Raw genomic sequence first — 57,431 nt, 5'->3', positions numbered from 1 at the left:
ACTAGCAAAACAACTTGGCGCCACTGATTGCATCAACCCACAAAAATTCGACAAGCCAATCCAAGACGTTATCGTTGAGATGACAGACGGTGGTGTTGACTACTCATTCGAATGTATCGGTAACGTAAACGTGATGCGTCAAGCACTTGAATGTTGTCATAAAGGTTGGGGTGAGTCAGTCATCATTGGTGTTGCTGGTGCAGGCCAAGAGATCTCAACTCGTCCATTCCAACTAGTAACTGGTCGCGTATGGCGTGGTTCTGCTTTCGGTGGCGTTAAAGGCCGCTCAGAGCTTCCAGAAATCGTAAACCGCTACATGGCTGGTGAGTTCGGTCTACAAGAATTCATCACGCATACAATGGGTCTACAAGACGTAAACGAAGCGTTCGAATTGATGCACAAAGGTGAATCGATCCGTACTGTTCTTCACATGGATAAATAATCCAAGATAACAGCTCACGTAATGTGACTGATATTTGAAAATTTGAAATAGGCTCTCTTCTTTCTTGAACACGTTTTCTTTTGGGAAGAGAGCTATCCGCTGTCTTTAACGGTCTTGTCCGCCGTTAAAAAATCATTGTTTTATCGAGAGATTATCCATGACCATTGAAAGCCTAAGCCAAGCCAAAGTATTCGGTGGTTGGCATAAACAGTACACTCACGAATCTCGCGCTTTGAACTGCAACATGCGCTTCGCGATCTTCTTGCCACCAAATGCAACCAAATCAAACCCAGTGCCTGTGGTTTACTGGTTGTCTGGCTTGACGTGTACCGATGAGAACTTCATGCAGAAAGCCGGTGCGTTTCGCATGGCGGCTGAGTTAGGTATCGCCATTGTGGCACCGGATACCAGCCCACGTGGTGACGACGTTGCAGACGACGAAAACTACGATCTGGGTAAAGGCGCAGGTTTCTACCTAAACGCCACTCAAGAGCCATGGTCACGCCACTACCATATGTACGATTACATCACCAAAGAATTGCCTGCGATCATTGAAAACAACTTCCCTGTTTCAGATGTTAAGTCGATTTCGGGTCACAGCATGGGTGGTCACGGTGCAATCACCATTGGTCTGAAAAATTCAGATCAGTACCGTTCAATTTCAGCGTTCAGCCCAATCAGTAACCCAATGCAATGTCCTTGGGGTCAAAAAGCGTTTACCGCTTACCTAGGCACTGATATCGAAAGCTGGAAGCAGTACGACGCAAGCGAGTTGCTAAAGCAAGCAAAATCACCATTGCCAATCTTGGTAGACCAAGGTGATGCCGATAACTTCCTTGCTGAGCAATTAAAACCTGATGTGTTACTGGCGGCAGCAAAAGCCCATGATTCTGAAGTCGAACTGCGTATGCAGCCGGGTTACGACCACAGCTACTTCTTTATCTCGAGCTTTATCGCTGATCACTTGAACTTCCACGCTAAGTACTTATTTGCTTAACGCCGACTTTAACGCTGCAAGCAAATAGAAAAGCGCGGAAAACCAAACGGTTTAATAATCTTCTCTATACAAAGCCATCCAATTATTGGGTGGCTTTTTGTGTTCTAAAAACACTCACTTTACCTTTACATAACTCCATTGAAATTTAGCGAAATGACGTCTAACTTGTAATTGAACATCATTCAATTACTGCTAGCACTCTATGAAAAAAACAACGTCAGTCCTGTTAACCTCGACTTGCTTCGGGTTGTTAGCGACCTCTCCTATTGCCGAGGCGATAAGCTTTTTCGATCCCATTGATGGGCAATTGGATATGGGCGAATACCTTGCTGAAAACGCCTACGGCTTTTTGCCAGTACCTATTGTGATTACCGAACCTGCTGTCGGCTACGGCTTGGGTTTTACTGGTGTGTTTTTGCATGAATCCGATGAGCAGCGAGAAAAAAGGCGCAAACTGGCGGAAACCTCACTCGATGGCGGTGCTCAACTTTTGACTCCTGCTATTACCGCTGTGGGTGGCTTCGCAACCGAAAACGGCACTTGGATGGGGTTTGCTGGCCATCGCCGCACTTGGGCACAAGACACGGTTCGTTACCTTGGTGGCGTCGGTTATGGCGACTTCAATATGACTTTCTACCCGCAATCTACGCTGCCGGGTTTAGACAGCGTATTCAATGGTCAGGGATTAGATTTCGAGATTACTGGCGGCGGCATGCTCAATCATCTTCAATACCGCATTATTGATGCGCCGCTGTTTGTTGGTGTGAAGCAGCTCTATTTCGTTACCGATCAGAAAATCGCCAACTCTCCTATTGCAGACAAACTACTGCAAACACTGACCAATACTTCCCCCACTACCTCCGGATTAGGGTTGACGCTAGAGTGGGACAACCGAAACAACTTCTTTAGTCCCACTCAAGGCTACAACTACAAAGCGGAGTTCCTATGGTACAACGATGCCATTGGCAGTGATTACGAATACGAACAATTGGATGTGGAAGGGATTAACTATTGGGAGTTGGCAGACGATTGGTCGTTGGCACTGCGAGGACAATACAAGTCTCTTTACACCGATGAACGCTTTCTACCACCAGCGTCTTACCCTGATATCGAACTGCGTGGCGTAGCGAGAAATCGCTATCAAGGTGACGAAACCTTATCAGTGGAGTCTCAACTGACTTATCAGTGGAATACTCGTTGGTCGACCAATATCTTTGGTGGCTTTGGTTATGCGTCAACAAATGAGTCGCTATTCGAACATGATGCAGAATACGCTTATGGTGTCGGCTTTCGTTACCTCATCGCCCGCCGTTACGGCTTACAAGCAGGCATGGACGTCGCCTTTAGCGATGAAGACAGCGCCGTCTATTTCCAAGTGGGCTCAGGCATCTAAGCCCACTCTAATCAAACCATCCAAGCAACCGCCATCACGTCTGTCATTATCACGACTGATATTTAGGGTTCGCGCCGTATTGGTTCGAGCCTTCTTCACTGTCTTGAATCAAGAAGTACAACAGCACCAAAATACCGATGATTGGCACAAAAGCGATTAACGCCCACCAACCTACTCTTCCTGAATCGTGTAGACGACGTACAGTCACCGCGATCGACGGGATCATAATAAACAGCGCATAAATCACACCGAAGAAGCCAAAATTGTCCATTTGCATTACGCTGCCAATGACCCGATCGATGATCCCCATCACCAAATTGACCAACACATTGACTAACGTAAAGTACCAATACTCTTGGCGTCTTGCCCTACCACTAAAGTTGGTATAGTTGAGGATAACTTTGTAGTACCAATCAAACATATCGTCTCTCCTAATGAGATGAAAGTGTCGCGAAAGTTAGACAACGCGATGCAAAATGCGCACAAAATGAGCGAAATAACATATTCATTCAATAGTTGTATTTTTAACTCTGCTATTAACCTTGACGTATATTCCACCAACGGTTACTTTTCACCCATAACGTATTATATAAATTCATCAAGTTGGCTCTATTATTAATAACTATATAACCGAGATTTCAGCAGATCGATCCTATGACGCGATCTTGCCGAAGCAAGGGCAATAATTTCAAAGGGCACAAGATGAGAAAAACAGTAGTACTCGCTTTACTTTTGTTTGCACCCACACTTTTTGCAAACACGATACAGTTTAGCAGTATAGAAAAGTCCAATATCGTTGTGGCACTGTCAGACCTTGAGTCGATGCCTCAAACCACTTATACCACCGCTCTGCCTTGGCTTGAAAAGCCCGCCGAGTTTAATGGCGTAAAACTCAGTACACTTTTACAGCACACACTCGGTGAAGTCCCTCAGCACGTCGAAGTCCGGGCAATGAATGATTACCATTCCTATATTTCACGTGAAGACATCCTTCGTTACCAACCTATCATTGCGTATAAACAAGACCATAATTACATCAAGGTTCGCAATAAGGGACCATATTGGCTGATCTACCCAGTCACAAAATACCCAGAGCTTGATGTCAGTTACTACCACTCCCAAATGGTTTGGCAAATCAATAGGATCAGTACGAAAGAAGAAGAATGAAAGTACAGCCCAACGTTCCCAAGCAGGGACCTTTTTCATCCCGAAGCAAAGCCTTACTTCTGATTTTTGCTTCCACACTACTGGTAGCCAACATAGTGCTACTGCAAGAAACGCGCGCACTGACCAAAACCTATTCGGATCAACAAAACCAAGCGACTTGGTTTTTATTTCATTTATCCAAAGAGTTATCGGAACTGGTTGGTGAAGCTAGGCGCCTAAACGAAAGCATCAATAATTTTGATAGCGCCGAATTACAATACGAACTCGCCTGGAGCCGCTTTGACCTTTTGATTCATAACAAAGAAGTCGATTCTTTCCTCTCCCGAGAAGAGGTTCGTGTCTACTTTATTTCCTTGTTTGACCGCTTTCAGCAGCTTGAGCCCATTTTAGTCGAAGCCAAAACTGGTAACAGCGTTGCGGCCAGTCAGTTTTATCGCGCAACACAAAATCTCTATATGGAGATGATCGATTACGTTACCCAGCACTTCCGTGTCGCGAGCCCGCTTTATAAGCAGCAACAGAAACAGGCCTATGACCTACTTCAAGCGCAATACCTCTTGCTAGGCATCTTCGTTATCACGGTAGCCTTAATGACGTATTTCTATAAACAGGAATCGAAGTTCCACAAAGCGCTTGCATTAAGCGACTCACTGACCGGTTTGGCTAACCGAAGCGCTTTGTTTATTGACCTACAAAACAAGCAGGAGTCAGGAACGACCTTTTCCCTGCTTTTGCTTGATTTAAATGGTTTTAAAAACATTAACGATACGCTAGGACACCAAGCGGGTGATATCGCATTGACCGAAGTCGCCGAGCGCTTGAAGCATATGGCTCTGGATAACTTTAAAGTCTATCGAATGGGTGGAGATGAATTTGCAGTCGTGATTAATTCAACGGTTAAGCAAGATATCGAAGAAGCGAAGCGTCACATTCATGTGGTGTTTGAGAAGCCTATTTTTGCGTCTGACCAAGCAAGCTCTCTATCAACCAGCCTCGGCGCGGCATGCTACCCGCAAGACACCGACAACATTGACTTCCTGATCAATTTAGCGGATAAGCGCATGTACAAAATGAAATTCCAACGTTAAACGGATAACCATGATGAAAAACTTCATGCGAGCAGTGCTATTACTGCTAGTGATCGCGATAGGTGTGCTGGCTTGGGTGTTTATCCCATCGCACGAAACTGTAGGTGCGAAAACTCTCGAAGAAGCACTCAACGACAACTACACGCTGGTTGGCCATCGCATTCATTCTACAGACCCTGACGCGGGTAACATGTTTGGTTACTTTGTCGTGTATAAAGGCGCAAGCACGGATGATTTGGAACCGTTTTTGATGACTTCTGATCAGTTTATTCGCATGGAGCAAACCGGTGACAACACGCTAGCCCTCACCGTGAATGGTCGCATCTACCGCTACCATAACGACCTGTGGGTAGAGAACCCAGATGGCAAGTTGCAACATTGGTTTGTCAGTGCGACAGCGAAATACGTCCGCTAAGTAGGCGCATACTTAGCGTCAGATACTTAGCTTCAGATAAACAAAAGCCCCGCTCACCAAGTAGCGGGGCTTTTTTATGTTCGAAATTGGCGAGGCAGAGATTACAGCACTTTCTCTTTGATCACTTTCATTACGCCAGAGTCACGATTGCTTGGTGCTGAGAAGCGTGCGATTTTCTTCACCGCTTCGTGCGCGTTTTCCATCGCGTAGGAATGCTCGCTCACTTGCAGCATCTCTAGGTCATTCAGATAATCACCGAACGTCATGGTCTCTTCAGGACCAAAACCCATGGTTTCTTGAAGATGTTTGATGGCCGCACCTTTTGATGCTTCAGCATTCATGACATCCAGCCAAATCTTCGCACTCACCACCACTTGATGCGTGTCATCAAACTTCGCTTTCATGGTTGGGTACACTAACTCTTCCGAGCCACCAAAATGACAAATCGCGACCTTGATGAATTCATCATCTACGGCCAATAAATCTGGCACGTATTCACAACGGTGGTAGTATTTCTGGAACTCCTCCAACGCTTTCGGGTCTTGAGTTTCGATGTATGCAGAGCGCTTACCACACAGCACTAGGTGCGTACCTTCAATTTCGCGAGCCGCTTGAATGATCGCATCGATTTCCGATTGTGGAATGGTGCAACTGTATAACTCTTTGTCCTGGTACATCACCAAGGTGCCGTTTTCCGCCACGTAAATTATACGATCTTGGATCGGTGCAAACGTATCGCGCAAACTGTAATACTGACGACCCGATGCCGCCGAAAACAAAATGCCCTTCTCTTCTAGCTGCAAAAACAGATCAAAGAACTCAGGGTCTAAACGACCATATTGGTCAAGCAAGGTGCCATCCATATCGGTGGCGATGAATTTGATGCTAGCTTGTGACATGACTTTAACTCAAAAGTGAAGCAGCTCAGGTCACTCTTTGAATGAAAACAGGCTGCAAAAAATAGTCACGCTAAGGTACAGGATCTTGGATGAATCTCAAGCTGAAATCACCGAGTCTTTACCGAGTTTCAGCTTGAGAATAACAGGGGATTACGCCGTTTCTACGACACTATCAGGCTCCATCATTGTTCGCATAAGATCTAAACTGCGAACCGTGCCAATCAAGAAATCCAACTCACGATAAATCTCCGCGACCGCTTCAAACTCACCCGCAGGTTCATCCAATTTAGGCTCAAACAGCTCTTTCCAATGCGAGATGGCGATGTAGAGCTTTCCGTTTACTTGAGAAAGCGACAAGCTAGAAAACTCACTTTCACGACGAAAAGTCAGCACACGCTCCATCAATTCATCCGTTAACAATTGCTTTGCCGTGTTTAAATCGTCGCTATACACCTCATACTGCTGGTCAAATTCTGGATTGCCCAGTCGGACTCGTTTACCTATTTGAATCTTGAAGAAGCTATCCCACAACTTTTCGCGCAAGGTTGGCGTATCATCACGATCAGTCAGCACAAAGGTGCAAATGTCTTCATTCATCGGAACGTCGATTTCGCAAAACAGCCCCGCAAAAAATACGTGATGCTTACTCGAACTGTCACTTCCAGAGCTGATGAGCTTTGATGCTTGAATCTCAGACATCACCACTTTGGCTTCACCGATGGTACCCGAAATAAAATCATCACTTTCGAAACCATCACAGCGGTCTAAGTACAAACCACTACGTTCAAAGGTATCTTTGTCAAGCTTGCGGCTTGGGTCCCAAGTCAGTGAAGGCTCAATGTGTGCCAACAAACTCTGCATAATGTATTGCTTGTAGGTTGTACGATACTCATTGTGCTTTTTGTTGAAGTAAGCCCAACCGCCGAGCAACAATGCCAAGAGCACAAACATGGTAGCGAAGGTGGCAATATCAAAAGCCACTGCTCCAAAGAAAACACACACCGCGACACCAAGAAACTTGCGGCGACGAAGCGCTTCTAAACGTAAAGCTTCCAGCGGTTCGAGCTTATGTCGCAAATCATTTTCAAACAGAGTTTTGAGTTGATCAGTGGTCATCACATTCCTTTTTATTTACGTACAGAGTCCATTACCAACAATTGCAAGGTGAATCATTGCCACCGCTACAGGCATCACTCGGGACGCAATCCAAAGAGTTGCATCCCATATCCGTTACACAAGATGAGTCTTTGTTCTTACGCCGCTTGCGATTACGGGAAGGTTCCTCAGTTTGAAGACGCTGATGAGCATGTCTACAGCGTGTAAACTGGTCTTGAACACTGGTATAGCTAGAAAACACGCCTTTACGTTGAATTATTTTGCTGATGGCTGCAGAACAAGAATCCGTGCCGTAGTACACCGCATGAGCACAACGGAACCCTTTGTGTGGGGATAAATAGCGTTGATAAAATCGTATCAATGCCAACACCAATTTCGACATGCTTTTCCTTTTGCATCTAATAAATCATTCGAGAACAACGCTCTTTCTTATCAATCAAAACAGTACATCACTCAAATTAATCATTTCAAACGCAATCCTAATTTCTGCGTTCTAAGCGATGAAAATCATTGAGATAAGGAGTCATAGCGAGCCGATACCGTCAGCCCAGGAGCGCCTTCGAATAGCAATCACAGCCAAAACAGGTACAATCCGTGCTCGATTTTTATTTCGCGCGGACCCACTCTCATGCACTCGCCTGAACAATGCTTTACTCGATTTACTGCGGATATTTCTGGCTACGACTTGCCAACGCAGTTTACGTTTCCGTTCTACTACACGCCTCATCCATTGTGTGTGTTGGCTGCCGAGCAATTGCAGCAGCACCTAATGACACAAACTGATTTCGAACACGATTTCGGTCTTGAGGATGAGCAAAACGGACGCGGCAAAATGTTCGGTGTTTTGCTAGTGCGTAACCCGCAAGGTGAGCTTGGCTATTTCAGCGCTTTCTCTGGCAAGATTGCCGATCAAAACTTGCTTCCGGGTTTTGTTCCGCCCGTATTCGACATGCTGACAGAAGAAGGCTTCTTCCGAGGTGAGACAGATGCTATCAATGCTGCGAACGCGGAATACAAAGCCTTTGCTGCCAACCCAGAATTGGCACAACTGAAAGCAGAAATCAAAGCCGACCGCGAAGCGTATCAGCAAGAAGAAAATGCCCATCGCCAAGTGATGATTGCCGGTCGTGCAGAACGCAAACAACAGCGCAAACAAGGCGAACAAACCCTGTGTCAAGAAGACTTAAAAACACTACTGGATGATTTGGGTAAACAAAGCGTCGCTGAGAAGAATGTACTCAAGTACCTAAAGCAAGCTTGGGACGCAAAACTCGCAATCAAAGAAGCGCGCTTAGCCGAGTTAGAACAAAAGCTTACAGAACTTAAAGAGCAGCGCAAAGACTTGTCTAATGCTCTGCAGCACAAACTGCATCAACAATACCGCTTCTTGGATAACCACAGCGCAGAGCGCGATTTGGTGGATATTTTTGCTCCTACTACCAACCCAGTACCACCCGCAGGCGCTGGAGAATGTGCCGCGCCGAAACTGCTTCAGTTCGCATACAAACATGGTTATCAGCCACTTGCATTGGCGGAGTTTTGGTGGGGCGTATCGCCGAAATCTGAAGTGCGTCAGCACAAGAAGTTCTACCCATCATGCAACAGCAAATGCCAACCTATTTTGGGGCATATGCTGCAAGGCTTGGATGTCGAACCAAACCCATTAGCAGAGAACTGGGCGGAAGATAAAGAGTTGGAAATTCTGTTCCAAGACGAAGCCATGGTGATCGTCAACAAGCCTTCGGGCCTGCTTTCCGTCCCGGGCAAAACCATCAAGGATTCGGCATACACACGCCTGCAAGCGATGTTCCCAGATGTAGAAGGGCCGTTCGTGATTCACCGCTTGGATATGGCGACGTCGGGGATTCTCGTATTTGCTTTAACCAAACGCGCCAACAAGAGTCTGCAAAAGCAGTTCATCACTCGCGGCGTACAAAAGCGCTACATGGCACTGCTTGAAGGTGTATTAACCGAACCTGAAGGTGAAATCTCGCTCCCGATGCGTGGCGATCCAGATGACCGTCCACGTCAGCTAGTGTGCTTTGAGCACGGTAAACCTGCAGAAACTTACTGGCAGCTGATTGAAGTGAAAGACGGACGCAGCAAGGTGTACATGTACCCAAAAACTGGGCGAACCCACCAGTTACGTGTGCACAGCGCGCACCATATGGGCTTGAATATGGCGATGGTTGGCGACGGCTTGTATGGCGAAAAAGCCGACCGTTTGCATTTGCATGCGGAGATGCTGGAGTTGGACCATCCGTACAGCAAAGAGCGTATGTGTTTCCAAGCAGAATGTGAGTTTTAAAGCGGCTTATCCATGCAGAATAGATAGCAAAAAGGCACTGAATTTCAGTGCCTTTTTTACGTAAAGAGCTAGTAAGAGATTCCCGACTGCGCTCCTCCGTCGCTATCGGGAATGACGCGTTATAGAACAAGGTTTCAAATCACCATAACTAAACATTGTCATTCCAGAATCGAGGAACGAGATGTCTGGAATCTCTGGTTTTTGTAAACAGAAGTTAGCTTACTTTAAACTTAGTCCATACTTGAGAGCGCCAGCGTCTTGCCATGATGATACCGCGCACCCATTCATCCAACGCAATCGCCATCCACGCACCAATAACACCGTAGCCTAAGTGAATACCCAAGATGTAAGAGAACACCACACCCAAGCCCCACATGCTGAGAATACCCATCTGTACTGGGAACTTGATATCACCAGCGCCTTTCAGTGCCGAGATAAAGATCAAGTTAAACACGCGACCAGCTTCTAGCACGATGGAGCCCATCACCAATGCGCCCGCCAATGCCAAGATTTCTGGCTGATCGGTAAACACGCTCAGAATCTCTTCGTGGAACAGGTAGATCAAACACGTTGCCGCCGTAGACGCTGCAAAGCCGACCAAGAAGTAGATCTGCACGCGTTTCAAAATGCTGCTTACCCAACCTTTACCTATGTAGTAACCCGTCTGGATTTGAGCCGCCTGACCAATCGCTAGCGCAAACGCGAACGAGAAACGTGCGATGTTTTGCGCATAAGTAAATGCGGCAAGCGACGATGTACCCATTTGCACCACAAAGTAGACGATACAGATTTGCGCCATGTTGTAAGACAACACTTCACCGGCGTTCATGCCACCGATTTTTAAGATCTTTTTGAACACGTCTTTCGGCACTTGTTTGAGCTTAGACATTGGCAGCTCGATGCTGCTGCGTTTCAAAATCACGCCCAACAATAATGTACCAATGACTTGGCTCACTACAGTCGCCACTGCAACGCCTTCAACACCATATACAGGCAAACCAAACGGCTGGTACAGCGCAATGTAGTTGCCGATGATGTTGAACACACCAGAGATTAAGTTAACCACCATTGGCGAGCGTGAATAACCGTGGCTACGCAAAATTGTGGTAAAGACGATACCGATTGTGACGTTGAATGTCATCGCACCACTGATCAGCAGGTACTCGCGCGCATATTGCTCAACCTGAGCTTCTAAGCCGTAATACGGCAAAAAGAACACCGCGCCAATCACGGCCAGGACACTCAAGAAAGCGCCCACAATCACCGACAAAGCGATACTGGCAACACCGACATCAACGGAGTCTTTCTCACGTCCTGCGCCATTGTATTGCGCGATCAAGATACCCGTGCCGCTGCTGACAAAGGTAGAAACGATGATCAGGAAAAACGTTAACTGTGTGATTACCCCAACCGCAGACACGGCTTTGTCTGAGTAACCACTCAACATGAATACGTCACTGGTTCCTAAAGCCGTCCGTAGCAAAATTTCGACAAGTATCGGCCAAGCCAATGCCACAATGGACATACGTTGGTTGATATTCTGGCTTTTAGGCATGTGTTTTGGACCTTTCCTACAACTAAAACTGCCCCACAGAAAACTGTGAGGCAGTTCAAAAAATTAGATTTCTTAGAATTTGGCTATTTTGATAATTGCGCACTTAACCACCAAAATGCAGGCGCGAATTCTAGACGGAGTTTGGTCACAAATACAACAAGATTTCGTCGAGTTTCGGAAAATATTTTCTAATGGGTTTGGCGACTTATCTCAACTTGATTGGCGGAACTTAGACACCGTTGATTGGCGGACGATCAGATCGATCGGAGGTAGACGCACTTCATGCCTTTCACCACTCAATAAATTGAGAATGGACTCGGCACAAATGGCTCCAACTTCTTCAATAGGCTGTCTCAGTGTGGTAAGCGCAGGCGTGAAATATTGTGAGGTCGGTAAGTCATCAAAGCCGATCACAGACACATCCTCTGGCACACGAACGCCGTGGTCATGCAGAGCCTTGATCGCCCCGTAAGCCGTTTGGTCATTGGCAGCAAACAACGCAGAGAAATGCACTTTAGATTCGAGCAATTCCACCGTTTTTTGATAGCCAGACTCACTGCTGAAATCACCTTGTTTGACTAATTTTGGCATGACTTTAATGCCTGCCTCTTGTAGAGCGTTCTTGTAACCAACAAAGCGAGCCACCGCATCTGGTTGATTCAAAAGCCCTTTGATATGAGCGATGTTCACGTGGCCTTGTTGCATCAAATGCAGTGTCGCCATGTATCCGCCCAATACATTATCTATATTTATGGATTTAACCTTATCTCCAATGACATTGTATCCAACCGCGACAACAGGAATTCGCTGGGCATATGCCAAAATCTGCTCTTCCGTCAAACTGCCCGTCACGATGATCACCCCATCCACATTACTTTTCGCTAAATACTCCAAAGCGTGTGATTCGAGTGTGCGCTGCCAGTGCCCGGTAGCAATCACTAATGAGTAGCCCTGCGCATTAAGCACCTTCTCCATATCGTTCAGGATTCGACTGGTGTGTGGACTCTCAGGGTGTTGAATAAGCACGCCAATGGTCATCGAACGCGTGTTAGTGCCCTGACACATTTGATAATTTGGTTTATACCCCAGTGACTTGATCGCTTTTTCTATGTTTTGGCTTTTATCGTCAGAGACAAAGGTCGTGCGATTGAGGAAACGTGATACGGTGCTCGGTGACACACCCGCCAACTTGGCCACATCATAGATGGATGCCGCTCTTTTTTTCTTTTTCATTGTAGGAATTTTCCCAGCAAGCTAATAACAAAAATATAAGTTGCAGCGGGGGACGCGACAACATTTTGATATGGGAAATGAGAGCTAGATAAGTCGCCAGTACGCAAGCGCGCACTGGCTTTCATATCGGGGATTTAGAATGTCGCGAGCGAGTTTTCACTCAATGCATCAAATAGGTGAATTGCATCCAAATCCAAGTACAGAGTTAGCGTATCCACATCCACTTCTGCCGCTTGTGTTTCAACCATAAGCGGCTGACCTGCGATTTCTGTTTTCAGTAGAATACTCGCGCCCAATAGCTCCTTGTCTTTGATTTTAACTGGGAACGGCAACACGCGGTCGTGGTCCACTTGCTCAGCACGCAGATGGATGTCGGTTGGACGAACACCAAAGTGCAATGCTAAATTCTTCGAAGCGTGTGCTTTGAAGCGCTCTGGCAGAGGAATACGAACATCACCCAGTTCGACTTCCCAATTGCCCTCTTCACCAATCAGTTTGGCGTCCAACATGTTCATCGATGGGTTACCAATGAACTGCGCCACGAACTTGTTTGCCGGACGTTGGAACACTTCTGTCGGTGTGCCAACTTGAGCCACGTAACCGTCTTTAAGGATCACGATGCGATCTGCCAATGTCATCGCTTCGATCTGATCGTGAGTTACGTAAATCGTGGTGGTTTTTAGCTCGCGATGCAGCTGCTTGATCTCTTCACGCATCACGCCACGCAGTTTGGCATCCAAATTCGATAATGGCTCATCAAACAAGAACACCTTAGGCGTACGAACCATAGCACGTCCCATGGCAACACGTTGGCGTTGACCACCAGACAGCTCTTTTGGTTTGCGATCCAACAGTGCATCCAGCTCAAGCATTTTCGCCGCTTTACGTACTTCAATATCGATTTGCTCTTTCGGCATCCCTTTTAACTTAAGAGCAAAAGCGATGTTCTCGTAAACCGTCATATGTGGGTAAAGCGCGTAGCTTTGGAACACCATCGCAAGATCGCGGTCTTTGGCATCGATTTTGTTCATCAACTTATCGCCAACGTAAATCTCACCGCCAGTGATGCTTTCCAAGCCCGCCAGCATGCGTAGCGTAGTCGACTTACCGCAGCCCGATGGACCAAGGAAAACCACAAACTCACCATCTTGCACCGTGAAATCGAAGTGTTTCACGACCTCGACATCATCGTAGGATTTCTTGATGTTTTTGAATTCGACTTTTGCCATTACTAGTTCTCCTCTGCTCGGTCCAGCAGCATGTTACGGTAAGCAATTGCGCTCGCTTTCAGGGTGCGCTTTTGCGTTTGGTAATCCACGTGAACAATGCCAAAACGCTGCTTATAACCGTAAGCCCACTCGAAGTTATCCATTAAGCTCCAAGCGAAGTAACCATTCACATTCACACCTGCTTTAATCGCAGCATCCAAAGCAACTAGGTGCTGCTGGAAGTAACGCACGCGCTGCTCATCATTCACTTCGCCATCAATGCAATGATCATCACCTGCTGCGCCGTTTTCAGTGATGTAAAGTGGTGGTAAGTTCGGGTAACGGTCATTCAAACGCAGAAGCAAATCTGTCAGTGCTTGCGGGTGAATCTCCCAACCAATGAATGTGTGCTCTTGCTCTGGTTGAGGTACCGTTTCAATATCGCCATGTTCGTTGTAGCGCACGACACAACGGGTGTAGAAGTTAATGCCGATAAAGTCCAAATCGGTCTGGATGATGTCGAGATCGCCTTCCAGAATCATTGGCATGTTGTGCGATTGGCGCTCTAAGACAAGCTGCGGGTATTCCCCTTTCAACACAGGATCCATAAACCAGTGGTAACCTTCCGCATCGCTGTACTCTGCCGCACCGATGTCTGCATCGCTATACGGGTAAGCGGGTGTCGCGTTGAACACACAACCGTGCATCGCATTTGGTGCGTTCTTGCGCATGTGTGGAATCGCCAGACCATGTGCTAGCATCAAGTGGTGCGCAGACAAGAAACCTTCACGCTCGCCCTTAAGGCCAGGAGCATGTTCACCCCAACGGTAGCCTAGATAAGCAGAGCAGAACGGTTCGTTCAATGTCGCGTATGAATCAATCTTATCACCGAAGTAAGCACTAACTACCTTCGCGTATTCCTCAAACTTGTAAGCCGTTTCTCGGTTTAGCCAACCGCCTTTGTCTTCTAGGTATTGCGGTAGATCCCAATGGTAAAGCGTAACGAAAACCTTCAAACCGCGAGCGTGACACTCATCGATGATTTGCTCGTAAAACTTCAAACCTTCTTCATTCACTTTGCCATCTTCAGGGATGATGCGTGGCCACGCCATCGATAGACGGTAAGCGCCCACACCCAAACCTTGAATCATCTCAATGTCTTGCTTCCACAAATGGAAGTGATCACATGCCACGTCGCCATTATCTGCGTTATCAACTGCGCCTGGCTTATTGCAAAACGTGTCCCAAATCGAAGGCGTACGACCACCTAGCTGAGCACCGCCCTCAATCTGATAAGAAGAGGTTGCGACACCAAATAAGAACTCTGGGCTACGTAATTTTGAATCTTGTGGTAGTTGGAATTTATTCATTGTTATAAAACCTTTTGTTTCGCTTAGCCCTTGACGGCACCAGAGGTCAAGCCGCTGATCATCTGTTTTGAGGCAAATAAGTAAGTAATCACTAACGGTAAAATGGAGATGGTGGTTCCGAGCATCACCGCTCCCCACGGCGTATTCGGAATGCCCTGCACGCTTCGCAGTGCCTGCGTAATCACGTAGTTTTCTGGCGTTGTCAGTACCACAAGTGGCTGCATGAACATGTTCCAGAAGAAAACAAACTGCACGATTGCTAGGGTTGCGAGCGCCGGTTTCATCAGTGGCAATACCACGCTCCAGTAAGTTCTAAATTCACCCGCGCCATCGAGCTTCGCCGCTTCTAACAGCTCTTTCGGAATCGATGCCACTACGTGCTGACGCATCAAGAAGATGCCAAATGGCGTGGTGGTGAACGGTAACCAAACCGCAAGGTGGTTATCGAGCAAACCGAGGAACTTCACGATCATAAAGTAAGGGATCAGGCTCAGTACTGGCGGAATCATCATCGAGCCAACCAACATACCAAACAGCACGTTTTTGCCTTTGAACTTGTAGACTGCAAACGCATAGCCGCCCATGCTACAAAACAGCAGTGAAATCGTGGTGCCTAGGAACGCGATGTAGATGGAGTTAAACATCGCCTGCCAGAACGGCATGATTTCCAGTAGCTTTGCGTAGTTCACCGCAAGGCTGTCACCAATCGCAAAGCTGATGCCTGTGCCGAAGATTTCAGTACGGTCACGCGTCGATAGCAACGCCGACCAAATGAACGGGAACACAGTCATGATGGCAGACACCACCAACACAGTGCCGAGCATCACCATCAGTATCTTGGTAAAGATCTCGATGCTGCGATCGCTAGGACGCCAACGCTGCGCCGCAGGTAAAGTGTTAGTACTCATCTTATTGCTCCCCTAGACCTTTCTTACCGAAGAAGAAGAATTGAACCGCTGTACAGCCTGCAATCAAGGTAAAGAGCAGCCATGAAATTGCTGACGCTGTACCCATTTCTAACCATTCCCAACCCACTTTGTAGAGGTACATAGAGATGGTTAAGCCAGACTGACCCGTACCACCAGTACCGCGCGTCAGAACAAATGGTTCTTCGAACAACTGCAAGTTACCGATGATGGTCATGGTGACCGCAAAGAAGATGAATGGACGAATCATTGGTAGTGAAATGCTCCAGAATCGACGCCATGCGTTTGCGCCGTCCATACGAGCCGCTTCTAGGATGTCTTTCGGAATCGTCATCAAGCCAGTGGTGTAAAGCACGATGTTGAAACCAGTGTATTTCCAGAACACCATGATGGCGATGGAAGGCTTAACCATGGTCGCGTCATCTAACCAACGGATTGGCTGGAAGTCGTTCACCCAAGAGAATGCCCAACCAAACAAGGTACTGTCTGCCAGTACCATCAAGCTTTGGTTGATGATGCCCGAGTTTGGTGAGTACATATTGAAGAAGATAAGCGACGCTGCCACCGTAGATGTGATGAACGGTAGGAAGTAAGCCGACGTCAACCAATGACGGAAACGGTCACCCAGCGACACCAAGATGTACGCCACAGGTAAGGCAACTAAGTGTTGAGCCACGCCTGATGTGATCGCTAGCCAAAGCGTGTTTTTCAGTGAGCGCCACAGCCACGGGTCTGTCAGTGCAATGTGGTAGTTTTCGAACCCCACATAGTCCATAGCGCCCAAACCCTCGACTGGGTTCCACTCATGAAAAGAAAGAAAAATAGAAAACAGCAACGGAAAAATTCCGAACACTGAAAAGATGATCAAAAACGGCAATAGGAATCCATACGGTGTAAGCGCTTTCAAATTCAGACGAGAAAAAATGCTCTTACTTTCTGGAGTTTCCATAACCTTGCTCGCTGCATGATTCATAGTAACGACCTCTTACCCAGAAGGGGGACATGCCCCCTTCCTGCCTTAAGTATTGGCAAAAATTACAGATTACGTGTACGACGCTTGATCATGCGCTCTGCTTCTTTAAGCGCAGTCTTAATGTCTTTACCTTCATCCAGCACTTCCATCAGTGCATTCTCTAGGATGATAGAACGAGCAACGTGATCGCCTTTCGCTGGTGCCACTGGCTTGATGTTCTGCGCCACTTCAGCAAACAATAGACGCGCTTGCTGACCACCTAGGAATTCGATTTTCTCTTCGAACATTGGGTCGTCGTAAGTCGTGGTGTTAGCAGGGAATGCTGCAATGGTTTCGAAGTGTTTAAGCTGAATATCACGCTTTGTTGTCATGTATTCGATCAGCTTCCAAGCTTCATCTTGGTGTTTAGATTGGGTTGGGATAGATAGGAATGAGCCACCCCAGCTTCCGTAAATACCATCAGGAAGGTTAGACACGCCCCAGCTGCCTGCTGTTTCTGGCGCAATCCAGTTGTTTAGGTGACCAAGTAGCCAAGCACCAGAGAGCTGAGTCGCAAATGTGCCGTTACGGAAGCCCTCGTACCATTCGTTTGACCACGCTAGAATGCGACCATCCAAGCCTTTGTCACGGATCTCTTTTGCCACTTCGAACGCGTGCACAAAGCGCTCAGAAGTCACGACTGGGTTGCCGTCTTTGTCGAAGTACAGACCTTCACCTTCAGGAACTGTGGTGAAGATGATCGCTTGTGCCACATCCGCAGCTGAAGCGATCAGTTGAACATTTTGCTGCTTAAGTTTTTCACCTGCGGCGATGTAAGAATCCCAGTCTTTGATCGCTTCGTTAATATCAATGCCCGCTTTTTCAAAAATGTCTGTGCGGTAGTACATTACGCCAGGGCCTAGATCGACAGGCATGCCGTACACATCACCGTCAGCACCTTTACCTTGCGCCCATGCGTAAGGAGCAAAACTCTCTGCGTATTTATCAGCGCCATAATTTTCAGACAGATTTACCAAGCCGCCCGACGCCACAAATGGACCAATCTTTTCTACATCAACAACAATCACATCACCTGCACCAGAGCCCGTCGCCAAGTTGGTTGTCAGCTTCGTATGGTGGTCACCGTGGTTATTCATTAGGTAATCCACTTTAATGCCAGTTTCCTTCTCGAAATCCGGTAGCAGCACTTTCAAGCTACTATCAAAATCAGGGAAACCATCGAAGCGAATTTTGGTTTCATCAGCCGCATTTACCGTTGCAGCAACACCCAAAGCAGCGGTCATGGCAAGCGTCAAAGTTTTCAGTTTCATGTTGTTGTCCTTAATTATCGTTTTATAGGGTATGCAGTTCCTTGACTGAACTTCTTGACACCAAGCTTGGCGACAATTTGAAGTTCACATCTCGTTTATTTTTATTGAGAATTTGAATCACGAGCTGGACAGCTTCAGCGCTCATTTGCTCAATAGGGAAGTTAACTGTGGTTAGGGCTGGCGTGAGGTAGCGTGCAAATAAAATGTCATCAAACCCCACCAAAGAGATTTGCTCCGGAACGTTTACACCATTGGCTTTCAGCACTTCGTAAGCACCGAACGCCATATGATCATTACACGCAAATACAGCAGTAAAATGACAATCGCGCTTCAACAGTTTACGCATTGCGCTTTCCCCTGATTCTTCGGTAAAACCGGCCTCGGACACCAACGCTTCGTCATACTCGATTCCCGCTTCTTCAAGAGCCTTGCGGTAACCTTGTAGACGCCCCCGTGCGTCAGATTTGTCCAGAGGACCGGTGATACACGCTATGTTGCGATGCCCCATTCGCAACAAGTATTCGGTCGCCAACTGACCACCAAATTCGTTATCGATCTCAATACAGCATTGCGCCATTTCTGGAATAAAGCGATTCACCAGTACCACCGGAATGCCTTTTTCTTTAAGATCGATTAAATAATCATCCGTCAGGTTTTGTGCATGCAAAATGATGGCATCCACGCGTCGTCCAAGCAGAAATTCCACTGACTCACGCTGACTTTGCTCAGAGTTTGAACCTGCAGTCACCACCACGTGGTAACCGAAACGGCGCAGACGCTCTTCCATGCTGTGCAAAATGCCAGAGTAAAATGGACCACCAAGCTCTGGCACGATGATGCCAATACTGCCAGTGCGACTAGACGCCAAAGCCTGAGCGATTGAGTTTGGACGATAGCCAAGTTCTTGAATCGCTTTCTCGACTTTCAGCTTCTTATCGTGACTTACACGGCTAGTGCCATTAATCACGCGAGAAACCGTTGCCTGAGAAACCCCTGCGTATTCAGATACATCTTTAATCGTCGCCACAAGAAACCTCTTCCACCTGAGCATCAAGATTCAATTTTGCTTCGAGATGCATTTCTCGAAACCGCTTTCATGGCAGCTAGTATTTCTTATCCACTGGGGTGTTATCGTGAGAGAAATCACACCGAAATCCCTTTAGATTCGGGCAATATCGGAAAAAATGAAGCGGTAGGCAGTTTCCTTTCACGCTATGAAACTGTTTCATGAAACGGTCATTTCACGTTCAAATGAGATTCAATCAAGGCATTGATTTCACAACTCTTTAATAAAGATCTCTGCGCAGTTTTTTAAAGCATAGAAACAAAAAAAGAGCCGCAAATGCGGCTCAAAATAGGGTCAATAATGGACAGTATGGTTTTCACTGGCTGCAATGAACACCATGACTAAATAGAGAGAGTTAAGAAATAAATCAGTGGTAGAAACCTAATAAATCTGCCTTCAGTGCCTACCACTGTTACATGGACAGTAATTAATTAGACTCGGTTTACCACCAAGCTTCCCACATAGCACCTACGCTAAATGTGTCTTGCTTAGGGTCATTGTTGGTTGCTTTGTTGTCGACCTCACCTGCCGTCGCGTAGAAGCGGAGCATCGGACGAGCGCCAGCACCCCAATCAAACGAGATATTTTGCGATAGCGTCACTTTCCAGCCTGTGTTGTCATCATCGGCACGTGCGTAATCAACCATTTGGTAACCCGCTTCTAGCCAAGTCGAGTGAACATCATTCCAGAAGTACATCGGACGGACGATAGCACTGTAGTTAGTACGCTCATCTTCAAGCTTGTTTGAACCGTCAATTGAGTAATCGTGATATGCCAATAGGTATTCAACCGCAGCGTTTTCACCAAGGTTTGCATTACCTTCAAAGCTTGCGTAAATAGTTGTTAAGTATTCTGTTTTCCAGAATACGCCGTTGTCAGCGTTATCAGAATAACGCAACACTAAACGGTTTGATCCGCTGTCGTTTGCACGAGAAATCACCGCACCCAGCTGGTAAGCATCAATGTGTTCTGAGCTCTCAATTGCTTCTGAATCAAAACCATAGTTCGCGTAAAGCTCTAAATCAGCAAAGCCCATATCAATGCCGTGCAGTTTAGACGTGAATGCATACACACCGCTATCACCCGTTCCAGAGCCACCAGTACAAGAGATTGAAGGGTTTGATCCCGGAGTGATTTCCGGGTTACAGCTTTCAACCGAAGCAACCACACCAAGGTCAAGTTTGACGGAACCAAGCTCAAGGTTGTCGATACCGCCACCTTGACCATCGTGCATCATCCAAAAGTAATCGTTGATGCCCTGTTGTGGACGCTGATGGAAATCACGACCAGCCCAAATGTAAGCGTTCGGCTGACTCTCTAGTACATTCGTAACGCCTGCATAAGCCTTTTTCAGGTTCACCTCGTCACCCCAGTGATCGAACATCACCACAACATCCCAGATTGCGCCACTGTCATTCTTAAATGCTTTTGCTAACTGGAATTCACCGCCATTGCCTTCGTTACCTAATCGACCAATAGCGGATGAGCCGTTAAAAGAGCCATCAACCATCACGTACTTTTGGTCGCCCCCTTGGTAGTGAGCACCGTAACGAGCATAACCAGAGAACACAACGCCATAAGGAATCTCAATGTCCGGCGTTAATACCGCTGGTTGTTGGTCATCGACATAAGTTGGGTCAATGCGTTTCTCCAGTTCTTGAATACGTTTTTCCAAAGCTTCTACATCAGAATCGGCAGCAAAAGTAGAAAGAGAAGCAAGCGAAGTGGCCACTGCAAGAGTGAGAGGTAAAACCTTTAAGTTTTTCATGTGATTTCCCTAAGTTTTTGTAGGTGTAATTATTTCAATAGGGATCTTAAGGAATGAAACGTTTGAAAAGTCGCTACTGCTTCACATGGTACAAGCACTCGAAATGACATGAAACAACGCATGAAACTAGCGCCGTATTTTGTTAATGAAAATCATAATGTTATTAGCTTCTAATTTATCATTCATATTTTGAAATCGCTTTCATTTCACAGAAATGTTTAAGAATAATCACGTTAATTTGTTCAAAATAAGCGCAATTCATACTTGGTTTTTTGAAAATTTTCATAATCCTGAAAACTTTCACAAGTCGTAAATTTCTTACAAATTCAATAACTCACATTCATGCCAAACATGATTCATATCACAATTAAACGTATTGCTATTCCATGTAGTACTAAATTACCACCTAGAATAGGCATTAAATAATTCTAAAGTAGGGATACACAATGTCGAAATTGGCCGGAGCACGCCTAGAGGAAATGGCGGATATCCGATCGACAAGAAAGAAGAAGATCGTTTTTCTCTGTTCTAGCATCGCCACTGCATTTCTAACCTATGGCTCTGTACTGCACTATCTTGAAGGCAACTGGGGGCTCAGCTTACTCATCGGAGTATGTGCGTTGGCATGTTTAACCATCAGCTACCTGATCAAAGTACGTGGTCACCACCAATACGCCGATTTGTTGCTCACAGGCGTATTGATGTTCGATGGGCTGTTACTGCTCCTATATAGCGATGCGCCCTCCGGTCGATTACTTTGGCTCTATCCGATTGTGGCTGCCATCATCTTGATTAACGAGTTCAAGGTCGGTCTACTGTTTAGCGTGACATATTCTCTCATCATCTTTTTCGATTTGACCTTTTTAGAGAGTGTACCTACCGCCAGTGAGATGACTGAACGCCGCTTTATGTTCACCCTTGTGGCCATTTGTTTTGTCTGCCATACCTTCTCTTACTACTACTCCAAGGTCGTGAACTACATCCAAACGCTTTATCGTGAAGGCATTGAGGAACTGGCATACCTAGACCAGTTAACGGGGCTCGCTAACCGTTGGAGCTTTGAGACTTGGGCGCGCGCGAAACTGGAAGAGTTAGATCAAACTCAGAATAATACGGTCACTGCACTGGTTTTCCTCGATATTGATAACTTTAAGCACATCAATGACAACTACGGCCATGATGTGGGCGATCGCGTTTTAAAACACTTTGCGACTCGCTTGAAAAACAATATTCGCAACAAAGACCGAAAGACGGACAAACACGATTATTCGATCGCTCGCTTTGCGGGAGATGAGTTTGTTTTGATGCTTTACGATGTGCGCTGCAAGAAGGACCTAGATAATATCCTTGATCGTATCGTAAACCTGTTTAATAAAGGCTATCAGACGGAAGACAATATCAATGAGTTGACCATGAGTGTGGGAGCAGCAATTTATGGCCAAGATGCTAAGGATTTGTCTGAGCTCACTCGCTGTGCAGACAAAGCCATGTACGCCGCAAAGCATACTGGCAAAAACCAGTATGCATATTACGAACATTGCTCAAATGCAGAAGAGTTACGCCATCAAAGACATTCGTTGGTTGGCGGAATAGGTAATGTGACTTCATTACAGCGAGATGCCAGCTTGTAAGAGTGAATCACTCAAACATGGCTTAGGAATACATATACATCGCCCATAAACCGACAAGCAAAAACGTGATAAGCCAGATCACTTGGCCAATTTTTCTTGGTTTATCATCTCGTGGGACAAGAACGGGCTTAAGTGCGCGCTCTTTCATCTTTCCAACTAAGCTGCTTTCAATGGCTCGCTTATAAAAAGCACGGCGCTTTTGAGCCGCATTGGCCACTTTAGTAAAGCGATGTCTTTGCTCTGTTGTAAACTCCGTCGCCTCATAGCGAGGAGGGAGATCTGAATGTTTACGTTGTACTGCCATCACTTCCTCCTTGAACGATGGGTGTGCCTACCCTAAGTATATACAAAAGTTAACGGCCTGTTGCTAAAAACCTTTGATTCTGAATAACATGCATAAAAAAACCACCCGAAGGTGGCTTTCATTTCAATTCGATTTATTGCTTATAGGTACTCACACAAGTACGCGGTTGCATCTTTTACTTGCAGCTCGAACGATGAATTTCCTTCTACTTCGAAGAACTCACCGGTGTTGTAAGTGACCCAATCAACCTCGCCAGCTTTCTTAACGATCAATGCGCCTTTGACCACACTCATACGCTCTGGCGCTTGAGTGCCAAACGTGTATTCACCTGGCAACATTACCCCAACACTGACATCCTGCCCTTGTTGGTTAAAACCTAGCGACTTAACGCCACCAGCAAAATAACTGTTTTCCTTAATACTCATTATTGGTTTCCTTATCAAAAATCAGCTCTTTTTTACCCTGTTTCGGTTTGCGACTCAAGCATCTAAATTGACCTTTCCTGAAAAGCCAACTTATCAATAACTGTGTTTCGGAATGTAAAAGTGGACATCAGATCATAGTTTCACCGTGTTAAAGACGAGATTGTTTGTTTTTACAGCTCAAGCTTCTCACCATAATGGAAAAGGAAAGTAAGCAGGGATCATGACTAACACCACAGGCCGTAAGCGCAAGCAGAAACCGGAACCGCAACCCTCACTTTGGGCTCGTCATCAGCTCAAAATCATCAAAGGAGGTTTTGCTCTGTTTGGGTGCGCGTTGTTTGGCGTGATCAGTTATCTACTTTATGCCTCTTATTTGGATTACATCGATCGCGATAAAATCTATGGCGAATGGATTGAGATTGGTGCCCCACCTTATCAAACCGAGCACCTTTCCTTTACTTCCAACGGGGTCTTTCGTAATCACCGTTTGATCGCCACTCAATTTGAGTTTGATGGTAAAGTCATCACTCTGAACACAGGCTTGGGTAAAACCGAGTATCAGTTGTCAGGTTCTCACCTCTCCCCACAAATACGCCGTATTGAACCTCGCTTTCCCGATCAGAGATTTATTCTCAAAGGCTTCGAGCACACAGTTCAAGGCTCAGAAACTGGGGCGGCTTCCAAACGTCGTGCCGCACTAAGTGAACACTTCGGCCGCAAGTAGCCTTTTATCCATCACTTCTCTTCTGTATACAAAACAAACACCTTTTGTCGTAACCAACTCTATTACAAAGTAAAAGTTTAATTTCACTCGCAAAATAACGAGTGCGAACTGAGTAAGCAATTAATTAAGTACATGCAAAATATTTATAAAATATTGGCTCAATATTGAATTTTCACTGCAAATTTATGTTTCTTGTAGTGAGATTTAGGTAACACGGTCGAAAGTTGATTTATTTTTTTTTGAAAAAAAATAAGCCTCTGAAATGCTCAAGGGGATGCTTTTGCACAGTGTGTGAATTGGTTGTCTTTTCTGTCGCAGGAGCAGCTTATGTTCGTTAATGAACATGAATTCAAGGATTGAGAGAGAAGTTATGATTCGATTTAACCTATGTGCAGCTGGGGTTGCCTTAGCACTATCTGGCGCTGCAAATGCGGCTCCAACCGCACCAAGTATCGATATGTACGGTTCCAACAACCTGCAGTTTTCTAAAATTGAGTTGGCAATGGAAACCACATCTGGCTACAACGACATGGTTAAGTACCATGAGCTAGCTAAGATCAACGTGAAATTTAATCAGTGGAGTGGCACTTCTGGCGACACTTACAACATCTACTTTGATGGCGTAAAAGTGGCAACAGGCCCTATCACTGGTAGCCAAACAACGGCATCATTTGAATACGGCCAAGGTGGCTTGTACCAAATGGAAATCGAAGCATGTGACGCAACTGGTTGTGCTAAGAGCGCACCTGCAGAGATCACTATCGCGGATACTGACGGTTCTCACTTACCGCCTCTAACCATGAATGTTGACCCAAACAACAAAACCTACAACACAGACCCAAGCGTAGTGATGGGTACTTACTTTGTTGAATGGGGTATCTACGGCCGTAATTACACGGTTGATAACATGCCTGTCGACAACTTGACTCACATCCTTTACGGCTTTATCCCAATCTGTGGTCCAAACGAGTCGGTGAAATCAGTTGGTGGTAACAGCTTCAACGCTCTACAAACTGCCTGTCGCGGTGTGAATGACTACGAAGTGGTTATCCATGACCCATGGGCAGCGTACCAGAAGAGCTTTGCTCAAGCTGGTCACGAATACAGCACACCGATCAAGGGTAACTACGCAATGCTGATGGCATTGAAGCAACGTAACCCAGATCTAAAAATCATTCCATCTATCGGCGGTTGGACACTTTCTGACCCATTCTACGACTTCGTTGATAAGAAAAACCGTGACACATTTGTCGCGTCAGTTAAGAAATTCCTGAAAACTTGGAAGTTCTACGACGGTGTAGATATTGACTGGGAATTCCCTGGTGGCGGCGGTGCTGCAGCAGATAAAGGCGACCCAGTGAACGATGGCCCAGCTTACATCGCATTGATGCGTGAACTGCGTGCAATGCTGGATGACCTAGAAGCGGAAACAGGCCGCACCTACGAGCTAACTTCAGCAATTGGTGTTGGTTACGACAAAATTGAAGACGTTGATTACGCAGATGCTGTGCAGTACATGGACTACATCTTCGCGATGACTTACGACTTCTATGGCGGTTGGAACAACGTTCCTGGTCACCAAACAGCACTCTACTGTGGCTCATTCATGCGTCCTGGTCAGTGTGATGGTAGCGGCGTTGATGAAAACGGCGAACCGTACAAAGGCCCGGCTTACACGGCTGACAACGGCATCCAACTTCTACTCGCGCAAGGCGTTCCTGCGAACAAACTGGTTCTAGGTACTGCAATGTACGGTCGTGGTTGGGAAGGCGTAACACCAGATACGCTGACGGATCCAAATGACCCAATGACAGGTACTGCGACAGGTAAACTGAAAGGCAGCACGACTCAAGGCGTTTGGGAAGATGGCGTGATTGACTACAAAGGCATTAAGTCATTCATGCTAGGTGCGAACAACGCTGGCATCAACGGCTTTGAATACGGTTACGACGAGCTAGCAGAAGCACCTTGGGTGTGGAACCGTTCAACGGGTGAACTGATTACATTTGACGATCATCGCTCTGTATTGGCAAAAGGTAACTACGCGAAATCTCTGGGTCTAGCTGGTCTATTCTCTTGGGAAATTGATGCAGATAACGGCGACATCCTTAACGCAATGCACGAAGGCATGGCTGGTGGTGTGGTTGTTCCACCAAACCGCAAACCAACGGCAGAAGCTGGTGCAGACCAAGCAGTAACAGGTCCTGCAAGTGTTGTTCTTGATGGTAGCAACTCAACTGATTCTGATGGCACAATCGCAAGCTACGCTTGGGAGCAAGTATCAGGTACTGCAGTAGCTCTATCTGGCGCGAACACTGCAACAGCAAGCTTTGATGTAGCGGAAGTGACCGCAGAAGAGCAGCTAACGTTCAAACTAACAGTAACCGATGACAAAGGCGCAACCGCTTCTGATCTTGTCGTGGTGACGGTTAAACCAACAGGTACCGTTGATAACACAGCGCCAGTTGCAAAAGTTTCTGCACCTGCAACAGCGAAAGCTGGTGACGTAGTCGTGATTGATGCTTCAGCTTCTAGCGATGCTGACAACGACACGCTAACGTTTGATTGGACGCTACCTCAAGGCCTAAACGCAACAGTTAACGGCGCGAAAGTGACGTTCACAGCAGCAGAATACCCACAAGACACAAGCCTAAGCTTCACTGTCAGCGTAAACGATGGTCAGGCAGCGTCTTCAGCAAGTGCAACCGTTGTTGTATCTAAGCACAGCACAGGTGGTGGCACTTGTACTAACGCATGGGATGCAACGGCTATTTACACTGGCGGCGACCAAGTAACGCACGCAGGTAAAACTTGGGAAGCGAAGTGGTGGACACAAGGTCAAGATCCTAGCAAGTCTGGCGAATGGGGTGTTTGGAAAGAAGTTGGCCCAGCTAACTGTAACTAAGCACTGTTAAGGTGTTGTGATTCAACATCACTCGCTTTGAATATTGTTAAAAAAAGAAAAGGACAGCTTCGGCTGTCCTTTGTTGTTCTCACAGAATCTATTCAACACTCTTTAATGATCAGCTCGCTTCAATTAAACGGTCGAAACTCTGGAATACCTCATCACACTTCATCACTCGGCCATGGCCTTGGCCCTGCGTGGTAACCAGTTCCACTCGTTCAATCTCGTCCGCCGCTTTAGCAGACACGCTGTGTTTGGTGAACTTATCCTGCTCATCATGAACAATAATAGTTTTTGCTTCTCGCTCAGCTAAGCGCCTCTCCGGGTCAATAGATTGCAATGGGTAGCCAAACTGGTCTTCCACTTCCGAAACCACCGCTTTGAATAACTTCATTGAGTAACCCGAACGCGCAATGCTGCCAAATAGGTTTTCAACGTAGTTAAGCACTGGCGCGATCAACAGCAAAGGCTTGTTTTCTAATTTACTGTGGCGGCACTCTAGCGCTGAAGCGGTACCCATGCTGTGCCCCACCAAACCTGCAACCTCATCGACAGAATCTAATACATCTTCAAGACCGCACACAAACGCAGGAATATGTCCGTATTGTCCCTCACTCTCACCATGAGCAGGATGATCGTACGCTAATGCCGTGTAACCCGATGCCGCAATATGCTCCATCAACGGGTAGAACTGACTCGCAGTTCCTGACCAGCCGTGAGTCAAAACCCATACCGGACCGCTACCAAGCTGATAGGTTTTAATTGCACCGGCATGACCTTGCACTTCGCTTTTGATAAGCCCCTGTGGCTCGACATTTTTTGGCTGAGTACGAGCGGGAGTAAGCAGCAGTTTACGCGCGGTCTTTTTTGCATGTGACGGCGCCAACGTGTGATGCAGGCGGGTACTGATGTTGACCAAGCTGCGTTTAACACTGAATTTCTGCGAAGTATTGAAGTAAATTTTCTCACTCATGATCATTTCCTTAACTATCAGCCTTGCACAAAATAGAACGGTCGTGCTTTTTATGCTGATAAGAAAGAGCGCTCGTTGTCGCTCTTCATTTTGAATCTTTTACTATACCCGTTACCGCGGGGTTAGCGCTTCCATCGAGTAAACAAGTTATCGATGCCCTGCCAGAACAGTCTCTGGCTCTCTTCTTGCCCTTTGATCGAGTAAAATACGTGTGCACTTAAGTACTGCCCGTATAAATCAAAGGTCGCTTGTCGCGTGTCTAAATCGGCGACAAACTCTTGGTTTTCTTTGCCTTTCTTGATCTGAATTTCTAAGTAATTTAACCAAGTATCAATCGATTTTCGCAATGCTGCTTGCAACGCACAGCCTTCTTCAGCGGTGTCATTCCAAGCATCAAGGAACATACAGCTGCCTTGAAAAGAGTGATTCCACGTCATCCATGTATCCAACAAGCCACGTACTTTACGCTCAGTGTTGCTATCGCCTAGCTCGCGCGCAGGCGCAATTACGCGCTCAGCGAATACTTGATTGGCAAATTCCAACACCGACAATTGAAGGTTCAACTTGGAATTGAAGTGAGCAAACAAGCCACTTTTCGACATACCACACTGCTTAGCGAGCTCACCAATAGTGAGACTCTCCAACCCGTTTTCACTCGCGAGTTGGAATGCACGCTGCAGTATCAGCTCTTTGGTTACTTTTCCTTTTTTCATAAACACACTTTTAGCACGATCGTACTTTTTTACAAGTACTCAATTTACTGGTCAAACCAATGTATACCCACTTACACACTCACGATCGCAATACATTGAGTAACCTAATGAATATGAATTTTCGAAATTTGAGGTGAGTCAGAATTTAAGAAACTGGTTACCACCAAATGCACATCCGTTGACTTTTTAGCGCGAGAACTGAGTCATTAACTGCTAATTTCGCAGCGATTTTTCACTTTTTTAGGTAAGTACTTATGGCAACCACAAAGAAAATTGCCAGTTTAGAATTTGCTCGTATCATCGCGATGTTTGCGATCGTAGGGCTTCACTGTCAGATGGCTCTCACCTATTGGCAATGGGATGAGGTGCCTTGGGTTGGGTATATCCTCAACCAACTAGCTCGTTTTGCTGTGCCACTGTTTTTCCTCATCTCCGGCTATCTCATCCAACCAAAACTCAGCACGAATCCCGTGGAGACACTCAAAAACTACACCAAGCCTTTGCTTAAAATATGGTTGGTTTGGAGCGCGATTTGTCTGTTGGTGCCGTTCCGTTGGCAAGTGGTTGCAGAAGCAGGCTATCTCGCCGAGCGACAAGGCTATTGGGGCTACTTAATGTCGAACCCAATCAATTCGTTACTGGAAGGAGGCTTGGTACATCTATGGTTCATCCCGGCACTCATCATCGCTGTAGCCATCATTGCGTTTCTGGTTCGAATCGGCATGATGCAACTGCTACTTCCAACAGCGGTATTGCTCTATATCTATGGCGTGTTCGCAGGCAGCTACGTCACGCTCACTGATCTGCCAGCGCCATTCTTTACTCGTAATGGTCCGTTCTTCAGTACCTTACTGGTGGTGCTTGGTTACCTAGCCAGACAGCACCAGTGGCAATGGTCTCGCAACAACACGATTCGATTAATTCTTATTGGTATGGCAATTCATTTCGCCGAAGCCTATTACTTGATGGATTATGAGATCGCCTTTAACTCGCACGACTTTTTGTTTGGTACTGTTATCTGGTCTTTGGGCGTATTCATGTGGCTTCTTGCCCATCCAAACTTTGGCAATATGCCATGGGTGTTTAAGTGGTCCCCGAGCATTTTAGGTATCTACGTGAGCCACTTATTAGTGATCATCATCATGATGAACGTAGCAGGTATGTTGGGGCTAGAAAACTTAGCCAAAGACGCCTTCATTTACCCAGCAACCATTGTGGTGACCTTGTTGCTTGTGAAAGGCATTGAAGCAACACCACTGAAAAAGCTATTACTGCGATAAATCCATTCAGCACTATGTATGGTCTGCATTACCACTTTTTGGCTAGTGCAGACTTTATAAAAATGAGAGCTCTCTCTCACTCATCAAAATTATCATTTCTAATACTTTGTAATTTGCTTTCACTCACAAAAAACATTGTTCATTTAATTTAGATTTGTCTGACATCAACAAAATGCTCATTAAACGGAGGCGGTATGTGGGCAGGTCAAGGACTCGTTCCTTTTTTAGAAATTAGCCATTGGCTAACTTATGGTTTATACGCTGCAGTAATCCTATTTGGCGCGGCGAGCATTGCGTCACTCAGAAAGTAGTGGCGCAAGCTACATCAATTCAAAACTCCTACCGTTAATTCGAGCTTACTCACACTTAACCCCTTAATATGTGGCTAAAATTTCTCCAGTCAAACAAGGAGAAATGTCTATGCCAATCTATCCAATTGTCGCGTTTTGCTGTTTGATATTTTCTAGTTCCACCTTTGCAGCTGCGACCAGTGATCTAAATCTCGTCAATTCGACCGTCGGTTATGCCGCGTTGATTTTCTTTACCATTGCCTACATTCTGGTGATGCTGGAAGAATACCTCCAAATGCGAAAGTCTAAGCCCGTATTGCTCGCAGCCGGGTTAATCTGGATTTTGATTGGCTACACCTTTGCCCAGCACAACCAAGCTGACGTGGCTAAAGCCGCACTGGAACACAATCTTTTGGAATACGCTGAACTTTTATTGTTCCTATTAGTGGCGATGACCTACATCAATGCGATGGAAGAACGCAGGCTGTTTGACGCACTGCAAGCATGGATGGTTGGCAAAGGTTTTGATTTTAAGAAGCTATTTTGGCTCACAGGTAGCCTAGCGTTTGTGATTTCTCCCATTGCCGATAACTTGACCACGGCATTATTGATGTGCGCAGTGGTGATGAAAGTTTCTGGAGACAATCCAAGGTTTGTGAACCTAGCCTGTATCAACATCGTCATTGCTGCGAATGCTGGCGGCGCATTCAGCCCATTTGGCGATATTACCACTCTGATGGTATGGCAAGCAGGGCACGTCAGCTTTGCTGAGTTTATGCCGCTGTTTGTGCCTTCGCTGATAAACTACGTCATCCCTGCATTCATCATGTCGTTATTTGTACCAAACACTAAGCCAGATACGGTACACGAACACATTGAGCTCAAACGCGGCGCAAGACGCATTGTTGGTTTGTTTATCCTGACTATTGCGACTGCAGTTTCCTTCCACGCCGTTTTACACTTCCCGCCAGTGGTGGGGATGATGATGGGCCTCGCTTACCTGCAATTTTTCGGTTATTTCTTGCGTAAAACGCTCAAACACTCCCTCGCCAAAAAAGCGGCGATGGCGATTGCCAATGGGGACGATTACGCGCTCAAGCGCTTAGGTTCTGTCGTGCCATTTGATGTCTTCCACCGTGTGTCTCGCGCCGAGTGGGACACCCTTTTGTTCTTCTACGGCGTGGTCATGTGTGTTGGCGGCTTGAGCTTGCTGGGCTATCTTGGGCTGGTTTCGAATGTGATGTACACCGAGTGGAATCCAATTTGGGCAAACATCATGGTGGGAATACTGTCCGCCATCGTCGATAACATCCCAGTGATGTTTGCGGTATTGACCATGGAGCCAAGTATGTCGATGGGTAACTGGTTATTGGTGACCCTTACGGCAGGCGTCGGTGGTAGTTTACTATCGATTGGCTCTGCTGCTGGCGTTGCTCTCATGGGCGCAGCAAGAGGACAATATACCTTCTTTGGGCACCTTAAATGGGCACCGGTGATTGCGCTAGGTTACATTGCAAGTATTGCCGCGCATCTATGGATGAATGGCAGTTTATTTACTTAAACGGCCTTCATCCACTCTAAATACACTTATCTGTCTGATGGGTGGTTCACGCCATCCATCACCTCAATCTCTCCCAGCTCATACGGATTTACGCCCTCTAAGCAGCCAACGTTATAGCCATATTCACTCGGATTAGAGCGGCGCTGATGGTGGGTATAGATACCACATTCACCACAGAAGAAGTGCTTAGCCGTATTGGTATTAAACTGGTATAGCTTGAGTGCATCCTCACCTTGGATGATGCGAATCCCATTCAAAGGCACCGATGCTACAATCGCCCCACGACGTCGGCACATAGAACAATCACAACGTCTAGGCTTCTCGATTCCATTCGGTAACGACAGTTCGATTTGCACTTTTCCGCAATGGCAAGAAAGCTGATGCAAAGGCTGAATTATCGTACTACCTACTTGTTTAATCATGACATTTCCTCGCTCCTTTCGTGTTTGCTTAGCTTAATGTGTAAAGTCTGTTAAACAGTTAACATCCGCGCAATCTAGGTCAAAAACTCGACATCCATCACTTTTCACGACATTTTATTTAGCGATTTATCACTATTTGGTTGGCGTTTTGCCGACCGCATCCGTTTTGGCTGTGTGCTTGCAGTTAATACGGTTTTAAAACCAAGGAAAATACTTTTATGGATAAAGATCATAGCCTTAGAGAGAACCTCTTGGCTCTGACGCTCGGTAGTGCGTTAGTGTCACTTGGGGTTATCTTCTTCAACAAGGTTGGATTGCTCACTGGCGGAACAGCGGGTTTAGCAATCTTCCTCACTAAGATCAGTGACTTCAGTTTTGGTCAGGTGTTCTTTGCATTGAACCTGCCTTTCTACATTTTGTCTGTGATGCGCATGGGTTGGCGTTTTACCATCAACACTTTTATTGCGGTTTCGATCGTTTCTTTTGCGGTAGACCACCTGCACCATGTGATTGAGATTTCTCGTATTGAACCCGTTTATGCCGCACTGCTCGGTGGTGGTTTGATTGGTATGGGGATGCTGGTGATTTTCCGCCACAAAATGAGTTTAGGTGGCTTTAACATCTTGGCGCTTTACCTTCAGGAACGCTTTGGCATTCGTGCAGGTAAAGTACAAATGGCGCTCGACTGCACTATTGTTGTGATGTCGCTGTTTATCGTCGATGTTTACTTGATTGGCCTTTCTGTACTTGGCGCTGTGGCGACCAACTTAATCTTAGCCATGAACCACAAACCAGGGCGTTATCAACCCAAGCCACAAGCTGCGTAATAACACTGGCTCACGATTAAAAAACAAAGCCCCGAGCCTTTAACTCGGGGCTTTTGTTTGTTCTCATTCTCTGATGAGAAAATTACGCCAATGGCGAATTCTCACAGTATTTCTGGTCATCTGCCGTCAGTTTTTGCTTGCTCGCTTGGCTTAAGTGATAGTGCACCAGCATCAGCAAATCGTGAGCGTAGAAAAGCTCGAAAGCATCCTCACCATTTTTTCGACAGATTGCCTCACAGCGATCAGCATGCACTTTGGCTTGCTGCGGACTACCCGCTTTAAGAAGACTCATGGCTAAGCGATACTCTGCGCGCTCTTCTTGTATCCAGCCACCAGCAACCTTCCAATATTCAAGGGCCAGTGTCGCAGCCTCTAGCATGTGTTCTACTTGCGCTCCAGAGCGTGTTTCAAGCCCTTCATATTGGCAGGCAAGGTTATTACCCGTAATGGCAATTGAACGCGCTAAAGGCTCGGTCGCTTGGCCTGAATCTATACCGTTGGCTGCTTTTGCTAACCATGTGCTGGCTTGCTCTAGTTCATTCATTGCCGACAGTTCGTTAGCGATTTGAGCAAACACGCGACGCTGATCGACATCTTCTAACTCAGTAATCTGGTCCGTATTTTGGTCAACGAAGTACTGCGCGACAGCTTTGGCTCTCTGACGCGCCAGACATTGAGCTGCTACGCCACTTTCAATCTTATCTAAGCTGGTGAGAAACTGTCTTGGATCGTGCAGGTGACCGATAGATGTGTGCAACATCAAGGGTAAGATGCGCTCAGCATGGTTAGTGTCTTCTACCTCGCTAAGCGCTTGCTCTAGTTGGTTGTATGTTGGCTGCGGCTCGGCTTCATGCTGCTGCCAACTTTGTTTTATAAATGCATCAAAATCTGTAGTGAGAGACATATCCTTATTATCCTTGTTATCCTTGTTATTGCTCTAGTTTGTTTATTAGCACAACAACCCTACACAAAATTTAAGCAAATAAGGTAAACCTTGCTAGGTTATGAGAATAATTTCACATAAAGTGGCGTACCCTTCTCCAATGCCAATAATCGCTGCTTGCGCTCTACCCCGCCGGCATAGCCGGTGAGTTTGCCACTTTTGCCGATCACACGATGGCATGGCACCACAATAGAGATTGGATTTTTACCATTTGCCAGCCCCACCGCGCGCACCGCTTTCGGATTACCGATGGCATTCGCCAGATCTTGATAGCTCCATGTTTCACCATAAGGAATGTTCGTCAAAGCATGCCAAACTTTGGTTTGGAAATCCGTACCTGTCGCTGCAAGGGGCAAGTCAAATTCGTTACGCAACCCAGCAAAGTATTCTTCCAATTGAGTCACAGTCTGGCTAAGCACTGCATGTTTATCATCACGCTCACCCAAATCGTCTGGCTTGGTGGTACATGTTTCAAACCAAATTCCTAACAAACCCTGCTCGTTCGCTTGAATAGTCACTGCGCCTAACGGACTTGGCATTACCGTATAAAGTGATTTCATGATTGATTCCATAAGTGAAAAGTCGCGTAACTGCCCCAAGGTGACGCAGTATGAGCATTCAATGACGGATAGTTTGGCATAGCTTTCTTTACCACCAAGTCTTTGTCTAAAAAGCAATCGGGCTGAGATTGACCGCGCAATTGCGCATAGCTCACCGTCCACGGACCAATACCTTTCAGTTCCAGCCATTGCAGCGGATCGGCTTCTGGGTTTTGCTGCATGTACTGAGCAAATCGCACGAGTGTGTCTTTACGACTTTGCGGCATACGCAAAAAGCTGACATCGGCATTTGCAATCGCTTCTGGGGTTGGAAAGTGACGCGCTTGCTGATCGCTGCTGAGTGTTGCTACCAATAAGTTAAGTTGCCCGATAGCCGCTTTGACCGACACTTGCTGCCCTAGCACAGCACGTACACCGGCTTCCCACGCACTCCAGACGCCCGGAATACGAATCCCATGGGTTTTCACCAACCCCGGCGCAATGTATTCAAGGTGCTGCTCCACCGTGCAAACATCCGCATCGAGGTCGAACATACGACGTACACCAGACACCAAATTCTGCAATTTAGTGACATCTTCAACATCGAACTCCATCTCAAGATAACCTTCTCCTTGAGTGACCTTGAATCGTGCACGGCAATCACCTAACAAAACGTTGCGCTGATAAGCCTCTTGTGTGACTTGTTCTATTCCTTCAATCGCACGCAGACGATAAAAATCGAGCATGTGTTGCCAGTTCAGAGCACCACGATAAGGTAATGCAATTCGATTCGTCCCCACGCCATCAAATTCCTTTCTACGCACTTGAGAAGGCGTTAACTGAAGGATCTTTTGAAACGCATCATTGAAGCGTCGAGTGCTGTTAAAACCCGCGGCAAAGCCGACTTCGGTGACCGACATCGAACTCGAATGCAGAAGCTGCTTAGCAAACATCAACTGTTGATACTGCGCATATTGCTTAGGTGACATCCCCAAATATTGCTCGAACAGCATACGCAAGTAACGATCCGAGATCCCAAGACGCTCAGAGAGTTCCACAAGAGACTGATGATGCAACTCGCCTTGATCGATCATTTTGATCGCTCGTTGGAATGTGGTCTCGACGCCCTTCCAAGCCCATGATCCTGGCGCACTGTCTGGACGACAACGCAAACAAGGGCGATATCCAGCCTTCAAAGCCTGAGTCTTGTCGGTGAAGTACTCGACGTTTTCCTCTTTGGGCAAATTAGCAGGGCAGATTGGGCGACAGAAGATCCCTGTTGTTTTCACCGCAATGTAAAAGCGCCCATCAAAACGGCTATCACGAGCCATGCGTGCTTTTTGGCATTGTTCGAAGGTCAACGATGTGTGTGGGTGGATGAGCATAGTGCTGTCCCTGCTTACGCATTTGGTGTTCAACGAGTGATTAACTTATTCACCACTCGACCGGCATAACTTCATTGTAGAACGGGGAGTTACTGTAAATTAGCCATTTTCGGAACTCAATATTAAGAAATTTTGGCATTAGTAAATTTGTGCACTAAAGTTAGATCAGAACAACACAACAACGTCGGCTAAAGGGAATTGGCATGGACTTACATACGTGCGTGATTGTACTTAGAAATCACAAGGTTATTACCAGCAAATCGGTCGAGCACTCTATAGGGATTATTGAGCGCGACTCTGATAACGAGATTTCAGAAATTCAAATCAATGCGACTGATGGTGTGAATATTCGCACTTATCACTACAACAGTGTGGAAGACTCGCTTGAAAGTTTAATGAATCTATAAAAACTCCTTTCTCCCTTGTTAATCGTGAAAGTAAAAGAGCGCAGTCACCTGTGCTCTTTTTTTTGCTCACCATGCACAGGCGCCATGCCAGAAGACAAACCCACGTAGAGAAAGTCATTCAAATTTTTGCGACTTTCATAATCAAAAGCGTCCTGTAAAAGCACTAAAACCAGGTATTTTATCCGTTCTAACGTTCTGTATTTAAAAATGAAAAAACGTTCCATCGAATTTGTCGAACGAGAACATCAAATTGTCCCGATTTTTTCTTTCTCTCCTCCTACCTACACTGATTTCAACAGCAAGGGAGTCACCACTCCCCATCAAAAAAATTCGAGAAAGGACCAAATCATGAAAGCATTACTACAGAAAATCACTACTTCAAATGCAGGCTACGGCGCACTCGCACTTCGCATTCCAGTCGGTATCATCTTTATGGCGCACGGCGCGCAAAAACTTTTTGGCTGGTTTGGCGGTTATGGGCTTGAAAGTACAGGTCAATGGATGGCATCAATTGGCTTAGGCCCAGGCATGCTGATGGCATTTTTAGCAGGCAGTGCAGAATTTTTTGGCGGCTTGTTCATCTTACTTGGCCTGCTTACCCGCCCGGCAGCCGTAGCTTTAGCATTCACCATGGTGATCGCCATTTTCTCGGTTCACTTTGAAAACGGTTTGTTTATGTCGAACAACGGTTACGAGTTTGGTTTAGCACTACTGGCAGCAAGCGTTTCTCTCGTTTTCTCTGGCGCAGGTAAAGCCGCATTAGATGAAACGCTACGTCAGAAATTGGCCTAAACGAGAGTAGAAACGACATTAGAAGTGCCACAACTCTCGCTTCAATCGGACGTTTGATTTATAAACACGCTGCTATTTGCGTAAACCGACACAAAAAAACCCTTGGCATCACACCAAGGGGTTTTCGTTTAAGTTTGCTCTGGATCGCAAAAGCAGAAATTACTCGTCTGCAGGAATGTCCGCAATTTGTTGCAAGCTATACGCCGTTAACGGGTCAATCTCTTTTACGATTTCTTCAACCTGCTTAATCGCGTCTACAGACGTGCTGGCTTTGCGATAGCTCAAATAGATAGGACGGTACCAATCTTCTACGCCAGACACCTTGTGGAGCTGCCCGCTTGCAATAAACGGCTCTACCAGAGACGCTGGTAGATATGCACTGCCACCTTTCTCTAAAACGAAGTCTAACGCGATACGAGCGGTAGAAGTACGAAGGTAAGGCGCTGGGATTTTCGGGTGACGTTCTGCGTGTTCTGAAGCGAAGCGCGTGCCCCAATCCACATACACGTATTTCTTATCAAACACCGTATCGAGAGAATCTTGCTCGGTAGACACCAACACCAACACCACGTCAGCGACTTTCTTGCAGTTAAGCTCATCTGCTTTGATTTGATCGAAGGCGAACGCCATATCGAGAGTGCGCTCAAGCAGGCTGCGGCTTAGCATCTCACGCCCCATGACTTCTGCCATAAAGCCGTAACCACCAAATGAGTCTGTTACCACACTCAAACAGTTTTGCAGATAAGCGTCCCAAATATTCGGCGTACCACCCATGGTGAGCTGCAACGCTTTGCCATCTTCGAGGGATAATTCGAGTTTGGCTTGCTGCAAGGTGGTCACCATCACCTCGGCATAGCCTATTAAACGCTCACCTGCGGAGGTCAACTTTATGTTATTTCGATCACGAATAAACAACTGCGTATCGAAATAACTTTCGAGTTGTTTGATGCGTGCGCTCACAGCGGCTTGAGTAATGTACAAGTTCTCAGCAGCTCGTCCGAAGTGACGAACCTTTGCCAGCTCTAAAAATGTTCGAAAGACCTTTACATCCATAAACCATCTCCTGGTCAATATAAAACCAGATTAACAACTAATTAAAATTTTGACGACAAAAAAGTTTTGTTTTTCTTTTGTTAGCTTTGCGCCTAATTTTCGCCGTAATTCATCACATTCATCAATAACGGTTACAGAGGCTGTTGATATGTCTGACACTGAATTTCGTCATGGCAAAAAACGTTTTTACGACAACGTAAAATTCCCACGCGGCTTTGCAAAGTCTGGCGATTTTACTCTTTCAGAAGAGGAAATCCTAACAATTTATGGGGATACTATGCTTGGCCTAGAGTCAGGCGAGTTGACACCTGAGAACAGCGAAGAAAAACACTTCGTAAAAGTTCTGGAAAACCCAGGCAAAGCGAAAACTAAGATCGAGCGCACTTGGCTTAAATACGTACAGCTAGCTCGTGGTCGCAAACGCTTCCACACGCTAAACGGTCGTAACAAACCAGAAGCGTCAGATGACTACGCAGAAGAGAGCCTAGCAGAAGACGATTAATCGACACTGCCAAGTTTTAATGCTTGGCTAAACTGCGGAACGATTCGTTTTGTGGTGTTGCAAAAAACTTTTTCTTTTCCAAAAGCCCAGAGGTGTTTCACCAAAGGGCTTTTTCATTTGTAATAAACCCATTATTTGGCGAGTGCTCACTTCGCCAGCATGGCGACCTTCTTCAAGAAGCTGTCTTTGAGGTGCTCTTGGTCGTACTCTAGATGATAGGTATTGTGGAAGCCCACCTTTAACTCCACGCCATTGCCCCTAAGAAACACGTTATAGCCGTCGTAATCAGAAAAGGCTTCTACCCCTTCATACATCTTGCCAAACTCAGTAGGCGTGCCGTTGTTCATCACACATTCGTATGCTTGTAGCACTTTGGTTGCGTCTAATTCGTTTTTCATTGCGATTCCCTCAGCAATAAACACACTTTAATTATGGTTAAGGAAAAAACGCCGTGCCACACCATAGATTGCGTGAGATCATAAGTTCGGCATTTTTCTTCCCTTTCAGCTACGCAACTTGGTTCAATTTAGCTCGCCCTATCAGCCCAAAAACTTAATTTCAGTCATAAATTTTAAACGCTAATCAACTAACCTAACCTTCTCTATATAAGAGGGTAACGACGAGAAGCAAACGTGAAAACTGTTGATAAAAGCAACATTGGTTAAAGAAAAAGCAAAATTTTGACCTAAAACAATAGCAGATCGTCATTACTTATTTTATAATGCGAATTAATGTTTCAGGACATCTTAAATTCCAATAACTAGGGGCACAAAATGAGACTTATCCCGTTAGCTCAAGCAGCACAAGTAGGCAAGTGGGCAGCAGCACACATCGCTAAGCGCATCAACGACTTCAAACCAACTGCTGAGCGTCCGTTCGTTCTGGGTCTACCTACTGGTGGCACTCCTCTAGCAACTTACAAAGCATTGATCGAACTTTACCAAGCTGGTGAAGTGAGCTTCGAACACGTTGTGACTTTCAACATGGACGAGTACATCGGTATCCCTGCGGATCACCCAGAATCATACCGTTCATTCATGTACACCAACTTCTTCAACCACGTGAACATCCAAGAAGCGAACATCAACCTTCTTAACGGTAACGCGGAAGATCACGAAGCGGAATGCCAACGCTACGAAGACAAAATCAAGTCTTACGGCAAGATCAACCTATTCATGGGCGGCGTAGGTAACGACGGTCACATCGCATTCAACGAGCCAGCGTCTTCTCTGTCTTCTCGCACTCGCATCAAGACACTAACTGAAGACACTCGTATCGCGAACTCTCGTTTCTTCGATGGCGACATCAACCAAGTTCCTAAGTACGCACTAACTATCGGTGTTGGCACGCTACTAGACGCTGAAGAAGTGATGATCCTAGTAACTGGTCACAACAAAGCACTTGCTCTAGAAGCAGCGGTAGAAGGCAGCGTAAACCACCTATGGACGGTTTCTGCACTTCAACTACACCCTAAAGCAGTGATCGTTTGTGATGAGCCTTCACAACAAGAGCTTAAAGTGAAGACAGTTAAGTACTTCTCTGAGCTAGAAGCGGAAAACATCAAAGGTTTCTAATCCTTCGGGTAACAACCAAAGATAAACGCTGAATACACAAAACCCGTGAGTCATCACGGGTTTTTTCGTTTTTAAAGACTGGCAGGTTTGAAGATTTAGCTAATTAAAAAACCGCTAGCGAGGCGGTTAGTAAGCTTGAATACCAAACTGACGCAGACGTTTCGGCAATACCTCATCGAGCTTATCTAACTCGCTCGGTTCAACTTCAATGAGGTTGAAGTTATGCTGCTCGTACACCGCACGAACCTTCTCTCGCTCCGCTTCTAACATCTCGCCAGAATCGCTGCCCCAAAACTGCAAATAGACCTTGCCACCTGGTAGGTAGAAATCGCTTGTTACGTCTTGGTCGATCGGCAGCTGACGCTCATAAGCGTGTACTACTCCTGCCAAATACAGCCAGTTATCGATCAACAGTTCTCCTTTAGAACGAACATAATGCCCGTCCAAAGTGCGGTGCTTGGCTTCAAACTTCTGGCGAAAACTGGAAAGCGACTTATCTGTGGAATGGGACTCGGCATCTTGCCCTAAAAACTCAATCACAGACTGCTTGAGCCGCTTGTTACGCAGTACTACGTCGTGCCACACTACAAAGGTATTCTGCGACTCTTTATCGGTTCTCTGCTGCCCACCAGCGCGGATTCCGGCTTCGGTTAAGCTCCAACCCTCTTCGGATTTGCTGATCCAGCCTAATTCACTTAACAGCTGGTTCATGCGCTTGGCATTGAGCTTAAGCTTCTCACCCAACTGGGTCGCGCTATAAGTTTTTCCAGACGTTGCGGCAAGCTCGATGTGCAAGTTGGTCGGCCATACGATGAACTGCCCAAATTTAGGGTGATCGACATACTCACCGCCAAACTTGGCACCCTCTTCGGTCAGAATCCATTTCTCGTCTTGGCGAACAATATAGCCAGCGCGTTTCAGATCAGCAAACAGCAGCTTGGCTTCTATCTGACGCATTTTTGCCAGCGCCGACGTCGATATTTTTTCAGACACGATTCATGCCTCCCGCTACTGTTTGAAATAAGGTAAGAACTTGGATATTAACGCATTGATTTCATTGCTTGAAGTAAGAATAGTTGGGATTTTCTATCCACAACAAAAAAGGAGCACTTTGGCTCCTTTCTCTACATCGAATTGAATCGGCTTAATTATTCGCGAGTTTGGCAAACTTGCTGTAGGTACTGATTTTGCCGTTGATGTACTCGATACCACTGTGCACATTGTTTTCGGTGTGACCAACAATTTGGTATTCGACGATGAATTCGCCGCTGATGACTTTGATAAACAAGAAGCCGTCGCTGACCTTCCATAAGCCCTGTAAGCCACGCTCGCTGAACAAGTCTTTTTCCACCAGCGTACCATTTGGTTTGAGCTCTAAAATCGACGAGAAACCGTCGACGTTCACTTTTACCCAAGGCTGTTGATGCACTTCGTAGCTAAGGATTTTTCGGCGTGTTTTCGCCCACTCACGCAGTTCTTGCTCTTGCGCTGGGGTGAGAATTGGCAGGTCTTCCATCTCCAATAGGGTGTGATGTTTTTCGTACCAGAAAAGTTGCAGATGGAGTAATTTCATTCAGATTAACGGGGTTTCATAACGACAAAGCGCAACTTTGCGCCAACCCTGATGGTAAGTCAACCAATGAAACGAAAGAGTGCAGTTTTCACGAGGGTTAAAAACTGCACGTTCCCACGATGGGAAAACGGTGCCCAATAACGAGCACCGGAGCATGTAAGTGTTTATACGGTTTAGAGAGAGTTATGCGGCAAACAACCTTGGTAATTCCGCATGATCACACGCTTGATTTAAGCGCTGTTGGGCGGTTTGAATGTGCGCACGCCAATGTTCATCATGCGCCCACATCTCAATCACCAGTGGCACGACGCAGTCTGTCTCTTTGAGTGTACGGAAGATGGCATCGAAGTTCACTTCACCATCGCCAATAACGAGATCGCGGAACTGACCTTTGTATTCTGGCGTCACGCGATACGTGTCTTTAAGGTGGATTTGGGTAATGTGTGGCTTACTCAATTTCAGTTCGGTACACACATCATAGTTCCAACCCGAGATGTTGCCTACGTCTGGATAAGCAGTGAAATACGGTGAATTCACTTCGCGATTAAGCACCTCAAACTTGCTCAATGAGTTGAGGTAATCGGTGTCCATGATTTCAACAGCAAGCATCACGCCTGCGCGCTCTGCCAGTTTCGCTGCTTCCTTCATACCTTCAATAAAACGCAAGTGGGTAGCACGGTTTGCTGGCTCGTAATACACATCATAGCCAGCCAATTGAATGGTACGGACGCCAAGTTTGTACGCCAATGCAATCGCCTTTTCCATGTGCAGCACGGCTTGCTCGCGAATCTTCGGGTCCGCCGAGCCAAACGGGAACTTGCGGTGCGCGCTCAAACACATCGACTGCAATGGCATGCCATAACGTTCACACTGGTGACGCAGGGCATAAATCGTCTCGTCGTCCCAATCTAAGCGGCTGCGGCGCTCGTCTGATTCGTCCACCGAGATCTCAAGAAAGTCGAAGCCTAATTCTTTGGTCACGCTGAGCTTTTCTTCCCAGCTCAACTCGTTCGGCAACGCTTTCTCATACAAGCCAACACGATGACGTTGTAGGTTCTGATACATGTCGCCCCCTAGTTCCAGTAACGGTCGATTTGCGCTTTCAGTGCTTCAGCGGTCTCTTGCCCTTTGTCACCCGCCAATGCACGACCTGCGATAAAGGTTTTCGCTTTGATACCTTCGAACAGGTAGATGTCTTCTGGCACAATGCCGCCCGTGATAGAGAGCTCGATACCTAGCTCAGAAAGTTGACGCATCTTGCTGATGTCAGCGTCTGTCCAACCAATCCCTGCCAACTCTGCATCGCGAGAACGGTGGTAAATCGCTTGAGTGATACCGAGATCCACCCAAGCTTGCGCATCTTCCATCGTCCAGTTGCCGTAAATTTCGATTTGGATTTCGCCACTAAACTCATCCGCCACTTTTTTACAAGCTTCGATGGTCGCAATGTGCGCTGCGGCTGAAACCGTAATCCAGTCTGCGCCAGCTTCAAACGCCATGCGAGACAAAATCGCGCCGCCGTCAGTGGTTTTCATATCGCACACCAGAATATGGTCTGGATGGTTCTTACGTAGCGTCGAGACCGCATTCATCCCTTCTGCGAACGCGAGAATGGTGCCTACTTCAATCACATCAACATAGCTGTGTACATTGCTTGCAACCGCCACTGCGTCAGTTAGGTTAGTTTGGTCTAGAGCGATTTGAATCATTGGTTTGGTCATGATGCTTATCCTTGAATTTTTTCACGTATCAGACGGGCTAAGCCGTCGTTATTGTTATCGGTTTCGCACACCAAACGGGCGCTTGAACGTACCGTCTCGTCTGCGTTATTCATGGCAACGCCTAATCCGGCGTAACGGAGCATGGAAATATCATTGTGGTTATCGCCCACGGCAATGACATGATTCGGGTGATAACCCAGCTCAGAAACGTATTCAGCCAGTCTTAAACCTTTGCTGTTGCCTTTTGCTGCGAAGTCGATGCGATTCGACCACGAGCGTTCGCCGTTGAATTTCTCTCTCACCCATGGGTTTTCAATTAAGCGTTCTACCGAGCTTGGTAAGCCTTCCACCACGAACTTCCACACGAACTCGGTATTGCGCACTTCTTCACTGAACGAGTCGATTTTGTAGATCTTCGGTTGAAGATGCTCTGGCGCGGTTTTCGCCCACTTTTCCAACGCTTCCATGTAGTGAATTGGGTTGCAGTTTGAGTACGTCATGGCATCGGTTACGTACATCACCATCTTGACCTGAAACTCCTTCGCCAAGGCGATGAACGTCAGCGCATCATCCTTATCGATGGAGTTGTGCTTGAGCACTCGGTCATTGTGGTAGTCATAAACATAAGTGCCGTTGCAGCAGATGATAGGCGTGGTAAGACCCAACTCATCGTAGTACGGACGTGCCGCGGTGTGATGGCGTCCGGTGACAATCACCACGTGACATTTCTGCTGCGCTTCTTTAATCGCTTTTTTCACCTCAGGGTGAATGCTGTGGTCATCAGTGAGGACGGTTCCGTCTAAATCTAAAGCAAGCACTTTGTACATGTCGTTACCTCTGCCCGTAGTAGGCGTTTTCACCGTGCTTACGCAGGTAGTGTTTGTCTGAAAGCTCAGGCTGGATCTTGATGCCGCTGTTGAGTGAACGCGTTGCCAATGCCATGGCGGAGATCTCTTCCAATACCACTGCGTTGTGCACAGCATCGTCAGCGTTGGTTCCCCAAGAGAAAGGCGCATGCCCTGCCACAATCACGCTTGGTACTGCCATTGGATCGATGCGGCGTTGACGAAACTCTTCCACTATCACTAAGCCGGTGTTCTTCTCGTACTCTTCGGCAATTTCACGTTGTGAGAGCTTACGAGTACACGGGATGTCGCCGTAGAAGTAGTCGGCATGAGTCGTGCCCAGCGCCGGAATATCAATCCCCGCTTGCGCCCAAATCGTTGCACTGCGTGAGTGGGTATGTACCACGCCGCCCACTTGTGGGAACGCTTTGTAGATCTGAATATGGGTCGCGGTGTCGCTGGATGGATTCATTTTGCCTTCCACCACATAGCCGTCTAAATCGACCACCACAATGTGCTCAGCGCACATGCCATCGTATTCCACCCCCGACGGTTTAATCGCAATCACGCCGCGCTCGCGGTCAATCTCAGATACGTTGCCCCAGGTGAAGGTCACCAAACCGTATTTCGGCAGTTTGAGGTTGGCTTCGAGCACACGTTGTTTCAGTTCGCTGTACATGATTTCTCCTTAGGCGGTGACAGCCAGAGCTTCATCAATCACGTTGAATACATCGGTTTTGCTGCGGCAACGGCGAAGCTTGTCCAAATCCACGCCCGTTTCGCTGTCTTCATCATCCAACACTTGGGTTACTTCCATCAGACCTTCCATGTGCTCATCTGAAGAGCTGCCTGCTAGCGTGATTAGCACATCAACTCGCTCGTCTTCGCCTTCAAAGTAGATAGGCTCTTCTAACGTAACCAGTGCGAAAGCAGTACGAATCACACCGTTTTCTGGTCGTGCGTGTGGCAGAGCTAAGTTAGGCGCGATGCAAATGTAAGGACCCAACTCTTCCACGCTGCTGATGATGGCATCGTGGTAAGAAGGCTGAATCGCACCAGAGGCAATCAACATGTCCGTACCAATCTTGATTGCTTCACGCCAGTTAGACGCTTTTGCTTGCAGTTTGATTGAGTTGTTGTCGATCAGTGATTGTTTTAATCCCATTGTTCTATCTCCAGTTTGGGTGCCGTGACTTTGGCTTTTCGAAGCCCGGCACCACTGTTGTTATCCGCTGTTTGTTATTGGTTTCTTATCTCTTCATTAAGAAAAGTATTTGGTCATGCTTTTTTATTTTGCTGGTACAAAGTTTTTATTGATGATGTCGAGTAACTCGTCCCCGAAGGAGTTAGGGTTAAGCATGTTTTGCACCCCAAGTACAAACTTGCCTTCGCCTGGTTCCATCTCCGCAGACAGGTGCTTCGACGATACGATGATGTCCGTGCTCGCAAGCTTCGACTTGTAGTCCGACACTGCGCATGAGTCCATCACGTGAGGAATGCCTTTCTTCTCTAGGTATTTGCCGATCTTCATTTTCATCATCATTGATGAACCTTGACCGTTACCACATACCGCTAGGATGCTTACTGGGCGCAGACCGTCGCTCGCTTTGATTGCTTGCTCTACCGCTTCAATCACTTCTGGCTCTTCACTGATTTCTACTGTGCCTTGCGCGTCTTCTTCAGCACGTAGCTTGCGAGAAGCGAAGAACATGTAAACCAGAGACAGGCCAACAAGAACGAAGAAGAACATTTTCGATGCAGACAGACCTTGCATGATTGGTGGGAATACAAGCGCCCAGTCCGCCATGCCCATCCAACCGTTGAACTCTGTGCCGTGTTGGCTAAATAGGTGGATAGCCCAAGCAGAACCTAGCACCTCGATGATGCCCATCACGAAACAGATCTTCATCACCGCTTTCCAGCCACCGAAGTGGTTAGCAAATACGCCGATGGTCGCGTTAGAGAAGAACATTGGAATGAAGCCAGGGATGATCATGATTGGCGCATCGAATGCCAACATCGCCAGTACTGCCGCGAACTGACCCAGCGCACCCCACATGAAACCAAATACCATTGCGTTAGGAGAGAATGCGTAGATAGCTGCACAGTCAATCGCCAATACCGCATTTGGAATCACGCGCTCAGAGATGCCTTTGAATGCTTCAGACAGCTCAGCAACGAACATACGTACACCGGCAACAATCACCTGAATCGCAACAGCGAATTTCAGACCCGTTTCTAGGATGTAGATAGTCCAGTGTGTGGTGCCCGCCATTTCTTGAAGGTTATCAAGACCGAATGAAAGCAGAATGATGCCGAAGAACACCGTCATCACGATCGCCGTTGCTGCGATGCTGTCGTGGAAGATGTGTAGCCATTTAGGCAGTTCTAGGTGGTCAACGCTGTCGTTCTTATCACCCAGTTTTGGCGCTACTTTTGTTGCAATCCAAGACGCGACCTGTTGTTGGTGACCAATAGAGAAACCCGCCCCGCCGGTGACTTCTTCAGTTGGCTTGAACATAATGTTGGAGGAGATACCCCAGTACAACGCCATTAACACCGCAGAGTAAATGATGGTTTCCCACATGCTTGCGCCAAGCACAAAGTAGAACACGGCGATCAGACCCGCTTGCTGGAACATGATGTGACCAGTCAGCATGATGGTGCGGATACCCGTGTAACGGCGGAACAGTACCAAGAGGATGTTGATACCTAATGCCAATAGAACGGCGTAACCCACCCAAGAGTAGTTATCGCCCATCGCTTCCATGGTAGACATCATGGAGGTGTAAGGGTCAATGACCGAGCCGGTTAGCCCGTGGTATTCAGAAAGTTTGGAAATCACAGGTTTGAAGCCAGCAACTAGGGTGCCTGCACCCACTTGAACCAGCATGAAACCCACGATCGTTTTGATGGAACCTTTAATGATGGTGGTGGCGTCTCTTCTCAGCAACCAATAGCCAATGCATGTTACCAAACCCAGTAGTAGTGGGGCTTTGGTCATAACTTGGCTGTAAAAAATATAGAAGATGTCGTACAAGAACTCCATATCTTTACCCCTAGAGTGTTTTTTATTTGTAATCGTATGTAGGTCAGAGTGATTCCATCTGATGTCGTAGAATCTACTCAGTTTTTGCTCACGAAATAAACTCTAACAATCAAAAGTAATCACGCAATGCTCATTTGTGATTATTTTGATATTTATCAATTTTGCCCTCCAAAAAACCCTACAAATGGTAAGCTGATCACACACAAAAATTAAATTACCAATAAATACAACAACTTATAAATTCTTGTGATGAGGTTCAGATTTTCATAAGTCTTGAATTTGACAATCAAGAGCGTGATTAATAGAATCAAAACAAATCACAAGTAATCACCAAATAATCACTAGATACACATTTCGGTGAATTTGAATCAAATAGGGTGATGGGTATGAATGAAGTACAAAGACACAATGGCATTCTGTCTTTATTAGAAGAAAATCAGACGATTAACGTCTCACACATTATTGAGAGCTTTAACGTCTCTCCAGCGACGGCTCGCCGTGATATCTCTAAACTGGATGAACTAGGCAAACTGCGCAAAGTACGCAACGGCGCAGAACGCGTCGAAGCAGAAAAGAAAAAATGGTCACCGCTGAACATCAACAGCACTGAGCATTACGAAGAAAAATCCTTGATTGCGATGCAAGCCGCTGAGCTTTGTCAACCTGGCGACAGCGTGGTCATCAACTGCGGTTCAACCGCTTTCCTACTTGGGCAGAAGTTGTGTGGGCAAGACGTGCAGATCGTCACCAACTACTTCCCATTGGCAAGCTACCTGATCAATGAAGACCATGACGATGTGATCATCATTGGCGGTCAATACAACCGTTCACAAAAACTGTTCTTAAATCCGGCGCCCAACTCGCTTGGCAGTTACGCAGGCAATTGGATGTTCACCTCGGGCAAAGGATTAACCGAAGCCGGACTCTACAAAGCCGACATGTTAACCGCGGTGGCTGAGCAGCAAATGCTTGAGCAAATCGACAAACTCGTCGTCGTGGTAGACAGCTCCAAAGTGGGTCACAGAACGGGCATGTTGTTCTGTCCTACCGAGAAAATCGACATTCTGATCACTGGCAAAAACGCCAACCCAGAGGTCATCAAAGCGATAGAAGCACAAGGGACACAGGTCATTCTGGTCTAACGCGCCCTAGCCTCTTTCTCAAATAAATAAAAATAATTCAGCTCAGTGCCTTAACCACAAATTAAGGCGCTCGGCTCCCTACATCCCAAATTTAATAAAAATTGTGAAACAAAAAGGTGTTGCTATGAGTAAAGTAAATGAAATCACTCGTGAATCTTGGATCCTAAATACATTCCCTGAGTGGGGTACCTGGTTAAACGAAGAGATCGAAAATACGGTGGTAGAACCAAATACATTCTCGATGTGGTGGCTAGGTTGTACAGGTATCTGGTTGAAGAGTGAGGGCAACACCAACATCTCTATCGACTTCTGGTGTGGTACGGGCAAAAAGACGCAAAAGAATGCCTTCATGAAGAACCAGCACCAAATGATGCGTATGGGCGGTGTCGAGGCGCTGCAACCAAACCTACGTACTGCTATCTTCCCGCTTGACCCATTTGCTATCAAAGAGATCGACGCTGTGATGGCATCCCATGACCATGCAGACCATATCGACGTTAACGTCGCGGCAGCGGTACTGCAAAACTGCGGTGACCACGTGAAGTTCATCGGTCCACAAGCGTGTGTCGATTTATGGATGGGTTGGGGCGTGCCAGAAGAACGTTGTGTTGTCGCGAAAGTGGGCGATGTGCTTGAAGTCGGCGACATGAAGATCCGTGTACTGGATTCATTCGACCGTACTGCACTTGTCACGCTGCCAGAAGGCACTTCTTCTTACGATAAAGAAATCCTCGACGGCATGGACAAACGCGCGGTGAACTACCTGATTGAAACTTCAGGCGGTTCGGTTTACCACTCTGGTGATTCACACTACTCAAACTACTACGCCGCACACGGCAACGAATACCAAATCGACGTGGCACTGTTATCATTCGGTGAAAACCCACGCGGCGTGACTGACAAGATGACGTCTTCTGACATCCTACGCGCAGCAGAATCGTTGAACTGTGATGTCGTGATGCCATTCCACCACGATATTTGGGCGAACTTCCAAAACGACCCACGCGAAATCGAAGTGTTGTGGAACATGAAGAAAGACCGTCTGCAATACAAGTTCGCACCGTTCTTCTGGCAAGTGGGAGGCAAATACACCTTCCCTACCGATAAAGGTCGCATGCACTACCAACACTTCCGTGGCTTTAGCGACATCTTCAAAAACGAACCAGAATTGCCATACAAAGCGTTCTTGTAATTCCGTCGCAACGTCCGTTTGGCTGGAATAAAAAAAGCCCGTCGCGATGATGGATGCAACGGGCAATTAGCTAGAGTCTTATAAGGAGAAAAGGAAATTACTGATGATAAATGTCCGACGATTTCGCATCAGTAGCGTCCTCAACAAACCGAATATTAGTCATTGATAAATTTAAAGAACATGGCTCATTCCAGTAATCTAAATTGTTGATGCCTATTGCTCTAAGCCGATCAAAAAAGCCAGTCTCTCGGGACTGGCTTTTGTTTCGTGGAGCGAAGCCGGTTACTTAATAAAAGAAATACAGCCTTGCAGAATCACTAGGTTGACGATGTCGATAAAGAACGCACCAACGATAGGCACCACCATAAAGGCTTGTGGTGATGGACCGAAGCGGTTAACGATAGAGCCCATGTTCATTACTGCCGTTGGCGTTGCGCCAAGCCCAAAGCCACAGTGACCACTTGCGATGACTGCTGCATCGTAGTTGCTGCCCATCACACGGAACGTCACGTAGTAAGCGAAAACCGCCAGAATCACCGATTGCACCGCCAGAATGATGAGGAACGGGATTGCTAAGTCGAAGATGTTCCACAGTTTTAGGCTCATTAGCGCCATCGCTAGGAACAGAGACAGCGAAACCGTACCAAGAATATCGACCGTCTCAACATCCACTTTGCGTACTTTGGTCACTTCCATGATGTTGGTGATCACCACACCGATAAACAGTGCGTAAACGAAGTCTGGAATCATCAGCCATTTGATACCAAAGCTGCTCACCCAACCTTCTAAGTAGCCAGCACCTGTGACACACAGCAAGATGATCGACAAGCTCTCGACCACTTTTTTCGCGGTTACGCGGTCTTCTTCGTGCTCGTTGTAGGTCACCAATTCAGGAAAACGCTCGTGAGTCTGGTTGGTGCGTCCGTATTCAGATTCAAGGTTACGTTTATCGATCAAGCGCTGCGCTACTGGGCTGCCGATGATGCCACCAATAACCAATCCAAAGGTAGCGGATGCCATTGCCACTTCTAAAACATTGTGCAAGCCGTACATGTCTTGGAAGGTTTGCGACCATGCTGCGCCCGTACCGTGACCGCCAGACAACGTAATCGAGCCTGCAATCAAGCCCATTAGCGGGTCTAAGCCGAGCGCCGTTGCCAAAGAGACACCGACCGCGTTTTGGATAAGAATGTACACCGATGCCACGGCTAAGAAGATAAACACCTTAGCGCCGCCTTTAATCAGCTGGGTGTAATTCGCAGCCAAGCCAACGGTGGCGAAGAACATCAACATGAAAGTGTTTTGCAACGGTAAATCGAAAACTAAATCCACGCCATTGAAATGCATCGCGGTGATCGCACATGCGACAATCAAACCACCCACGATTGGCTCGGGAATATTGAATTTCTTTAAGATCGGTAATTTAGCGTTAACGAATTGTCCCAAGAACAACACACAAATAGCGACGAGAAACGACTCTTGTGGACCGACAGAAATGACCTGATTCATAAAACCTCTTTGCCTCCTTTTTCTCATCCTTTGAGTAACAACTCGCCGGCTGAGCGGTATTTAGGCAGGTCAGAGTGCCTACTGAACGTGTGGTTTTCTAGGGTGCAAATCCACTAAATTCTCATTAAATAAGAAAGCAATGACTCGGATAATCACCCAATTCTCACTCAATGAAAAAACACACTTTTTCACCAAGTTTTGTGGCGCAATTTTCTCGTTTTCATCGCCCTTCTCAACTTATGAGAAGTGCACAATTTTTTGCCAGTTTTTGAGGGCAAAAACGTATGCGATTGCGCGCAAATTTTGCGTGAAACTCCGATGCCAATTTGGGCGAAATGTCATCAACAAAAGGGATTGAGAAAACAACTCAAGAAGATTGGCGCTTTCTATCTCACCCTCAAGGTGTTATACATATATATAACACCAACTCAGCCAAGGAAACCAATCATGACGCATTGGCATGATCGCCAACCGATTTTCCGTCAGTTGGCTGACCAGATCACCCAGCAAATATTGCAAGGTATCTGGCAAGAGGGCGAAGCTTTGCCTTCGGTACGCAGTGTCTCTGCGGATATGAAGATCAACCACCTGACAGTCATGAAGGGCTATCAGTTATTGGTTGATGAAGGATTGGTTGAGAAGAAACGTGGGCAAGGCATGTTTGTCGCCCAAGGTGCAAAAAAACAGCTGCTTGCTGATGAAAAAGCCCGTTTCCTCGAACAACAAATTCCGCAGATTGCCGACACACTACAACGTCTGGATATGTCTCTTGATGAATTTATCCAACAAATCCAAACACATATTGAAGGTGACCAATGAGCGCATTAGTCAGTGTAAAACACGTCTCCAAGCAATATCGTCAGCAGGGTGAAGCGCTGCATGACGTGAGCTTTGATCTACAAGCGGGTCAGGTGCTTGGCTTGCTAGGTCATAACGGTGCGGGTAAATCGACTCTCATTAACGCCCTACTCGGTGCACACGAATATCAGGGCACCATTCGCATCAACGGCTTTGAGCCAGTCATGCAACGCGACAAAATCATGCAGAGCTTGTCTTACATTTCGGATGTGAACGTTCTGCCAAACTGGATGACGGTTGCTCAGCTGCTCGATTACACCGAGGGCGTACACCCAGGTTTTAATCGCAGCAAAGCCAATGCCATGCTTCGTCAAACCGACATCAAGCCGCGTGCGCGCATCAAATCTCTATCGAAAGGCATGAAAGTGCAATTGCACTTGGCTGTCGTCATCGCGACCAATACACAGATTCTGATTCTGGACGAGCCAACGCTTGGCTTGGATTTGGTTTATCGCGATACCTTCTACCGTCATTTGCTGGAATGGTTCCACGATGGAGAGCGTGTGCTGATCATCGCGAGCCATGAAGTATCGGAAATCGAACACCTACTGACGGACGTGCTGATCCTTAAACACGGTCGACCTGTCCTACAAACCTCAATGGACAGCATCAGCGAAGATTACTTCATTCTTGATGCCAGTGATGAGCATCGCGCACAAATCGAAGCGCTGAAACCACTGTCATCGCAAAAGGGCTTAGGCACGACTAAATGGTTGCTGTCGTCCCAATACGCAGAGCAAGTAGCTGGGCTGGGTGATGTGTATGGCGTCAAGCTTGCGGATCTGTTCTTGGCATTGCAGAAGGAGACAGCGTAATGAAATCGATTGTCGCGATGTTGCGTAAAGAATGGCTAGAAAACCCATTGGTTACACGCGTGCCGTTGTTTATGTTTGCCTGTGGCGTGCTGCTGTTCGTCAGCTTAATGAGCAGCTCGACACTGCAACACAATATGTTCTTCCAAATGAGCTTTGGTGGTGATGTCAGTGATATCCACAAAGAGCTAGGCGATGACGTCAACATGCTGATCACAGGTGGCATTGGTTTGTTGTCTATCCTTCTTGGCACTCAATACTTCCCAAGAACGCTACGTAAAGAGCGCTCAGAGGGCAGTATCATGTTTTGGCGCAGTATGCCTGTCAGTGACGTAAAAACCCATCTGGTGAAGCTGACGTTTGGTTTATTGGTGATTCCATTGGTGTGTTCGGTATTGGTTTTCGCTGCGGACTTTATGCTCTGGATGTTGAATGTTTCAACGGACCACCAGTTGGCGTTGTTGTATCGCCAAGCATCATTGGGTTTCGTGCTGCTGAACTGGATTGAATTTTTACTTCGAATGGTAGTGGCTGGCGTGTTGTTATTGCCGCTCGCACTAACCGCAATGGCAATCTCACAGAAAGTGAACTCACCACTGTTGGTGATCTTGATTGGTATTTACGCGCTGCGCTGGATGCCGATTGCAATGTTCAACTTCTATGGCCTGGATGACTTCTTCTCGGCGATTTTCTATCTACCATTGCACGCGATTCTTGCGCCAAACCCGCTCAGCGCGATTCCAGATGCAGGTTGGATGAACGTTGGGATTTACGCCTTCATCGGTGTACTTGCTTGGACAGCTAGCATCAAATTTAGCCGCACTGTGAACTAACAAGCACAAGCAAAACAAATCCATCAAAAGCGAGGTACTGTCCTCGCTTTTTTATTTCCGAACCCATTTTATTTCCGCACCCAGGCAGCATTTGCGCTAAACCACTTTGACTAAGCTAGGCAGCAGAGCGTCGATGTTTTTCACTTCATCGAACTGAGCCAACTTTCGCTTTATCTGCTCTGCTGGCAGCGGTTGTGCTCTTGCGATATAGCGATTTTTCAACAGACACGCCACTTCATCCCATTGTTGTAAATGCGCATGAGCCATCAGCAGGTATTGTGAGATAACGTCTTGCTGCGCGTGACTTCCCCCAAGCTTGCTGTGCACATCTCTTACTTGATTGATCAACTCAATGCAATGACGGTAGTTCGAGCTGTGGTACGCCTTGATGGCCTGCATCAACTTGCTGCCGGTCATAAACTCCACTTCCTGAGTTTGTAATGGCGAACTGATAATTTGCGCTATATTGGCATCTAACTGGTCATGATGATCGGTTTTCGCTAACACCATGGCATTATGAATTTCAGTAAACATGATGGTGCTGTCGGCCGAAATCTCTAACGCTCCGGCACTCAGTCGATGCCAACGCTCTCCAACATCAGCTCCCATGAACTCCAAGCGAGCCAGCAACGAAGCTGCGTTTTGAATATCAAGGTATATCGAAGACTCTGCAGGATAGATGTGCTGATCAAACAAAGCCAAGGCATCATCAATATTACCTTCCTCAAGATGGAACAACGCAAGGTGCCACCAAAGGTGACCTCGAAAGGCATTGTGATTCGCAAATGTACTCGCATGACCTTGCAAGAACTCGATGCCCTCTTTCGCCTCGCCTTGCATCTCAAAAATATGAGCCATCGTATGCTTGGCGATTAGATCTTGATTGTTCAACCCTAACGTCTGGCGCGCAAATGCTTCGGCCAATTCATATTCCCCCGCCTCCTCGAGTGCAAAGGCATGAGCGGCGGCAAACATCCAATATCCTGGTGTCTGCTCATCCCAGTAGGGTAAAACTTGCAAAGAAACTTGCAGTGCCCGTTGCTTTTGGCCAAACCAAAATGTTTGCCCTGTAAATTGGCGGTAGGCAATGATATCCAAAGGCCAAAGACTCAGAATATGTTGCCACGTGTCCAGAGCCCCCTTCAGGTTGCTTTGGCTCCACTGTTTCAACGCATGCATATGTAGCGCTTCACGTTTGGTGGCCGATTGCGCGAACTTATCCAACTGTGTAGCCATTTTAGCCACGATGGGTAAAGTAGAACGACGCCCATCACTCGCATGGCTGTACGCCTTAAAAATCCATCCCATCATAAAGTCCGGATAGCGCAGTAGTAGCTGATCGAGATCGCTCATTGCACTAGGAAGAAAGGTCAACGTATCTTCGAGAATCCGTTCAAATTGTTCTGCGCCTGCGGCATCAATGCCGTTCATCTCTAGCGCTCTTTTGTCTTTAATCATTACATACCTACCAGTAGATAGTTATTGGATTTAAAATAATACCCGCACTTATCGCGGGTAATATTATGAAAATATTAGCGTTTAAGGAGTGCGAGACAACTCGCCTTCACGCTACGAATGTAATCAGCATCTTTAAACTGAGAAAGTAACATACTGCCTTCCAGCGCAACAAAGATTAGCCTTGCAACTTGGGCGGATTCCACTCGTAAGTCGAACTCTCCATTTTCTACACCCTGATCAATGATTTTTTGTAGCCATTGCTCATTCGTTTGTACAAAACGCGACAGCAGCCCTTCTAGACCATCTGCCAAAGAGTAAAAGTCAGAAGCGTACATGCCACACAAACACAGCTTATCTTGCTCGCGTACACCAATAAAAATATCAGCCAACGCTTCAATTTTTTCCTCAGCACTACTTGGTTGGCTCTCGATCTGAATTAACGCCGCTTCGTAGTTTGCGAGATAGCGTTCAAACACCGCTTCCGCCAAGTCTTGCTTGGTTTTGAAATGGTAGTGAATACTCGCGGTCTTGATACCCAGTTCGTTTTGGATATCGCGAAAGCTAAAACCATTAAAACCTCGGCTTTGTATGTAGCTTTCAGCAAGGTCGGCAATCTTTGCAGCCGTTGGGCTAAGTTCTTTCATGTGGCTTCCACCTTAAACATTTTCGCAAAAGATAGCATGCCCTCATAAATCTGTCTACCTACCGATAGGTATTGTTTATTTTTCAAAAAAGACTTAACCTACCTATCAGTAGATAATTGACATCAAGGGCAAACAATGAAATACGATTTTATTATTATCGGAGGCGGTTTAAGCGGTCTCTACACTGCAGCGTATCTAGAGAAAACAGGGCATAGCTACTTGCTACTTGAGGCGAGAAGCAGACTCGGTGGTCGAATTATTTCTTCTGCGAGCTTGGCTGCACACAGTCAAAGTGACCAATTTGACCTCGGTCCATCGTGGTTTTGGCCCAACATGAACCATCGCGTCATGAGGCTTGTCGACAACTTATCGCTGCCCATCTTAGAACAGTACGAAACTGGCGATATGTTAATCGAACAAGCAGGGCAGGCTGGTATTCGTCAAGTTTCGAATCAGTTCTTTTCTTCTCCTCAATCCATGAGAGTATCAGGTGGCATGGCGCAATTGGTGGCGGGAGTGGCAAAGTTACTCAACCCAGAAAACATCAAATATGAACATCAAGTACACGCAGTAAGCCATAATGAAGCTCAAGGTTATAGCGTCGATGTCATCCACCAAGCAGAGCAGTTGACTTTAGAGAGTGAGAACATCATCTTTGCGCTCCCTCATCGTTTGATTGCTAATAACATCCGCTTTACGCCAGCCCTTCCAGAAACGGCGTTGAACGCGCTGGACAAAACGCCCACATGGATGGCTGCTCACGCGAAATTCTTCGCCATTTATGACCGACCTTTCTGGCGTGAAAACGGATTGTCTGGTTACGCAAACAGCCAAGTTGGTCCATTGGTGGAAATTCATGACGCCAGTGCTGAAAATGGTCATGCCGCCCTGTTCGGTTTTATCGGTTACGATGCTCAAGCTCGCGCGAAACTAGGCGCTACCGAATTGAAAACCATGGCCGTTGAGCAACTAGCGCGACTCTTTGGCCCTGAGGCCTATAACGTCACGGAAGTAAAACTGCTGGACTGGTCGAAAGAGGCATACACAGCGGTTGAAAAAGATCACACTATGCCAACTCATCACCCGCGTTATGGGCTCAACGCATCACTGGAGCAATTAAGCCAGCAGGGCATGTACTTTGCGGGAACGGAATCGGCAAAAGAGTTCGGCGGATTTATTGAGGGCGCATTAGAAGCAGCAGAGAGTGTGATCGAACAGCTCGCCGCTCGTTAAATTGCATTATCCATTCATTTATGGGGAGATTACAGCTCCCCGTAATCCACTCGTCCCTCACTTCTACTTCTACTTCTA

General features: G+C 46.7%; 57 protein-coding genes (1 of these 57 running past the window's edge). 23 read left to right on the top strand and 34 right to left on the bottom strand.

Annotated features, from left to right (window positions below; all coding sequences use genetic code 11):
- The 3 genes from KIO97_RS00280 to KIO97_RS00270 all read left to right on the top strand — a co-directional run.
- Positions 1–442, top strand: the 3' end of a protein-coding gene (locus KIO97_RS00280) for an S-(hydroxymethyl)glutathione dehydrogenase/class III alcohol dehydrogenase (protein WP_045371086.1). 707 nt of this gene lie to the left of the window's left edge; 442 of the gene's 1,149 nt are visible here — the last part of the coding sequence; its start codon lies off the left edge, out of view; its stop codon occupies positions 440–442.
- A gap of 157 nt (positions 443–599) precedes the next feature.
- Positions 600–1,439: an S-formylglutathione hydrolase gene (fghA, locus tag KIO97_RS00275; protein WP_005428252.1), complete on the top strand. Its 840-nt coding sequence runs from the start codon at positions 600–602 to the stop codon at positions 1,437–1,439.
- 202 nt (positions 1,440–1,641) lie between these two features.
- Complete coding sequence (locus tag KIO97_RS00270; RefSeq protein ID WP_285380400.1) at positions 1,642–2,832, top strand: BamA/TamA family outer membrane protein; 1,191 nt, start codon at positions 1,642–1,644, stop codon at positions 2,830–2,832.
- 49 nt (positions 2,833–2,881) lie between these two features.
- On the opposite strand, the gene KIO97_RS00265 is transcribed toward KIO97_RS00270, so the two are convergent.
- Complete coding sequence (locus KIO97_RS00265; protein ID WP_005428270.1) at positions 2,882–3,253, bottom strand: DUF805 domain-containing protein; 372 nt, start codon at positions 3,251–3,253, stop codon at positions 2,882–2,884.
- Positions 3,254–3,534: 281 nt separating this feature from the next.
- On the opposite strand from KIO97_RS00265, the gene KIO97_RS00260 reads away from it, so the two are divergent.
- From KIO97_RS00260 to KIO97_RS00250, 3 genes are read left to right on the top strand one after another with little or no spacing between them, the layout of a single operon-like run.
- Entirely contained in the window at positions 3,535–3,999 is a 465-nt protein-coding gene (locus tag KIO97_RS00260; RefSeq protein WP_045383154.1) for an oxidoreductase, read from the top strand.
- Positions 3,996–5,087: a GGDEF domain-containing protein gene (locus KIO97_RS00255; protein WP_005428320.1), complete on the top strand. Its 1,092-nt coding sequence runs from the start codon at positions 3,996–3,998 to the stop codon at positions 5,085–5,087. Before KIO97_RS00260 ends, KIO97_RS00255 begins: the two co-directional genes overlap by 4 nt.
- Positions 5,088–5,097: 10 nt before the next feature.
- On the top strand, positions 5,098–5,502 hold the full coding sequence (locus KIO97_RS00250) for a hypothetical protein (RefSeq protein WP_285380397.1): 405 nt from the start codon (positions 5,098–5,100) through the stop codon (positions 5,500–5,502).
- 101 nt (positions 5,503–5,603) lie between these two features.
- Here KIO97_RS00250 and KIO97_RS00245 read toward each other — a convergent pair whose 3' ends face one another.
- The 3 genes from KIO97_RS00245 to yidD form a co-directional block, all read right to left on the bottom strand.
- Positions 5,604–6,401 carry a Cof-type HAD-IIB family hydrolase gene (locus KIO97_RS00245; RefSeq protein ID WP_285380395.1) on the bottom strand — a complete coding sequence of 266 codons (798 nt, stop codon included), beginning with the start codon at positions 6,399–6,401 and terminating at the stop codon, positions 5,604–5,606.
- Positions 6,402–6,551: 150 nt separating this feature from the next.
- Positions 6,552–7,517 (bottom strand): DUF3137 domain-containing protein, encoded by a 966-nt coding sequence (locus KIO97_RS00240; protein WP_285380394.1) that lies wholly within the window; start codon positions 7,515–7,517, stop codon positions 6,552–6,554.
- A gap of 31 nt (positions 7,518–7,548) precedes the next feature.
- Positions 7,549–7,899 carry a membrane protein insertion efficiency factor YidD gene (gene yidD / locus KIO97_RS27015; RefSeq protein ID WP_079401627.1) on the bottom strand — a complete coding sequence of 117 codons (351 nt, stop codon included), beginning with the start codon at positions 7,897–7,899 and terminating at the stop codon, positions 7,549–7,551.
- 246 nt (positions 7,900–8,145) lie between these two features.
- Here yidD and KIO97_RS00235 point away from each other — a divergent pair, with 246 nt between their 5' ends.
- Positions 8,146–9,825, top strand: coding sequence for an RluA family pseudouridine synthase (locus tag KIO97_RS00235; RefSeq protein WP_285380392.1), 1,680 nt, complete (start codon positions 8,146–8,148; stop codon positions 9,823–9,825).
- A gap of 214 nt (positions 9,826–10,039) precedes the next feature.
- On the opposite strand, the gene KIO97_RS00230 is transcribed toward KIO97_RS00235, so the two are convergent.
- The 9 genes from KIO97_RS00230 to KIO97_RS00190 all read right to left on the bottom strand — a co-directional run bounded on the left by KIO97_RS00230 (position 10,040) and on the right by KIO97_RS00190 (position 21,234).
- Positions 10,040–11,380 carry an MATE family efflux transporter gene (locus KIO97_RS00230; protein WP_005434790.1) on the bottom strand — a complete coding sequence of 447 codons (1,341 nt, stop codon included), beginning with the start codon at positions 11,378–11,380 and terminating at the stop codon, positions 10,040–10,042.
- Between the two features lie 210 nt (positions 11,381–11,590).
- A complete protein-coding gene (locus KIO97_RS00225) occupies positions 11,591–12,613 on the bottom strand; it encodes a LacI family DNA-binding transcriptional regulator (protein ID WP_285380390.1) in 1,023 nt (340 codons plus the stop codon).
- Positions 12,614–12,747: 134 nt separating this feature from the next.
- Positions 12,748–13,842: an ABC transporter ATP-binding protein gene (locus KIO97_RS00220; RefSeq protein WP_041059454.1), complete on the bottom strand. Its 1,095-nt coding sequence runs from the start codon at positions 13,840–13,842 to the stop codon at positions 12,748–12,750.
- A gap of 2 nt (positions 13,843–13,844) precedes the next feature.
- Positions 13,845–15,191: a GH1 family beta-glucosidase gene (locus tag KIO97_RS00215; RefSeq protein ID WP_285380388.1), complete on the bottom strand. Its 1,347-nt coding sequence runs from the start codon at positions 15,189–15,191 to the stop codon at positions 13,845–13,847.
- A gap of 23 nt (positions 15,192–15,214) precedes the next feature.
- On the bottom strand, positions 15,215–16,099 hold the full coding sequence (locus KIO97_RS00210) for a carbohydrate ABC transporter permease (RefSeq protein WP_012130277.1): 885 nt from the start codon (positions 16,097–16,099) through the stop codon (positions 15,215–15,217).
- A gap of 1 nt (position 16,100) precedes the next feature.
- Positions 16,101–17,090 (bottom strand): carbohydrate ABC transporter permease, encoded by a 990-nt coding sequence (locus KIO97_RS00205; protein ID WP_285380386.1) that lies wholly within the window; start codon positions 17,088–17,090, stop codon positions 16,101–16,103.
- Positions 17,091–17,152: 62 nt separating this feature from the next.
- The gene (locus KIO97_RS00200) at positions 17,153–18,400 is read right to left on the bottom strand and encodes an ABC transporter substrate-binding protein (protein ID WP_039840760.1); all 1,248 of its coding nucleotides are present in this window, start codon (positions 18,398–18,400) and stop codon (positions 17,153–17,155) included.
- 22 nt (positions 18,401–18,422) lie between these two features.
- Complete coding sequence (locus KIO97_RS00195) at positions 18,423–19,427, bottom strand: LacI family DNA-binding transcriptional regulator (protein ID WP_050905446.1); 1,005 nt, start codon at positions 19,425–19,427, stop codon at positions 18,423–18,425.
- 481 nt (positions 19,428–19,908) lie between these two features.
- Positions 19,909–21,234, bottom strand: a complete 1,326-nt coding sequence (locus KIO97_RS00190; RefSeq protein ID WP_285380382.1) for a carbohydrate porin — start codon at positions 21,232–21,234, stop codon at positions 19,909–19,911.
- Positions 21,235–21,680: 446 nt separating this feature from the next.
- On the opposite strand from KIO97_RS00190, the gene KIO97_RS00185 reads away from it, so the two are divergent.
- Positions 21,681–22,865, top strand: coding sequence for a GGDEF domain-containing protein (locus KIO97_RS00185; protein ID WP_285380380.1), 1,185 nt, complete (start codon positions 21,681–21,683; stop codon positions 22,863–22,865).
- Between the two features lie 22 nt (positions 22,866–22,887).
- Here the strand turns inward: KIO97_RS00185 and KIO97_RS00180 are convergent, their stop codons facing one another.
- Together KIO97_RS00180 and KIO97_RS00175 are read right to left on the bottom strand one after the other, a co-directional pair.
- Positions 22,888–23,169 (bottom strand): hypothetical protein, encoded by a 282-nt coding sequence (locus tag KIO97_RS00180; RefSeq protein WP_005428352.1) that lies wholly within the window; start codon positions 23,167–23,169, stop codon positions 22,888–22,890.
- A gap of 140 nt (positions 23,170–23,309) precedes the next feature.
- On the bottom strand, positions 23,310–23,594 hold the full coding sequence (locus KIO97_RS00175) for a pyrimidine/purine nucleoside phosphorylase (RefSeq protein WP_005428471.1): 285 nt from the start codon (positions 23,592–23,594) through the stop codon (positions 23,310–23,312).
- A gap of 220 nt (positions 23,595–23,814) precedes the next feature.
- Between KIO97_RS00175 and KIO97_RS00170 the strand changes: the two genes are divergently transcribed.
- The gene (locus tag KIO97_RS00170) at positions 23,815–24,318 is read left to right on the top strand and encodes a DUF2850 domain-containing protein (protein ID WP_012130287.1); all 504 of its coding nucleotides are present in this window, start codon (positions 23,815–23,817) and stop codon (positions 24,316–24,318) included.
- Between the two features lie 370 nt (positions 24,319–24,688).
- On the top strand, positions 24,689–27,223 hold the full coding sequence (locus KIO97_RS00165; RefSeq protein ID WP_285380379.1) for a glycosyl hydrolase family 18 protein: 2,535 nt from the start codon (positions 24,689–24,691) through the stop codon (positions 27,221–27,223).
- A gap of 118 nt (positions 27,224–27,341) precedes the next feature.
- Here KIO97_RS00165 and KIO97_RS00160 read toward each other — a convergent pair whose 3' ends face one another.
- Together KIO97_RS00160 and KIO97_RS00155 are read right to left on the bottom strand one after the other, a co-directional pair.
- Entirely contained in the window at positions 27,342–28,196 is an 855-nt protein-coding gene (locus KIO97_RS00160; RefSeq protein WP_045383117.1) for an alpha/beta fold hydrolase, read from the bottom strand.
- Between the two features lie 122 nt (positions 28,197–28,318).
- Positions 28,319–28,909: a TetR/AcrR family transcriptional regulator gene (locus tag KIO97_RS00155; protein WP_285380378.1), complete on the bottom strand. Its 591-nt coding sequence runs from the start codon at positions 28,907–28,909 to the stop codon at positions 28,319–28,321.
- A 254-nt stretch (positions 28,910–29,163) separates the two neighbouring features.
- Between KIO97_RS00155 and KIO97_RS00150 the strand changes: the two genes are divergently transcribed.
- Positions 29,164–30,189, top strand: a complete 1,026-nt coding sequence (locus tag KIO97_RS00150) for an acyltransferase (protein ID WP_285380377.1) — start codon at positions 29,164–29,166, stop codon at positions 30,187–30,189.
- A gap of 420 nt (positions 30,190–30,609) precedes the next feature.
- Complete coding sequence (gene nhaD / locus KIO97_RS00145) at positions 30,610–32,040, top strand: sodium:proton antiporter NhaD (protein WP_045383113.1); 1,431 nt, start codon at positions 30,610–30,612, stop codon at positions 32,038–32,040.
- A 26-nt stretch (positions 32,041–32,066) separates the two neighbouring features.
- Here the strand turns inward: nhaD and KIO97_RS00140 are convergent, their stop codons facing one another.
- Positions 32,067–32,462 carry a GFA family protein gene (locus tag KIO97_RS00140; RefSeq protein WP_045383111.1) on the bottom strand — a complete coding sequence of 132 codons (396 nt, stop codon included), beginning with the start codon at positions 32,460–32,462 and terminating at the stop codon, positions 32,067–32,069.
- A 218-nt stretch (positions 32,463–32,680) separates the two neighbouring features.
- On the opposite strand from KIO97_RS00140, the gene KIO97_RS00135 reads away from it, so the two are divergent.
- Positions 32,681–33,289, top strand: a complete 609-nt coding sequence (locus KIO97_RS00135) for a YitT family protein (protein ID WP_005428507.1) — start codon at positions 32,681–32,683, stop codon at positions 33,287–33,289.
- Between the two features lie 82 nt (positions 33,290–33,371).
- Here the strand turns inward: KIO97_RS00135 and KIO97_RS00130 are convergent, their stop codons facing one another.
- From KIO97_RS00130 to KIO97_RS00120, 3 genes are all read right to left on the bottom strand, one after another.
- Entirely contained in the window at positions 33,372–34,193 is an 822-nt protein-coding gene (locus KIO97_RS00130; RefSeq protein ID WP_285380374.1) for a hypothetical protein, read from the bottom strand.
- Between the two features lie 98 nt (positions 34,194–34,291).
- Positions 34,292–34,792: a methylated-DNA--[protein]-cysteine S-methyltransferase gene (locus KIO97_RS00125; protein ID WP_050906629.1), complete on the bottom strand. Its 501-nt coding sequence runs from the start codon at positions 34,790–34,792 to the stop codon at positions 34,292–34,294.
- On the bottom strand, positions 34,789–36,156 hold the full coding sequence (locus KIO97_RS00120) for a DNA-3-methyladenine glycosylase 2 family protein (protein ID WP_285380372.1): 1,368 nt from the start codon (positions 36,154–36,156) through the stop codon (positions 34,789–34,791). The genes KIO97_RS00125 and KIO97_RS00120 overlap by 4 nt, the downstream gene beginning before the upstream one ends.
- Before the next feature lie 203 nt (positions 36,157–36,359).
- On the opposite strand from KIO97_RS00120, the gene KIO97_RS00115 reads away from it, so the two are divergent.
- Complete coding sequence (locus KIO97_RS00115; RefSeq protein ID WP_005428499.1) at positions 36,360–36,563, top strand: hypothetical protein; 204 nt, start codon at positions 36,360–36,362, stop codon at positions 36,561–36,563.
- A 348-nt stretch (positions 36,564–36,911) separates the two neighbouring features.
- Entirely contained in the window at positions 36,912–37,355 is a 444-nt protein-coding gene (locus KIO97_RS00110; RefSeq protein WP_050906631.1) for a DoxX family protein, read from the top strand.
- A 159-nt stretch (positions 37,356–37,514) separates the two neighbouring features.
- Here KIO97_RS00110 and KIO97_RS00105 read toward each other — a convergent pair whose 3' ends face one another.
- Positions 37,515–38,408 (bottom strand): LysR family transcriptional regulator, encoded by an 894-nt coding sequence (locus tag KIO97_RS00105; protein WP_050906632.1) that lies wholly within the window; start codon positions 38,406–38,408, stop codon positions 37,515–37,517.
- Between the two features lie 148 nt (positions 38,409–38,556).
- Here KIO97_RS00105 and KIO97_RS00100 point away from each other — a divergent pair, with 148 nt between their 5' ends.
- Complete coding sequence (locus KIO97_RS00100; RefSeq protein WP_010453583.1) at positions 38,557–38,910, top strand: DUF413 domain-containing protein; 354 nt, start codon at positions 38,557–38,559, stop codon at positions 38,908–38,910.
- A 146-nt stretch (positions 38,911–39,056) separates the two neighbouring features.
- Here the strand turns inward: KIO97_RS00100 and KIO97_RS00095 are convergent, their stop codons facing one another.
- Positions 39,057–39,308, bottom strand: coding sequence for a DUF3081 domain-containing protein (locus KIO97_RS00095; RefSeq protein WP_005428828.1), 252 nt, complete (start codon positions 39,306–39,308; stop codon positions 39,057–39,059).
- A 375-nt stretch (positions 39,309–39,683) separates the two neighbouring features.
- Here KIO97_RS00095 and nagB point away from each other — a divergent pair, with 375 nt between their 5' ends.
- On the top strand, positions 39,684–40,484 hold the full coding sequence (gene nagB / locus KIO97_RS00090) for a glucosamine-6-phosphate deaminase (RefSeq protein ID WP_005531216.1): 801 nt from the start codon (positions 39,684–39,686) through the stop codon (positions 40,482–40,484).
- Between the two features lie 126 nt (positions 40,485–40,610).
- Here the strand turns inward: nagB and KIO97_RS00085 are convergent, their stop codons facing one another.
- The 8 genes from KIO97_RS00085 to KIO97_RS00050 form a co-directional block, all read right to left on the bottom strand.
- Positions 40,611–41,477 carry a glycerol kinase gene (locus tag KIO97_RS00085; protein WP_240306022.1) on the bottom strand — a complete coding sequence of 289 codons (867 nt, stop codon included), beginning with the start codon at positions 41,475–41,477 and terminating at the stop codon, positions 40,611–40,613.
- Between the two features lie 151 nt (positions 41,478–41,628).
- Positions 41,629–42,057 carry a hypothetical protein gene (locus tag KIO97_RS00080; protein ID WP_005434695.1) on the bottom strand — a complete coding sequence of 143 codons (429 nt, stop codon included), beginning with the start codon at positions 42,055–42,057 and terminating at the stop codon, positions 41,629–41,631.
- Between the two features lie 183 nt (positions 42,058–42,240).
- Positions 42,241–43,122, bottom strand: coding sequence for an L-ribulose-5-phosphate 3-epimerase (locus KIO97_RS00075; protein WP_005448899.1), 882 nt, complete (start codon positions 43,120–43,122; stop codon positions 42,241–42,243).
- 8 nt (positions 43,123–43,130) lie between these two features.
- A complete protein-coding gene (locus tag KIO97_RS00070; protein WP_005434690.1) occupies positions 43,131–43,778 on the bottom strand; it encodes a 3-keto-L-gulonate-6-phosphate decarboxylase UlaD in 648 nt (215 codons plus the stop codon).
- 5 nt (positions 43,779–43,783) lie between these two features.
- Positions 43,784–44,605, bottom strand: a complete 822-nt coding sequence (locus KIO97_RS00065) for a Cof-type HAD-IIB family hydrolase (protein ID WP_285380487.1) — start codon at positions 44,603–44,605, stop codon at positions 43,784–43,786.
- A 4-nt stretch (positions 44,606–44,609) separates the two neighbouring features.
- Positions 44,610–45,302, bottom strand: a complete 693-nt coding sequence (locus tag KIO97_RS00060) for an L-ribulose-5-phosphate 4-epimerase (protein WP_285380367.1) — start codon at positions 45,300–45,302, stop codon at positions 44,610–44,612.
- Positions 45,303–45,311: 9 nt separating this feature from the next.
- Positions 45,312–45,788, bottom strand: coding sequence for a PTS sugar transporter subunit IIA (locus tag KIO97_RS00055; RefSeq protein ID WP_285380366.1), 477 nt, complete (start codon positions 45,786–45,788; stop codon positions 45,312–45,314).
- 123 nt (positions 45,789–45,911) lie between these two features.
- Positions 45,912–47,672 (bottom strand): PTS ascorbate-specific subunit IIBC, encoded by a 1,761-nt coding sequence (locus KIO97_RS00050; RefSeq protein WP_005434683.1) that lies wholly within the window; start codon positions 47,670–47,672, stop codon positions 45,912–45,914.
- 386 nt (positions 47,673–48,058) lie between these two features.
- On the opposite strand from KIO97_RS00050, the gene ulaR reads away from it, so the two are divergent.
- Both ulaR and ulaG read left to right on the top strand, forming a co-directional pair.
- The gene (gene ulaR, locus KIO97_RS00045; protein WP_005531235.1) at positions 48,059–48,814 is read left to right on the top strand and encodes an HTH-type transcriptional regulator UlaR; all 756 of its coding nucleotides are present in this window, start codon (positions 48,059–48,061) and stop codon (positions 48,812–48,814) included.
- Between the two features lie 124 nt (positions 48,815–48,938).
- The gene (gene ulaG, locus KIO97_RS00040; protein WP_005448892.1) at positions 48,939–50,006 is read left to right on the top strand and encodes an L-ascorbate 6-phosphate lactonase; all 1,068 of its coding nucleotides are present in this window, start codon (positions 48,939–48,941) and stop codon (positions 50,004–50,006) included.
- A gap of 282 nt (positions 50,007–50,288) precedes the next feature.
- Here ulaG and gltS read toward each other — a convergent pair whose 3' ends face one another.
- Positions 50,289–51,515, bottom strand: coding sequence for a sodium/glutamate symporter (gene gltS / locus KIO97_RS00035; protein WP_020195065.1), 1,227 nt, complete (start codon positions 51,513–51,515; stop codon positions 50,289–50,291).
- A 447-nt stretch (positions 51,516–51,962) separates the two neighbouring features.
- Here gltS and KIO97_RS00030 point away from each other — a divergent pair, with 447 nt between their 5' ends.
- Genes KIO97_RS00030 through KIO97_RS00020 form a run of 3 tightly spaced genes read left to right on the top strand, consistent with a single transcriptional unit; the run spans position 51,963 to position 54,018 of the window.
- Entirely contained in the window at positions 51,963–52,334 is a 372-nt protein-coding gene (locus tag KIO97_RS00030; RefSeq protein ID WP_005428840.1) for a GntR family transcriptional regulator, read from the top strand.
- On the top strand, positions 52,331–53,188 hold the full coding sequence (locus KIO97_RS00025) for an ABC transporter ATP-binding protein (protein WP_285380362.1): 858 nt from the start codon (positions 52,331–52,333) through the stop codon (positions 53,186–53,188). The genes KIO97_RS00030 and KIO97_RS00025 overlap by 4 nt, the downstream gene beginning before the upstream one ends.
- Complete coding sequence (locus KIO97_RS00020) at positions 53,188–54,018, top strand: hypothetical protein (RefSeq protein ID WP_285380360.1); 831 nt, start codon at positions 53,188–53,190, stop codon at positions 54,016–54,018. Before KIO97_RS00025 ends, KIO97_RS00020 begins: the two co-directional genes overlap by 1 nt.
- A gap of 96 nt (positions 54,019–54,114) precedes the next feature.
- Here KIO97_RS00020 and KIO97_RS00015 read toward each other — a convergent pair whose 3' ends face one another.
- Both KIO97_RS00015 and KIO97_RS00010 read right to left on the bottom strand, forming a co-directional pair.
- Positions 54,115–55,476 carry a tetratricopeptide repeat protein gene (locus KIO97_RS00015; RefSeq protein WP_285380358.1) on the bottom strand — a complete coding sequence of 454 codons (1,362 nt, stop codon included), beginning with the start codon at positions 55,474–55,476 and terminating at the stop codon, positions 54,115–54,117.
- A gap of 74 nt (positions 55,477–55,550) precedes the next feature.
- The gene (locus KIO97_RS00010; protein ID WP_010644408.1) at positions 55,551–56,120 is read right to left on the bottom strand and encodes a TetR/AcrR family transcriptional regulator; all 570 of its coding nucleotides are present in this window, start codon (positions 56,118–56,120) and stop codon (positions 55,551–55,553) included.
- Positions 56,121–56,255: 135 nt separating this feature from the next.
- Here KIO97_RS00010 and KIO97_RS00005 point away from each other — a divergent pair, with 135 nt between their 5' ends.
- Positions 56,256–57,353, top strand: a complete 1,098-nt coding sequence (locus tag KIO97_RS00005; protein ID WP_285380355.1) for an FAD-dependent oxidoreductase — start codon at positions 56,256–56,258, stop codon at positions 57,351–57,353.
- Positions 57,354–57,431 lie beyond the last annotated feature (78 nt).

The sequence above is a fragment of the Vibrio sp. B181a genome, assembly GCF_030248375.1.
Classification (GTDB): Bacteria; Pseudomonadota; Gammaproteobacteria; order Enterobacterales; family Vibrionaceae; genus Vibrio; species Vibrio campbellii.
The sequence above is the reverse complement of the archived record's forward strand: the minus strand, read 5'-3'. Positions and strand labels throughout refer to the sequence as shown.

Coding starts and splice junctions, on each gene's coding strand:
- KIO97_RS00070 (WP_005434690.1), bottom strand. CDS start 43,778: ATGACCAAACCAATGATTCAAATCGCTCTAGACCAAACTAACCTAACT.
- KIO97_RS00250 (WP_285380397.1), top strand. CDS start 5,098: ATGATGAAAAACTTCATGCGAGCAGTGCTATTACTGCTAGTGATCGCG.
- KIO97_RS00215 (WP_285380388.1), bottom strand. CDS start 15,191: ATGAATAAATTCCAACTACCACAAGATTCAAAATTACGTAGCCCAGAG.
- nhaD (WP_045383113.1), top strand. CDS start 30,610: ATGCCAATCTATCCAATTGTCGCGTTTTGCTGTTTGATATTTTCTAGT.
- KIO97_RS00030 (WP_005428840.1), top strand. CDS start 51,963: ATGACGCATTGGCATGATCGCCAACCGATTTTCCGTCAGTTGGCTGAC.
- KIO97_RS00135 (WP_005428507.1), top strand. CDS start 32,681: ATGGATAAAGATCATAGCCTTAGAGAGAACCTCTTGGCTCTGACGCTC.
- KIO97_RS00165 (WP_285380379.1), top strand. CDS start 24,689: ATGATTCGATTTAACCTATGTGCAGCTGGGGTTGCCTTAGCACTATCT.
- KIO97_RS00185 (WP_285380380.1), top strand. CDS start 21,681: ATGTCGAAATTGGCCGGAGCACGCCTAGAGGAAATGGCGGATATCCGA.
- KIO97_RS00265 (WP_005428270.1), bottom strand. CDS start 3,253: ATGTTTGATTGGTACTACAAAGTTATCCTCAACTATACCAACTTTAGT.
- fghA (WP_005428252.1), top strand. CDS start 600: ATGACCATTGAAAGCCTAAGCCAAGCCAAAGTATTCGGTGGTTGGCAT.
- KIO97_RS00080 (WP_005434695.1), bottom strand. CDS start 42,057: ATGAAATTACTCCATCTGCAACTTTTCTGGTACGAAAAACATCACACC.
- KIO97_RS00155 (WP_285380378.1), bottom strand. CDS start 28,909: ATGAAAAAAGGAAAAGTAACCAAAGAGCTGATACTGCAGCGTGCATTC.
- KIO97_RS00235 (WP_285380392.1), top strand. CDS start 8,146: ATGCACTCGCCTGAACAATGCTTTACTCGATTTACTGCGGATATTTCT.
- KIO97_RS00005 (WP_285380355.1), top strand. CDS start 56,256: ATGAAATACGATTTTATTATTATCGGAGGCGGTTTAAGCGGTCTCTAC.
- KIO97_RS00180 (WP_005428352.1), bottom strand. CDS start 23,169: ATGGCAGTACAACGTAAACATTCAGATCTCCCTCCTCGCTATGAGGCG.
- KIO97_RS00060 (WP_285380367.1), bottom strand. CDS start 45,302: ATGTACAGCGAACTGAAACAACGTGTGCTCGAAGCCAACCTCAAACTG.
- KIO97_RS00140 (WP_045383111.1), bottom strand. CDS start 32,462: ATGATTAAACAAGTAGGTAGTACGATAATTCAGCCTTTGCATCAGCTT.
- KIO97_RS00055 (WP_285380366.1), bottom strand. CDS start 45,788: ATGGGATTAAAACAATCACTGATCGACAACAACTCAATCAAACTGCAA.
- KIO97_RS00175 (WP_005428471.1), bottom strand. CDS start 23,594: ATGAGTATTAAGGAAAACAGTTATTTTGCTGGTGGCGTTAAGTCGCTA.
- KIO97_RS00025 (WP_285380362.1), top strand. CDS start 52,331: ATGAGCGCATTAGTCAGTGTAAAACACGTCTCCAAGCAATATCGTCAG.
- KIO97_RS00205 (WP_285380386.1), bottom strand. CDS start 17,090: ATGAATCATGCAGCGAGCAAGGTTATGGAAACTCCAGAAAGTAAGAGC.
- KIO97_RS00095 (WP_005428828.1), bottom strand. CDS start 39,308: ATGAAAAACGAATTAGACGCAACCAAAGTGCTACAAGCATACGAATGT.
- yidD (WP_079401627.1), bottom strand. CDS start 7,899: ATGTCGAAATTGGTGTTGGCATTGATACGATTTTATCAACGCTATTTA.
- KIO97_RS00115 (WP_005428499.1), top strand. CDS start 36,360: ATGGACTTACATACGTGCGTGATTGTACTTAGAAATCACAAGGTTATT.
- KIO97_RS00065 (WP_285380487.1), bottom strand. CDS start 44,605: ATGTACAAAGTGCTTGCTTTAGATTTAGACGGAACCGTCCTCACTGAT.
- KIO97_RS00150 (WP_285380377.1), top strand. CDS start 29,164: ATGGCAACCACAAAGAAAATTGCCAGTTTAGAATTTGCTCGTATCATC.
- KIO97_RS00130 (WP_285380374.1), bottom strand. CDS start 34,193: ATGTCTCTCACTACAGATTTTGATGCATTTATAAAACAAAGTTGGCAG.
- KIO97_RS00120 (WP_285380372.1), bottom strand. CDS start 36,156: ATGCTCATCCACCCACACACATCGTTGACCTTCGAACAATGCCAAAAA.
- KIO97_RS00255 (WP_005428320.1), top strand. CDS start 3,996: ATGAAAGTACAGCCCAACGTTCCCAAGCAGGGACCTTTTTCATCCCGA.
- KIO97_RS00170 (WP_012130287.1), top strand. CDS start 23,815: ATGACTAACACCACAGGCCGTAAGCGCAAGCAGAAACCGGAACCGCAA.
- KIO97_RS00105 (WP_050906632.1), bottom strand. CDS start 38,408: ATGGATGTAAAGGTCTTTCGAACATTTTTAGAGCTGGCAAAGGTTCGT.
- KIO97_RS00100 (WP_010453583.1), top strand. CDS start 38,557: ATGTCTGACACTGAATTTCGTCATGGCAAAAAACGTTTTTACGACAAC.
- KIO97_RS00020 (WP_285380360.1), top strand. CDS start 53,188: ATGAAATCGATTGTCGCGATGTTGCGTAAAGAATGGCTAGAAAACCCA.
- KIO97_RS00270 (WP_285380400.1), top strand. CDS start 1,642: ATGAAAAAAACAACGTCAGTCCTGTTAACCTCGACTTGCTTCGGGTTG.
- KIO97_RS00230 (WP_005434790.1), bottom strand. CDS start 11,380: ATGCCTAAAAGCCAGAATATCAACCAACGTATGTCCATTGTGGCATTG.
- KIO97_RS00225 (WP_285380390.1), bottom strand. CDS start 12,613: ATGAAAAAGAAAAAAAGAGCGGCATCCATCTATGATGTGGCCAAGTTG.
- KIO97_RS00220 (WP_041059454.1), bottom strand. CDS start 13,842: ATGGCAAAAGTCGAATTCAAAAACATCAAGAAATCCTACGATGATGTC.
- KIO97_RS00010 (WP_010644408.1), bottom strand. CDS start 56,120: ATGAAAGAACTTAGCCCAACGGCTGCAAAGATTGCCGACCTTGCTGAA.
- gltS (WP_020195065.1), bottom strand. CDS start 51,515: ATGAATCAGGTCATTTCTGTCGGTCCACAAGAGTCGTTTCTCGTCGCT.
- KIO97_RS00260 (WP_045383154.1), top strand. CDS start 3,535: ATGAGAAAAACAGTAGTACTCGCTTTACTTTTGTTTGCACCCACACTT.
- KIO97_RS00160 (WP_045383117.1), bottom strand. CDS start 28,196: ATGAGTGAGAAAATTTACTTCAATACTTCGCAGAAATTCAGTGTTAAA.
- KIO97_RS00240 (WP_285380394.1), bottom strand. CDS start 7,517: ATGACCACTGATCAACTCAAAACTCTGTTTGAAAATGATTTGCGACAT.
- KIO97_RS00050 (WP_005434683.1), bottom strand. CDS start 47,672: ATGGAGTTCTTGTACGACATCTTCTATATTTTTTACAGCCAAGTTATG.
- KIO97_RS00110 (WP_050906631.1), top strand. CDS start 36,912: ATGAAAGCATTACTACAGAAAATCACTACTTCAAATGCAGGCTACGGC.
- nagB (WP_005531216.1), top strand. CDS start 39,684: ATGAGACTTATCCCGTTAGCTCAAGCAGCACAAGTAGGCAAGTGGGCA.
- KIO97_RS00200 (WP_039840760.1), bottom strand. CDS start 18,400: ATGAAACTGAAAACTTTGACGCTTGCCATGACCGCTGCTTTGGGTGTT.
- KIO97_RS00210 (WP_012130277.1), bottom strand. CDS start 16,099: ATGAGTACTAACACTTTACCTGCGGCGCAGCGTTGGCGTCCTAGCGAT.
- KIO97_RS00015 (WP_285380358.1), bottom strand. CDS start 55,476: ATGATTAAAGACAAAAGAGCGCTAGAGATGAACGGCATTGATGCCGCA.
- ulaG (WP_005448892.1), top strand. CDS start 48,939: ATGAGTAAAGTAAATGAAATCACTCGTGAATCTTGGATCCTAAATACA.
- ulaR (WP_005531235.1), top strand. CDS start 48,059: ATGAATGAAGTACAAAGACACAATGGCATTCTGTCTTTATTAGAAGAA.
- KIO97_RS00245 (WP_285380395.1), bottom strand. CDS start 6,401: ATGTCACAAGCTAGCATCAAATTCATCGCCACCGATATGGATGGCACC.
- KIO97_RS00075 (WP_005448899.1), bottom strand. CDS start 43,122: ATGTATCAGAACCTACAACGTCATCGTGTTGGCTTGTATGAGAAAGCG.
- KIO97_RS00190 (WP_285380382.1), bottom strand. CDS start 21,234: ATGAAAAACTTAAAGGTTTTACCTCTCACTCTTGCAGTGGCCACTTCG.
- KIO97_RS00125 (WP_050906629.1), bottom strand. CDS start 34,792: ATGAAATCACTTTATACGGTAATGCCAAGTCCGTTAGGCGCAGTGACT.